Consider the following 57,671-nt stretch of genomic DNA (forward strand, 5'->3'; position numbering starts at 1 on the left):
TCTGCGTGATACCTGGGCAAAAATTTCTCAGGATTAATTAAGATAATGAACTGTACCTCACAAGTTGGACATTTAATCCAGCAATTGAGGTGCAGTTTTTTTGTGTATAAATTTGTCATTACTAGAAGAAGGTTAAGTTATGGATAAAAGAGTCATCAGAATTATAAGATAAAATCAAAAATATCAATTCATTACGTAGTTATTGTAAATATAGTTATTACGAATCTAGTTATTATGATCGTTTTCATGCATAAAAACCTATATAAATTATTGATCAATAATTTATTTCTCTTTTGGGAATAAATTATCTGCCATGAAATCGACAAAAGCTCTGACTTTAGGTAATACCCAACGGTTAGATGGCCAGAGAACACGGAAGGTGCTTGAAGTACCCGCCCATTTATCCAGGATGGTTAACAATGCACCGTTAGCCAAGGCTTGTTTAACGGTAAAATCAGGCAAACAGGCGATGCCGTGACCTTGGATCGCCATGTGTAGCAGTGTTTCGACATGATTACTGGTTATTTTTGCTTGAAGATGTATGTCTATTTCAGATTTTCCTAAGCACAGAGGCCATTTTTCTAAAAGGCCGGTAGTTGGAAAACGATGCATCAAGCAGGCGTGGTGTAATAACTCTCCGGGGTGTGATGGTTTACCGTGTTGTGCAAAGTAGCTTGGAGCGCCAACATAGACGAAACGGCTAGACCCTATACGTTTATTCATTAATCGTGAATCGTTGAGTTCTCCAGTGCGAACAACGGCGTCGAACCCTTCATCGATAACATCAACTAATCGATCGCTAAAATCCAGTTCTAGTTCTATCTGTGGGTAACAAGCGGCAAAAGCAGATAAGACGGGTAGCATCAGGTTACTGAGCGATGGCAAACTCACTCGCAGGCGGCCTTGAGGGGCAGAGATGGAACTTAATAGTTCATGTTCCGCAGTGGAAATCTCGTCCAGGATACGTTTGCAGCGCTCAAGGAATAGAGTGCCTTCCGCCGTCAGACTGACACTACGGGTGCTACGCTGGAGCAGACGGACACCTAATTTCTCTTCTAATCGGGATATGCTTTTGCTAACGGACGACGGAGAGAGTCCGAGTTGCCGGGCTGCTGTTGCGAAGCTACGAGCTTCGGCTACATGGATGAAAATTATGAATCCACTCAAATTATTCATTTGGGCCTCCTGGGATTTTTTTAGGTCACTATTGGTGACAAGAAAGTCACTTCAGAAGTGATTGTAGGTCTATTTATCCACTATTAGCGAATCTGTAGTATGAAATAAAATTCATTTTGTTTTAGCTGCTACATGGAGGAAAGCCGCACAGATTCAAGGCTGAAAATCGAAATGGTCATGAAAATCAAAATGGATACGGGAGCGAGTGTAAGTAAAATTTCACTCGTCTTGTTTTATGGCTGCGATTATCCCTTTGAATACAGTGCGTGATGGAAGCACGGTATCTATATTCTTACCTACAGCATTGCAACAATCTGTGCTAACAGATTGATAGGATTACATAAACATAGAGCGACTATTTTTGGCTTGAGAATAGCCTTATATCATCCATTTCATCGGTTGAATGTTACTAAAAGGGTTTATTATGGAACTCGCTATCAACACTCAAAACGAGCTTAAAAAAGAAACTGGTTACTTTTTATCTCCACTATGGGAAGACGTTTTCTCTAAAGAACTATTGGAGGAGCTTAACTCGAATATATTTCTGGTCGCTTGCCGCTCTGGACAGGCGGACCAGCATTTATTAAGAAAGTTTATGATCCAGCACCATTACTATTCACAATATTTCACTCGCTATCTCTGTTCATTGATGGGAGGGTTAGCAGACCAAAAAGATTTTATACTGCTTTCTCACAATCTGTTAGAAGAGCTAACAGGAACCGATGCTGCAAAGGTATCTCACGCGGAGTTATATAAAAAGGCGATGGCAGCTATTAACGCTGTTCCTAAAAGTGACCCGATGCTTAACAGCACTCAGCAACTGATTGATGCCATGTTTCGCCACTGCCGCAGCGATGATTCTCTGAGAGGGCTTGCGGCACTGTGTTTAGGTGCTGAGGCGATCGTACCTTTGGTTTATGGCCCGATTTTGGATGCCTTGCAATTCATAAAGGCGCCTGATGATGCACTGCATTTCTTTAGAATCCATGTTGAAGAGGATGAAGATCATGCCATTGCGATGAGAAAAATTATTGATCGAATGGTTGAAGAGAAACCTTACCGGAGGGTGGATGTTATCGCAGTTGGTGAAGAAATGGTGCGTTTTCGCATTGCGATGCTTAATGAGCTATATCAAAGCAATATCAGGGTAAATACAGATGTAATGACACTTTTATCCGAGTGTGATTGAGATACTTTGCGTCATAAATGACATGTACAGCAAAAGTACTTGATATGGTTTCTAGTGATGAAATATCAGCATAAGGTGTTGATGGATATATTTCTGGCGAAATAGGTGATACAAACATTCGTCATCATATATAATGTAATAATTATTGGATTGAATTCATATGATATCAAAAATAAAAAATGAAATTAATAATTATCGATTTTCTTGAATGGAGAATGAACTTTAAATGTAAATATTGTTGTACAACAAATTATACAGCTAATATTGGAAAAGGTTGAGAAGAAGTACTATATTAGAGAATATGTGATTATTGTGAATAGCTTTTAAAATTTCCATGAGGATGATAGGTAAAACTCCGAAACGTAAGTTAAGGAGTATTTTTGCTAAAAATCTTGATAGATATGAAAGAAATAAAAGAGTTTTATATGAGATATGAGATTTTAAAAATCATTAATTACATATCCAGTAATTAGAATTGATTATATACCCTATAGATTTCAAGATGCATCGCGACGGCAAGGGAGCGAATCCCCGGGAACATAGATAACTATGTTTCCGGGGTGAGTGAGCGCAGCCAACAAAGAGGCAACTTGAAAGATAACGAGTATAAACAAGGTAATATATTGTGAATGGAGTTTTTCATGATAATACTGTTATCGAAGTTGTGAAATAAAAGTTGACTCTTGTTGAATCTTCCGATGTCTCTGAGTTTGAACGCATGGAGCGGTTCTTTAACATTCGCAAAGATGTGTTCCCACCAACTCATTTTCAGTCCACCGGTATTTTTACTAAGAATTCTAGATACCTCTTTTTGGGAATTAAGCTAAGGTGTAAGAGTTATTGTTGCCGTGATAGCATTAGAGGGGTACTATCCATTTGTTGCTTCTGATATTGAGAAAGCGATGAACAATACTTTGTTTAGTATAATGCGATATAGGGTAAATAAATTCTTTTTCGTGGGAAATAGCAATATATTTAACATATTAAAAAATGGTGGAGATTTTGATGCTATTTTTTTGAATTATAATCTTCTATTTATTCTTGAAGGAGATTCTTTTCAAGAGGCAACTTGAAAGATAACGGGTATATACCTAATAGATTTCGAGTTGCAGCGCGGCGGCAAGTGAATGAATCCCCAGGAGCATAGATAACTATGTGACTGGGGTGAGTGAAAGCAGCCAACAAAGCAGCAGCTTGAAAGATGAAGGGTATATAACATAGGAATAAATGATGACGGAGATATTTGTAAGACAAAATATTTTGAGTATTATTTCAGAATGAAAATTTTACAATAAACCACGATATTGGAGGTAATTATAGTGAAAAAAACGTTTTTCTCATCTGGAGATTTTGGCGAAGTTCCCGGAAAATTAATTGAAGATAAACCTGCTAAATTGATTCATGAAGATGTATTGAATTCTGAAGTGAGTCAAGATTTAAATTTCTCAAATGAAAGACGCCATAAAGTGGCTATGGTTAATTTACCCAGTAAAGTTCTCAGTATGACTCTGGGAGGGTTACAACCTGGGCAATCAACCCGTAAACACAGACACAGTTATGAAACCATAATATATATCGTTAATGGCGAGGGGTATTCACTCATTGGTGAACAACATGTTGCGTGGAAAACCGGTGATGCGATATATGTGCCTGTGTGGGCATGGCATCAACATGTTAATAGTAGTGCTATTGATGAGGTGCTCTATGTTGCATGTGAAAATGCGCCAATGTTACAAAACTTAGGTCTTGCTGTTCGTGAAGAGTTTTGAATTTAAATCAGTGTAGGTTGTATATACCCTATGGATTTCAAGATGCATCGCGACGGCAAGGGAGCGAATCCCCGGGAGCATAGATAACGATGTGACCGGGGTGAGTGAGTGCAGCCAACAAAGAGGCAACTTGAAAGATGACGGGTATAGATTGTATTTGAAAGTAGATAATGATTTAACCGGGATAAAAGCTTATTAGTAATATCCCGGTATTTTATATATGTTAATTGCATCTCAATCACCACGTTTTTTATTCATTTAACCTCGTGTTATTAAACTGTTTTCTATAATAGAAAGAACAAATCACGATTGGTAGTTTATTTTTTTATAATATTATCATTGGTAAATAATTTTATGTCTATTTTAGTTGAAAAACATTTGTATTAATCAATCTGTTTTTTAGAGCGTTTTTTATATTGTTAATCTTTCTTTTTGTATTATTTTTTATTTTGATATCAATGGTGTATATAATTGTCGTTGAATTTATTTATAATGTGTTCTCTGTCATGTTTTACAAAAAATCCCTTTTTTACCATTGATAATTCATGACGCGAAAAATAGTCTTTATAGATGTTGATTGGATAGTTTTAATTTTCTTTCTTAATGTAATGTTTTTTATTTTATAAATAGATTTACATTCTGACCATAATTTCATGGTTATATATGGCGTAAAGATTGACATTTTTTCCAAAATAAGAAAGAGATTAAATTCAACGTCATCATGCCGTTTATTGTCTTCTCATGGCTCGTTGTTACTGCACTTAGTAACTTCTGGGCAGCGGCTTACCTTACATAACTTTTGTGTTTGAAAGAGGTAATTAATGAAGAAATTTAAATTGCATACATTAGCAGCATTGACCGTGACAATTGGGCTTATCGGTTCTGCACATGCTTCCCAAACAGCACAGCAAGTGGTGGATGCACTGAGTCAATTAAAGGTTAATTATAAAGTTGTTGATAATCAAGCTGGAGATCACGGCGTTAACTGTGCGGTATTGGAGGCCGACTGGGCTAAATGCAATCGCGTGGATATTACGTTAACCAATGGTAATCAGGCGATTGACTCTTCTGACTGGGCGATTTATTTCCACAGTATCCGACAGGTTCTGAACGTAGATAATGAACAGTTCAAAATCACGCGTATTACCGGCGATTTACATAAACTGGAACCAACCGAAAAATTCACCGGTATTAAAGCTAATGAGCAGGTAAAACTGCCGTTTATAGGAGAGTATTGGCAGATTTATAGCACTGATTTTCTACCCCGCTGGTATGCAACGTCCGGTGATGCGAAACCTAAAGTGCTTGTTAATACGGATACAGAAGATCTAAGTCAATTTTTATCTGATTTCACCGGTGATCAATGGAAACGCACACAGACAGATAACAATATTCTGATGACGCCTGAAAATCGTTATATGAAGAATTTGCAGGTTAAAAAGGTTGGATCAGAAAAATTGCGTGGGCAAATTATCCCGACACCAAAAGAGGTTCAGATTTTTACCGAGGATGTTGATTTATCTGGTGGGGTGAGACTGGAATTGGGTGGTTTAAATGACGAGGCAGTTATTCTTGTTAGAAAACGTTTTACTGATCAAGGAATTAAATTAGAAAATAGTGGTTATCCCGTTGCGACTCAAATTGTCTCTTCAGATTTTATTGGCGATTGGAAAGTTAAAGGGGCTTACCGCCTGAATATTACCCAGAATGGAGCACAAATTGTTGCTTTTGACCAATCAGGGGTGTTTTACGGTCTTCAATCTCTGTTGTCATTAATTCCTGTTGATGGCGATAGGAAGATTGCGACTTTAACGGCAAAAGATGCGCCGCGCTTTGAATATCGTGGGGTTCTCCTTGATGTAGGGCGTAATTTCCACAGTAAGCAGGCTGTCTTGCGTTTGCTTGACCAAATGGCAAGTTACAAGCTGAATAAATTTCATTTCCACCTGTCTGATGATGAAGGTTGGCGTTTGGAAATTCCTGGATTACCTGAGTTGACGGAAGTTGGCAGCCAGCGGTGTCATGATTTAAGTGAAACTCAATGTTTATTACCACAACTGGGTTCAGGCCCTGATAACAACAACATGGGTAGCGGATATTTCAGCCGTCAAGATTACATTGATATTCTGAAATATGCCAAAGCCCGTTATATCGACGTTATTCCTGAAATTGATATGCCGGCCCATGCTCGTGCCGCCGTTGTTTCTATGGAAGCCCGCTATAAGAAATTAATTGCTCAGGGGAATGTGAAAGGAGCGAATGAATATCGTTTGCTGGACCCAGCGGATACCACCAGAGCGACATCTGTTCAGCTCTATGATCGTCGCAGTTATTTGAACCCGTGTATGGATTCTTCAAAACGATTTGTTGAGAAAGTTATTGGTGAAATTGCTGCTATGCATCAAGCGGCAGGCTCACCATTGGAGACTTGGCATTTCGGCGGAGATGAAGCGAAGAATATCCGTCTGGGAAATGGATTCCAGGATAAAAATGGCCCTATCGTACCGGGTAAGGGCATTATTGATAAAAGTGTGGAGGATAAACCGTGGGCTAAATCTCCGGTTTGTCAGAAGCTGATAGAACAGGGTGTTGTGAAAGATATTGATCAATTTGCCAGCTACTTTGCAATTGAAGTGAGCAAAATTGTCAATGCTAATGGTATCGAGAGGATGCAGGCGTGGCAGGATGGTTTAAAACATGTCGACAGCGCTAAAGATTTTGCTACTAAACGCGTTGGAGTGAATTTCTGGGACACTCTCTACGATGGCGGCTTTGATTCAGTCAATGATTGGGCAAATAAGGGCTATGAAGTGGTGATATCTAGCCCGGACTATATTTATCTGGATATGCCGTATGAAGTTCATCCACAAGAACGTGGCTACTATTGGGCGGCTCGTTTTAATGATGAAGCGAAGATCTTTAGTTTTGCACCCAATAACATCCCACAAAATGCTGAAACTTCCGTTGACCGTGATGGTAATGCATTCAGTGCGAAAAGCGATAAACCGTGGTCGGGCGCTTACGGGCTTTCAGGTCAAGGATGGAACGAAACGGTTCGGACAGATGAACAGATGGAATACATGATTTATCCACGCTTGCTACCGCTGGCAGAACGGGCATGGCACCGGGCCGGTTGGGAGTTGGATTATGTTCCCGGTCAGGTATATAAGCGAGGAGAAACGTATAAAGTCGATATTGATGCGCTTAATCATGATTGGACCCGGTTCGCTAACCTGATAGGGCAACGTGAACTTAGTAAACTGGATAAAGCAGGCATTGCTTACCGTCTGCCGGTTCCGGGGGCTAAGGTAAAACGTGGTATTTTGCGGGCTAATGTTGCTTTGCCAGGGTTGGTAATCCAGTATTCGACTGATGGCGGTCGTCACTGGGAAGTTTATAACAACCATAAACGTCCAAGAGTGAAAGGTGATGTGTTGATCCGTTCTGTCAGCCCGGATGGTAAACGTTACAGTCGAGTTGATAATGTAAAGGCATGATCATGTTGTAGCAAGAGGGGAACCCTGATGGGTTCCTCAGATTATTGACGTTAGCTATGCAAAAATTTTTCAATAGATGAAACTCAATTACCTCTTCATTTATTGAATGAATGGGGGAAATTTATCGCGCGCGGCATCACTATTGAAGTTGATTATAGACATTCATTGAATTACATTTGCATTACAATGTAATTCAACAAAAGATCTCTTATATGGCTACAAACCAATTAGTGCAAACCCGTATTGATGGAGAGATTAAGGCAGAAGCGGCTGCCGTTCTAGCTGCTATGGGTCTGACTGTATCAGATGCCGTTCGCATGATGTTAACGCGGGTAGCAAGAGAAAAAGTGTTACCTTTTGAACCGTTGATACCAAATGAGACAACAATAGCTGCAATGAAAGAAGCTCGCAAAGGTCGCGGTAAATCATTCTCCACTGTAAAAGATTTAATGGCTGATCTTAATGCGGACGATTGACTACGCAAGCCAATTCAAGCGAGATTACAAGGGAGAAAAGAAAGGTCGGCATCGTGAAGTTCTTGATGACGTACTGATGCTGGTGGTTGAATTATTGGCTTCTGATAGCTTGCTAGAGCTGAAATATTGCGATCATGCTCTTTCAGGCGGGTTATATCACAGAGAAATAGATGGATGTTCAATTCCACAAGCTTGAGCGTACCTTGCCAGTGTATCAATAGAGGCTCTGGTTACATTTTTTTCCATGCGTGACACCGTTGACGGTGTTACACCCAAGATCTTTGCAAGGTCAGCGCGGGTTAATTTCGCGCTGGTTCGCCATTGCTCCAGTGTATTTTGAAGGCGTTCTTTGCGAAGCTCTGCTTCATAGGCCGCTTTAAACGCTGGATCTTCTATCATTTCGGCCATTATCTGAGTATGTGTTTTGTACTTAGCCATTTAACATTTCCTCTAACCGTTTGAATGCAAGTTCAATTTCACTGCGTGGAGTTTTTTACGTTTTTTTGATGAAAATTATTAGTATAAATATCTGTTTTTCTTTCTGATATACCCATTAGTATCTAGCTTCCTCAGTCTGGGGAACCCTTGATGGGTTCCCCTTTCTAGGTAGATAAAAAATTAGAGGTTCAGGCGTGAATTACTTCTCGTCATGTGCACTACTATCTTCGCGGCAATTACCGGCGGAGCAGTGACCATATAAATAAAGGCTGTGGTTTGAAAGTTTAATCCCATAACGCTCAGCAATGTTCTTCTGGCGTCTTTCAATATATTTGTCACTGAATTCAATGACTTTACCACAGTCCAGGCAGATTAAATGGTCGTGGTGGTGTTGTTGAGTGAGTTCAAAAACCGATTTGCCGCCCTCAAAGTTGTGACGGGTGACAATACCGGCATCATCAAACTGATTCAACACGCGGTAGACAGTAGCAAGTCCAATCTCTTCACCGTTATCAATCAGTTTCTTGTAGAGATCTTCCGCACTGACATGGTGGTATTCAGGCTCCTGTAACACTTCCAATATCTTAAGACGAGGAAGTGTAACTTTAAGTCCAGCATCTTTTAATGCTTTATTGTTGTCGGTCATGCGGATTCAGTCCTGTTACTCTGTAAAGTGAACTTAGCGATACTTCAAAAAGTACCAGTTAGTTATCAGATTATGATTATAGGCATGGCTAATGAAAATGAAAACCACGTTAACCTTAACTTTCATTACACATTTTGCCAGAATAATCATTTATAAAATGCAGGAATAACCTTACTATTTATCATGTTTAGGCTGTTTTTTGCCGTTCTTCGTAATAAAAAGCGGATTTAAGCAGTGTTCTGATAAAAGTAATAGCCTTTGAGTGCGATCCCACAGGGCAAGTGAAGCGAGTCACCTCTCACCTACCGTGGGTTCACTATTGATAAGCAATGGCCTGCATCCATTACGCTTATTGGGATAGGCCGCTATCCTGCAAGAATTTCTGACAAACTCAGCTCTTCGTAAATCTGCTTAGTCCAGGCATTAACACGCTCTTCGGTTAATTCTGGTTGGCGGTCTTCATCAATAGCAAGCCCGATAAAATGGTTATCATCAGCCAGACCTTTTGATTCTTCGAAGTGATAGCCCTCAGTTGGCCAATGACCAACGATAACGGCGCCGCGGGGTTCAATAATGTCACGGATAGTTCCCATCGCATCACAGAAATATTCCGCGTAATCTTCCTGATCGCCGCAACCAAAAAGGGCGACTAACTTCCCTTCAAAATCGATCTCTTCCAGAGTAGGGAAGAAATCATCCCAGTCGCACTGTGCTTCACCGTAGTACCAGGTAGGGATGCCGAGTAGCAGAATATCGAACTGTTCGATATCTTCTTTGCTGCTCTTGGCAATATCATGGACTTCTGCAATGTCGGAACCCAGAATCTTTTGGATCTTTTTGGCAATATTTTCTGTGTTGCCGGTATCGCTGCCGAAAAATATACCTATAATTGCCATAGGATAATATAACCTCTTGTTTTATTTGTGTATTTCTGTATGAGATATACGTATAAAATGTTAAAAATCAGTAAAAAAGGTTCTGATTGTATTAATAAAAAAACAAAATCCTATTTTGACTAAACAGTCAGGACAATTCTGTCAAGTTTGTGTGATTTCGTGCCTTCAATGCTATCAAGTCGTGATGTTGCTTTCTGCTAACTGGGCCAGCAAAATTTGCTCGATGAGTTCACTGCGGCTGATGTTGCGTTGCTGTGCAAGAAAGTTAAGCGCATCTACTGCATCAGCATTTATTTTCAGTTCCACACGACGCAGACCACGCACCTTATCACGGCGAAGTTGGTTACGCTTGTTGACTCTGAGTTGTTCATCCCTGGAAAGTGGGTTGGTTTTTGGGCGCCCCGGTCTGCGTTCATTTGCGAACAAATCCAGAGTGGTGCGATCCATTTGTTCTTTTGCCATAAATTCAATTAGTAAAGGGCGTATACCATAAAATATAGCACGCCATGATACCCCAGCTTCTAGTGTATCGCTACTGCCTGACAAAGATAAAAGCGGCGTCACTGCTTATCCGTAAAGGATTGTGATTGAATTCCCGTTTTAGCGGTGCTGGTATTTTCTACGGTATTCTATGGGGGTTAACCCATTAAGTTTCTTAAATAACTCTCTGAAATAGCGAGTATCTTCATAACCAACTTCATGGCTGATCTCTTCTATGGTCTTGTTCGATTTTTCTAACCGGCATTTCGCCAGAGATAATCGAATCTGTTGGATATATTGAATAGGTGTCTGGCCGGTGGCCGTCTTAAAGCGCCTCTTCATCTGCCTTTCACACAGATGAATTTTATCGGCCAAATTGCCGACTGATAATCTGTCTGATGGGGCAGAATGCATCCAGTCTTGTAGTTTGTGGATTAATGTATCTGAATGCTGGCGATAGGGCACAAAACTTGCCAGAGTATGCGGAGGGCGGCCTTCCATATCGCCAAAGATAAGCTGACTACAGGTTTCTCTGGTATTTTGACCATATATCTGTTCAACAATATGCATCATGACATCGTTGTATTCATAAGTGCCGGAAGTACAAAAGATATTGTTATCTCTGGTGACTTTTATTTTCGAGTGTAACTGGACTTGTGGAAACATATCCTTAAATAAGTTGGTAAACAGCCAGTGTGTGGTGGCTTTGCGGTTATTGAGCAAGTTAGCTTTAGCTAGGATAAAGGAGCCAGAGCAAATGGAGACGATAGGGATATTTTTTTGTTCCATCATTTGCAGCCAATCTAAGGTTTCCTGAGTGCAAGAATCGAGATCGTTGTAGGGGAGCCCGATTGCCCCCACCAAGACAATATCTGTTTGTTTAATTTCTCCTATGAGTTTATTGGGTTTTAACCGAACACCGCCTAGCCCAATCACATCTTGATTATCCTGTGTGACGATATTGATTTCTGGCTCTGGCGCACCGGCTAAGTGAGCAGCAATGGTTAAAATTTCTATCGGGCCGGTAATAGAAGTTAGAGATCCTCCTGAAAATGCCAAAGCGCTTAACGAAACTGGATTCCTATCCATAAGAGTTCTCCAACTTAAAAATTAAGATGCATAAAAATATTTGATTTATCTAACATATTAATAACTTGACGTTACAATTTAAATAATTTATTTACATTCGGTTAATTTGTTGAGCAAATAAATAAAAATAGACACATTTTGAGTCAAAATTTATTCTTCTCTTTTTTAAGAAATGAAACTGAATGCCAATTCAGCTTTCGCCAATTTGTTGATGCCATAAATGGGCGTATAGGCCGTCTTGTTGAAGTAGTTGATCATGTGAGTCAAATTCGACGATTTGTCCTTGATCTAACACGCAAATTTTGTCGGCATGGCGAATCGTGTTGAGCCGGTGAGCAATACTAATAACGGTTCTGTTACGGCATATTTCATCCATATTTGCCATGATTGCGGCTTCAGATTCATAATCTAATGCTGAGGTGGCTTCATCGAGGATCAGGATAGTGGGATTAACCAACAGCGCTCTTGCCAATGCGATTCGCTGTCTTTGACCACCAGAGAGATTTGCTCCTTTCTCCCCGACTGGATGAGCAAAACCGTGAGGAAACGATTGGATAAATTCAATGGCGCCGGATAACTCAGCAGCGCGATAGACTTCTGCATCAGTGGCGTTGGGTTTACATAGTCGAATGTTATCGATGATGCTGCCAGAAAATAGGATACTTTCCTGGAGCACAACACTCATATTGCGGCGTAAAGAGACGGGATCGGCAATCGCTAAATCCATACCATCAATTAGAACTTGCCCATGTTGAGGGACATATAGCCTTTGCAGTAAGCGGGTGAGAGTGCTTTTACCTGAACCTGATGGGCCGGTTATGCCAATAAATTGCCCCGATTTTATTGATAACGATAAATTTGCCAGAACCTCTGGTGTATCGTCATGATAGCGAAAGCGAATGTTTCTGAATTCAATCTGGCCTTCCAGCTCAGGTACCGAAGCTAATCCCTGTTTACTGTTCTCCATCGGTTCATCAAGAATATCCCCCACACGTTTCAGAGCGATTAACGTATGCTGAAAATCCTGCCAAACCTGCGCCAGTCGAAGAATTGGTTGGGTGACATGTCCGGCTAGCATATTAAAAGCGATAAGTTGCCCTGGAGTCAGTTCACCACGTAAAACTTCTGTCACTCCCCACCATAAAAGGATTGCGGTGGTAAATTTTTGGACAAAATCGATTCCTTGCCCGGCAATTAAACCGCTTTTTTGTGCTGCAAAGCTTTTAGTCAATTGTTGGCTGAGAATACGTTGCCACTGATGTAAAAAACGCTTTTCAGTGGCGGTGGTTTTAATGGTTTCAATACCTGTTACGGTTTCGGTCAAAAAGCTCGTTGCATTCGCATCGGTTTCATATTCTGCTTCTACTTTACGGCGAATAATTGGCCCAGCGATGATCCAGAATATGAAATAAACAGCGAGCGAGCCAATAACGATCCAGGTCAGTATTTTGGCATAGTAAAACATGACGCCAATGAACATGATGACGAAAATCAGATCTAACAGCAGCATCAGGGTAGAACCGGTCAAAAACTGGCGGATTTGAGACATTTCTCTGACTCTGGCAATAATTTGCCCGGTTTGCCGTTGCTTAAAATATTGCAGTGGCAAGCTTGTCAGATGACGATACAACCGTCCGGAAAGTTCGGAGTTTATCTGGCTTGCCATGTGTCCAAACACGGTGTTGCGCATAAAGCTATATAAAGGTTCGGCAAGGGCGATAGCGAGCATAGCCATACCTAAGACATGCAGGCTGGATAAACTTCGTCCTACCAATACTTTATCGATGATGTTTTCAAATAGGATTGGGCTGACCAGCGCAAATAGTTGCAGAACAATGGCAAATAAAAATAGATCTCTGATCTGACTTTTCTGCCGGAAAATGGAGGGATAAAACCAGCTCAGGCCGAATCTGACATGTTTTTTAGTTAACTCTTGATCGGCGATTAAAAGGATCTTATAGACATGTTCTTTATTATCAGCAAATAGAGAGAGTGACCGCATTTGTTCAGTAGCAGGATCGAGAACCGTAATATGGGTGTTACTGACTTCAATAAGTACCCACCATTGTTGTTCCAGTTCAATCAATGCTGGCAGAGGTAACGTTGGCCCGGTATTGACAGTTAATTGCTCAATTTTACTGTGTAGCCCAATGGCGTCAGCGGCTTCACGTAGTTGTAAGTCATTTAGATGTAAAGAATCAAACCCCAGTTTGTGTTGAAGTTGATCGATAGTGGCCGATTTATGAAATTGTTTTCCCACATAGACAATACAATCCAGCGCCTGATTATGGGTGCTGTTACCGGAGTCGGTAGCGGAAGAGTGTAATCCGTTCACGATTATTTCTCCCTCAATGCTTCAGATTGATACTCTCGGATAGGGCTCAGGAGATAATCGATAACGCGGCGTTGATCAGTTTTGATTTCAGCGACGATTGACATACCTGGGGTAATGTCAACACGTGTGTTGTCTATGACGATATTATTACTCTTAAGGCTTACCTGAGCCGGGAAGACCAACCCTAACCGCTCATCAGTGGTTGAGTCTCTGGATATACTTAGCAATTCGCCATCAATCGTGCCATAACGTGTATAGGGGAAAGCGTCTACCTTAACGGTGACTTGTTGCCCCGGATGAACAAATCCGGCGTCTTTATTGAGAATTTGCACTTCTGCCAATTGCACATTGTCGTCGGGGACGATCACCATTAAGTTTTGTGCGGGTTGCAGAACTGCCCCTAATGTATGCACACTGAGTTGTTGAACGGTTCCTGTAACGGGAGAGCGAATGACTTCAAGTTGTTCTCGCACTTGAGCTTTTGCTAGCTCTTGCTCTAAAACAACCAATTGAACTTCGGCCTGCTTTCTTTTATCAAACCATTCACGTTCTTTTTGCGTTTTCAGGCTGTTTAAGCGCTCTTCAAGGCTGATATATTGCGATTGCAGCACATTAAGTTCCGCGTTTTGTTGAGCAATCAGACGTTCTGTTTCCAGAAACTCTTTTTCCTGTTCAAGATATTCGACTTTACTGATCACTTGTTTTTGGCTTAAGGTCTGGCGTGCTTTTAAACGCTGGCTAATATTTTGCCGGAGCTTAGTGAGCGCATTGATATCGCTTTTCCGTGATTGTTGAGAAGAAAGATTGACGTTCATCTCGGCTTTCAGATTGGTTACGCTCGCGTCGTACTCTCTTTTTTCACGAGAATAATTTTCAATAACTTGTGTTTGTTGGGATACCGGCAAGGTTTGAAATAATGCCTGTTCTTCTGGCGCTTGTGCCTCAGTTAAAGCCTGATAACGAATCTTTTCATGGGCTTGATATTCGATCTGCTTGAATAACCGAGCAATATCTTGATTAACGCCGAGCGTGTCCAGTGTCAGCAATGGGGCGTCTTTCGTTACTCGCTGTCCGTTCTGAACGTGGATAGCTGTCACCCGGCTCTGTTCATAGGCTTGAATTATCTGAGAGCGACCTGAGACTAGTAGACGGCCGGTGGCCGTAGCCTGAACATCCAACTTACCCAGATAAGCCCAGAGTAAGGCGATGATGACGCCGACACTGAGCGTAATTGCGGTGTAGCGAGCAAATGGTGAAGGTGGGCGCTGCGATAACGCCAAATGTGTTGGTAAAAAATCGTAATGTTGCGGACAAGGACGCAATCGGGTTTTAATTTTATCCTTAAAAGCCTTAATCATGACAAGGCGTCTCCTGTTTTAATTCCTGTTGTAACTGCCAGAGCTTTCGGTATTGCTTGCCGTGGTTAAGCAACTGAGCGTGAGAGCCTTGTTCGATAATTTCTCCCTGATTAAGAACAATGATGCGATCACAATGACGTACAGTTGAAAGGCGGTGTGCGATGGTGATAACCGTTCTTCCTTGGGCGATTTCCGCCATATTGGACTGAATGAGTGATTGTGATTCATCATCAAGGGCGCTAGTTGCTTCATCAAGAATGAGAATTTTGGGATTAGCCAGAATCGTCCGGGCGATGGCGAGTCGCTGACGTTGACCGCCGGATAAAGATTGCCCGCCTTCTGCGATAATTGTGTCATAGCCCATCGGCAGCTTGAGAATAAATTCATGAGCGCCCGCCAGTTTGGCTGCTTTAATGACCGCTTCCAGGTTGACATCGGGTTTTGACTGGGCGATATTTTCATATACTGTTTTGTTAAATAAGAAATTTTCTTGCAGAACTACACCGACTTGCTGTCTGAGCGTTTCAATATTTATATTTTGTAATGGAATCCCATCTAAGGTAATTGCGCCTGTTTCTGGGGTATAAAGGCGGAGTAATAAACGAGCTAATGTACTTTTTCCGGAACCAGAAGCACCCACAATACCAATAGTTTCTCCAGCTCTGATATTGAGCGTTAATCCCTTAATCGTCGGCGGAATATCGGGTTGATAGCGAAAGATAATATGGTTAAATGAGACCGCCCCTTGCAGCGTGATTTGTTGTTGGCCGGATTGCTGTTCGGTTGGCAGGTTTAACATATCTCCTAATTTATCGACGGCTACCTGTGTTCTGATAAATTGTCCCCATAACTCCACCAGTCTGGCTAATGGTTGGGAAGTGTGATTTACCATCATATTGAAGGCGATCAACTGACCAATGGTCATTTGCAGTGATAAAACCTCTGACGCGCCTAACCAGAGAATCGCTGCATTGGTGATTTTTTGCAGGAGCATCACAATATGGTTTGAACGGTTACTCAATTGCTGTACTGCATAGCTGGTATCTATCATCTTCTCCGTCTGGCTATCCCAACGGCGGACGAATCTTGGCTCTACCGCCAAACTTTTCAGGGTTTCAGAACCGGAAACTGTTTCAGTCAGAAAAGAGGTATTTATTGCCGCATGGGTGAACTGTTGTTCAACCGCTTTTTCCATACGAGGCGTCAGCCACCATGCCAAAATGGCATAAAAAGGGAAAGTTGCGAGAAAAACCCAGGTTAGTGTGCTGGATAACAAGCTCATCACGTAGATGAAAATAAACATAAACAGGACATCGACGGATAAGGTGAACATTGAACCCGTCAGAAATTCTCTGATGGTATTCAGTTCACGCACACGTGTGACAATTGCCCCCACCTGACGGGATTTAAAAAAGAGTAAAGGCAGCCCGAGCAGATGCTGCACCAGTTTTAATCCCAGTTTGATATCAATGCGGTTTGCAGTGTGAGCATATTGGTACTCACGTAATCCGCGTAAAATCACCTCGATGATGCCGGCAATGATTAAGCCAAAAACTAATACATCAAGAGTCGATAACGCTTGATGGATTAAGACCTTATCCATAACCACCTGAATAACTAAAGGTGAAATTAACGCAAGAATCTGTAACACAAAGGAAAATAGTAATATCTCGCCCATATTTTTCTTTTGTGCTAAAAATTCTGGAATAAACCAACTGATGTTGAATCTGGCTTGTTTTTGTTTGATTTTAATCCATTTTCCATTCCATTCTTTTATTAGCCTTTCTTCGGGCCATATTTCGGGATTTTCTTTGTCAACCCTCTGTATTAATGAACTCTCTTTATTCGATTTGGCCAAAACAAAAGGTAGGCCATTATTATCAAACAAGATTGCGGGTAAAGGTATGTTATGATGCTTTTTGCTTACGGAATGTTTATTTGAAAGAGATAAGTTAAATTTTTTCTCTATATCCTTTATATAGGAGCGGTAACAGTCAGAGCTTTTTAAGTTATCAATGTCATTAATATTTTCTTTTCCATTACATATCATCAATATCAATCTTAATGATGCTATGGTTAATTTCTCAATTTTATTCATGAAAAATATCTTTAAAATTCACAAAAATACTAATTAAAACAAATTATTATATTAATTTTGCGTGGCGTTTAAGTAGCTGCTTATTATCTTATATTTATTGCGAGTAGCAGTGTGGGTAAATGGGACTATATGTGGGGGGTAAAATGACTTTTTGTGTATGAATATTGATTTTGAGTTTTTGCTCTATATTATTCTACTGATTTGCTTACTCTTAATGTATTTATAGATATACAAAGTCAGGATGCCGCTGAATTAAATGTTTTTCTTGTTGTAAATATTGTATGGCCTTATTAACAAATTGTTTATTTTTGGTGAATAAAAACATGTCTGAAAAATTCGTACAAACTATCTCTAGCGTTAATTATAACAAAGGCGTTTTTTCTCTTTATTTCGTTGGTCAAGAACCCAATCGTATGGCGAATGGGATAATGGCGGAAAATGATAATGAACTTGAATTAAAACAAGTGATCCATATGCCAGCATCGGGATTTATGTATATGGTTTCGATGGTTAAAAATATGTTGGAAGATCCACGGATGGCGGCTGAATTTGACAAATTGGTTGCCGCCGGGTTTTTACCTAATCCACAAATGGTGGAAGAGCAAACTACATCAGAATTGATAGCAGAAGAACCTGCTAATGCTAAAAAACGCCCATCTAAAAATACAAAATAAGATCTCATGGTTGATTAGCGTATGGCGATTGTACATCAACCAGTGAAACTGAATAACGCAGAAATTCAAGCGATGATTGGCGGAGTAATGCTGCTGAGCCAGCATTCTCCCTTGCATCGGAGATACCTGGTGTCCGAGTGGCAACAGCGTATCTTGCCTGCATTTGAGCTGAATCAGTTTTGCTATTATGAAGATGAACATGGGCGCCCAATCGCTTTTTGTAATTGGGCTTTTTTATCTGAGCAGAATCGAGATGAACTTCTTTCGGGAGAAAGAGAGCTTACCCACACAGACTGGCGTTCAGGTCCACATATCTTTTTTCCCGAAATGATTGCTCCTTTTGGTCACGGGCGTGAAGTTGCCAGAGATTTGCGCCGCCGTGTCTTTTTGCCGTGGAAAGGTCAGAAAGCGTGTACTGTCCGCGGGAAACTTGATGTCCAAAACAACCGCTGTATTCGTCAGGTGCAGTGGTTTTTTGTTTAATTTTTGTATGATTTAAAGGGATTTTTGATGGGGAAATCATCAAATAGAAGTACAGAGTACTTCTTTACTGGAAAATACTACGACGATAATGATGGTAATAGTATTACTGCTATTGGTGTTGGTGGTGAAGTTTATGCTTATGGCGGCAATGATGATGTTACTGTTGGTTCAGTTAAAGTCGATGTATACCATACAGATGGTGACCTTTCGGTAAAGGGAGCTTCAGGCTACGCCGGCATTAGTAAAACGGGAAATGGCAGTCTGTCATTTGCGGGCGCCGCCGGCGCCGCTATTATTAATCACACAGGTAATACGGGAAATCTAAATTATTCGGGTGCTGCCGGTTACAACAAACTGGTTCGTAAAGGTTTGTCTGGTGATACAAGTTTTAAAGGGGCCGGTGGATATAATAAGTTATGGCATGAAACCAACCGGGGAGATTTAGATTTTGCTGGCGCAGGGGCATACAATGACATTGATCGTACCTGGCTTAACCGTTATCAAGATTCTCAGGGAAATGTGACTTTTAATGGCGCAGGCGCAGCAAACAGCATCAGTTCACGCGTAGAGACCGGTAACGTTACATTCAATGGAGCAGGTGCGGATAATCACATCATACGTAAAGGTAAAGACGGTAATATTATCTTACGTGGTGCGGGGGCATCGAATCGAATTGAGCGTGTACTTCAAAATAAAGACAGCTATGAACAGACGCGTGGCGATATTACTTTTGAAGGGGTTGGGGGTTATAACAAACTCTATTCTGAAGTCGCGCATGGCAATATTAATTTCTCTGGTGCTGGGGCTTACAATGAAATCACCAGAGTAGGCGCGAATGGAGATTTCGATGGTAAGACACTGGAATTTGCTAAAGCCGAAGAGATCGTGTTGATGACGGCAACGATGGGAGGAAGTTGGATACGGGAGTCACAGCAAGTGACAGGTATTAAATCAACTGTTGAACCGGATACCTATCTTTTCGCATTTGCTGACAAAATGTACACTAAAGTCAGCAAAGTTCGGCTGCAAAATAATCCCACTACCGGTAGACTCGGTTACCATGCCACCTCTTGGTATAAAGCAGGCAATCACCTTAAAAATCTTGCTGCGAAAGACATTTCGTCAGGCAATGGATTTATCGCGGTAAACACGAATGGCGCTTACCGTCTCTCCAGTTTGCTCTTTGAGCATCAGCAACCCGTTAAGATTCATGCTATCGAGGAAACCCTGTTGATGGATCGGTGGGTAACCTATGCGGACGGCATGGTGGTTAAAGCAGAGGATATCTCGCTAGGTGATGCCAAAATGGGAGGGTATGCGATCTCCTCTGATGGCAGCAAAGTCGATGTTTCCGCAGTCAAATCGAACCGGCAGCCCAATACTTATGTGTATGCCAAGGTAATGGGGCCATATACCAAAATCGTTGAAGTTCAGTTGAAAAACGATTCTGATACAAAACAACTGAAATACAAAGCGATGGCATGGTACAAAGCAGGCGATCATACGGGTAATTTGGCTAATGAAGAGCTTTCCTATGCTAACGGATATACCTCTATCGGCCCCGGCTACACCTTAAGCCAGCTTCAGTATAGCGCCAATACAGTGCGCCGAACTTCCCATCGATTAATGCATAGCGAAGAATATAGTCAACAAGACCTTGTTGAGTCGTCCACAAGTAGTGGCTACGTTAATTTTAACGGTGCGGGTGGTGGAAATGTTATTAAATCTAATGTCACGCGGGGAAATGTTAATTTTAAAGGCGCGGGAGCGGCGAATGTCATTTTGCATGGCTCAAAATTTGGCGATACGAATTTTGATGGTGCGGGTGCAGCCAACGTCATTGTAAAAAGCGGTGAAAAGGGCGATCTGACATTTCATGGCGCAGGTTTAGCCAATGTTCTGGTTCACCAAGGCCAGAGCGGGAAGATGGATGTTTATGCTGGTGGCGCGGCAAATGTTCTTGTGCGGGTCGGGGATGGACGATATCTGGCTCATCTTCTGGCCTATGGCAATATCTCGATCCACAAAGGCAATGGTAACAGCCGGGTGCTGATGTTGGGCGGGTACAACACGCATACCCAAATAGGCGATGGTAACGCGAACTGGGTCGGCGCGGGTGGTTTTAACCTCATCACTCAGGCAGGAAAGGGGGACATCTCCTCAGTACTCTTGGGCGGTGCTAACGTGCTAACTAAACTCGGCGCGGGAGATCTGGTTTCAGGGATGTTCGGTGGCGCTAACATTATCACGCATATCAGCGATGAAACTGCCAACACCACCGCCATTGCGTTGGGTGGAGCCAATATTCTCACCAAAAAAGGGAAAGGCAATGCGCAGGCAGTAATGGGCGGCGGTGCGAACGTCCTCACGCATATAGGCGACGGCAATACCACGGGCGTTATGTTAGGTGGCGCTAATGTGTTGACCAAAGTTGGAAAGGGTGACACGACCGGCATCATGTTTGGGATGGGTAACGTGTTGACCCATGTTGGCGACGGTTTGACATTGGGCGTGATGGCTGCGGCAGGGAATATCTTCACCAAAATCGGGGATGGAACATCGATTGCGGCCATGATTGGCGCAGGCAACCTGTTTACCCATGTCGGCAAAGGGGATGCATGGGCGTTAATGGGCGGCGCAGTAAATGTCTTTACCAAAGTGGGTGACGGCAATGTACTGGCATTGATGGTAGCCGCAGGCAATGTGTTCACTCATATCGGAGATGGCGCAAGTGTTGCGCTGATGCTGGCAAAGGGCAATATCGCCACGAAAGTGGGTGATGGCATGACTCTGGCGGCGATGGTTGGCAAAGGTAATATCTTTACCCATGTGGGTAATGGAGAGACATTTGCCGCTATGATTGGCGGCGCCAATGTGTTGACCAAAGTCGGTAATGAGCTGACCGCCGCCTTAATGCTAGGGAAAGCCAATATCTATTCCCATGTGGGTAAGGGGACCAGTATTGGTTTGTTTGCCGGTGAACTAAACGTGATGACCAAAGTCGGTGAGGGGACAACGCTGGCGGCCATGTTTGGTAAAGCCAATATCATGACCCATGTGGGGGATGGCTTAACGGGTGTGTTAGCACTGGGTGAGGCCAATATCGTTACCAAAGTGGGTAATGATTTTATGGGCGTTGTTGCAGCGGCGAAAGCGAACGTTATCACCCACGTAGGCAACTCAACGACGGCGGCTGTTTTGCTTGGCAAAGGCAATATTCTGACCAAAGTGGGATACGGCACGACAGTCGGTCTGCTTATTTCCGATGTGGGTAACGTGATGACTCATGTCGGTGAGGGTACGACGGTGGGTTTTGCCAAAGGTAAAGCCAATCTGATTACCAAGATTGGAAACGGCAATGGAGTGAATGCGGCTTGGGGTGAAGCGAATATCCTGACTCAAGTGGGAAATGGCGACCGTTACAACTTCGCGAAAGGTAAAGCGAACATTGTTACCAAAGTGGGCAATGGGCAAGAAGTCACAGTGGTTCAGGGAGATGCCAACATCATCACCCATGTGGGTAACGGTGATGACTACATTGGAGCCTGGGGGCAAGCCAACGTTATCACTAAAGTCGGTGACGGGCGTAATGTGGTGCTTGCCAAAGGTAAGGCCAACATTGTCACTCAGGTGGGTAAGGGAGACAGCTTTAATGCCTTATGGAGCGAAGGCAATGTCGTCACCAAAGTGGGTGACGGTATGCAGGTTACGGCGGCAAAAGGGAAAGCTAACGTAACGACGACGGTAGGAAATGGCTTAAATATAACTGCTGCTCATGGTGACGCTAATATTAACACTCATGTGGGTGATGGTATTTCGGTTAACGTAGCGTGGGGAAAATATAACGTTAATACTAAGGTTGGCAATGGCCTCAATGTTGCGGTCATGAAAGGCCAGGGTAACGCCAATATTCAGGTTGGTCATGGCTTAGATGTTAATGCTTCTTATGCGCGCAACAACGTGGCGATTAAGATTGGCGATGGTGATTTTTACAGCCTGGCTGTGGCATCGAGTAATACAGAAAGCCACAAACTTGCCTCTTTCTTCGACAATATCAAACAAACTGTGCTCGGTGTGGGGGGCAGTCAGGCGATCAACTACTTGGTGCAGGGGGATGAAGCCAATACATCGGGTACTCATAAGGGCAGAGGTGCGATTAACTTAACTGAAGTTTCCTCCATTGATGGTTTTAAGATGGATGAAATCGATCAAGTTGGTTCGGATTTAAGCACTCGCCTAAGTGGTTCTGTGACGGCGGTAGAAGCGCCGAATATTGACTCAATAGAAAGTTCTTTAGCAGGCTCGTTGAATCGAAAAACGCGATCGGTATCGGATCGGAACGAAAATCTGATCATCAATGGCAATTTTGAACAAGGTAATCAAGGTTGGCAGTCAACTCATGGTGTTGAAGCATATAATGCGGCAAGTGCTTACGGGCTTGATAATGCTGGTCATGGAAAGCGAGTCAGTGAACTTGATGTGAATGTGAACACCACGCTTTCGCAAGAATTGCAAAATTTGTCTGAAGGTGAGGTGGTTTCACTGAGCTTTGACTTTGCAAAACGTTCAGGTCTTGCTTCCGGCGAGGGTATGGCGGTGCTATGGAATGGCGAAAGTATCTTCTCAACCTCTGATGGCGAGGCCGCATGGCAAAACAAGGCCCTGCAATTAACCGCACAAGAAGACACTAATCGAATCGAATTTAAAGGGACCGGTCGGGATGATGGGCTAGGTTATATCTTAGATAATGTCGTTGTGAAATCTGAGATGTCATTGATTTTGAATGGTGACTTTGAACGAGGTAATCAAAGCTGGCAATCGACCAATGGTGTTGAAGCATATAATGCGGCAAGAGATTATGGCCTTGATAACGCAGGTCATGGCTCACGGGTCAGTGAACTTGATGTGGATGTCAGTACCACTATTTACCAGGATCTGAAAAACCGGTTTGAAGGTGAAGTCATTTCACTGAGTTTCGATTTTGCAAAACGCGCAAATGTTGTTATGTCTAATGAAGGCATGGAAGTTATTTGGAATGGTGAAAGTAAATTTACCATTACTAATGGTGATACGGCATGGCAAAGTAAAACGCTGGAATTAATCGCTAAAGCAGGTACTAATCGCATCGAATTTAAAGGTATCGGCGATAGTAATGGTATTGGCTATATCTTGGATAACGTTGTTGCGAAATCTGTAGATACATTGCCAGCCAAGAGAGTTACTGAACATGCCAGACAAGATCAGGCGGCCAAGAATGCATTAAGTGATAAAGAAAAAGCCGAAAAAGATCGCCAATTCCTGGAACAAGAAAAAGAGAAACAACTGGCGGCGATTGAAAAATCGCAATCCCAATTGGAATCAACGGATCAGGCCGCGCTTAACCAGAGTGGGCTGGCGCAAAGTGATGCGGTAAAAGAAGAAGCTCAAGCGGTTACTGAAGAGCTGACTTCAATAGCTGACAGATTTAAAGAATTTAAAAGTAAGATTGATGATAGTCGCGAGTTAGACAGCCATTATCTCGACTATGCGAGGGGAATCTCTGAGGACGTCCAGAAACGGCTGGATGACATCAAACCAACATTAGAAAAACGGCTGGCAGAGATACATCGGGATACTATTGATACACAGCAAAAAGTAAAAGATGCCGTGGCGCTATCAGAATCAGGGGCCGAAAAGGGTAAACAAAATCGTGATAAGGCGATTCTTGATGGTGTAGATGCGCAATTCAAAGCGGATCAGAGAAAAGAAGAAGCACTTTCACAACAGCAGCAGGCAGAAAGGGCGAAGGATAACGCCGATATCGCCTGTCAGGATGCAGAAAAACGTGGTAAGCGTGATACTGCGGCGGCGGAAAGTAAAGCGGCTCAAACCCAAGCGGATGCTAAAGAGGCGAAACTGAGGGATTCCAAACCTGTTCGCATTGGCGCAAGCGGCAGCGGCTTGTTGGGGGAAAAAGCCTATGAGTCAACGGGCGCGGGAGAAACCGGCAGCCATATTGATCCTGAATCGATGTCAGAAGCGAGCAACCGATATTATCAAGGACTGACCGAAGAAGAATTGCAAGCGTTGAAGGATGCAAAACACGCTGTTAACCGGTTGCAGATTAACGCGGGAATGCGTGCAAAAAATACCGGTGTTTCGCTTACTTCTCAATCTGTTGCAACACCATCTGACAGCATTGCGTTACCTCCTTCGCATGAGACGCGTGAACTCATCAGAAAAGCGCCGATAATTTCTGGTATTAATCTGGAAGGATTGGGTAGCAGTAAAAAGAGGGCGATGGCTTCTTCCGTACTAAGTCGTGCACAAAAAATCGCCCACATCTACCGTTGGCTTGATAATGGTAACGCGGATACGTCGGATGAATATATTCCTGTTCCCGGATTTAAACGTGTTAATGCGGATATTTCCGATAAGACCAGACAACGGATGGTGACTTTTGTTGAAAGACATCTCAGAAATGCCAAAGTTAAAAACAACGTACCTGAGAATGAAGCTGCATCTTTAGCGAAACTGTTTGTTGACGCGACTCTGGATTATGACTGGGATAAACGAGTTGAGTTTATTGCCAAACTGGACCGTTATGGCTATAGCTTTGAAGCGGCCCGTGATGACAAAAGTATTGTTTCATTCTGGTCCGGGAAGAGTTTTAGAAGGCATCGAGATGTTCTTGAGGCAGCACAACCGGATGGTAAGAAAATTGTTTACGATGTCGATGTGCAAGGAAACGCTTTTGCGATTCAACTCAATCAGCAACTCATGCGCTGGGGAATTATGTACCTTTCTGATCCTGAAAATAGTGAACATAAAGCGCTAAGAGCGGCAATTGATGCTGCTACATATAGCAACACCGGTTTCTGGAGTTCCATCTATGCCGCAGGATCACGTGGTGATGTTTATTTGATCTCTGAGGGTGGCTTACGTCTTGGCAACTATTTCTGGAATGTTGAATTACCTGTATTGCGTAAACTGCAACGTGAAGGATTAGTAGGTGAAATTCTATTGCTGGATAAGCCGGCAAGTGAATATAAAGGGCTGCCTACAAAATCGATTGGCCGCAGATTAACAGAAGCGGGTATTACTGTGCGGGCGCGGTTTGATGCTTTGACGATTGAAGAGCAGAAAAAACGGCTGGCGGTTAATCCCGACGGCTATAAAGCTGATACCGTTGTTGATCTCGATATTAACCTCAGCGCTGTTGACACGATGCTGAATCAAGCATTGCCGTTTTATGGATTACGTACAGAACGTAACTTATTAGTGCAAAAGAGTAATGAAGGATTTGAGGTGCGTTCATGGCCAGGTAATGGCAATGAATTTAAGAGAATCATTGTAAAAAATACCACCAGTAATAATCTGCTTAAAGCGGTTGAACGTTTTATTCTGGCTAATTACGACAATTATGCGCAATTACCTGATGAGTTATATTTCATTGAAGATCGGATTATATCTCATCATCAAGGACATACTCGAATTCTGACCGAGAAAGTGAATGGCATCTGGAAGCCGGTGCCGAAATTGATGTCGGTGAGTGAGTTCCAGGAAGCTGCATCCGTTGCAGGTAAAATTCGTGGCGACAGTTACCAAAAAGTCATTGATGCGTTAGAGAGTTATCACCATGTCTGGCAAGGAAGAAAAGACTATGAACTGGATGTGATTGAAAAATTATCCGATTTACGCCAACAGGTTGAAGGTTATCTCTTAGGTCATCCTGACTCAAGTCGTGTACCGGCAATGAAGGCTTTGTTGTCTCAAATTGACACGCGCTTTGAAGAGTCGACGGTGCTTGCTCAATCCACTGTGAGAATCCCAGATCAAGGCGATTTCAGTAGTCTGTATGATAAGCTTGGCAGTGCCAATCTTAAGGATTCGAAACATCTTTATGTTGATGAAAATGGTGATTTTGTCACTCGGGGTAAGGCAAATATTCATATTAACCAGAAAGCGGAAAGTGCTGATAAAGCGGTTGATCAAGTCAAAGCGGCGGTTATTAAAGAATATGGTCAAGATATTTCAGCTGCCGTCTTCTCGAATCTGAAAGCCAGTGATTTATCGAATGATGGTAAAGGTATTGATATCTCTGGTTTAAGAAAGATCCATCAGGCGATTGAGAATGTGTTGATACCTTCTGGTTCTCAGAGCAAAGATCATAATGTGGAAAAGAAAAGCTTATTCCAGGAAGTGGGTTATGCCATTTTTGACATTAAAGCAGATGGAAAACAATTGGCTGATTACTCATTCCACTTTAGTCAGAATGAGGATTTATTGGGGGAGCTTAAGAAGCTTGTTCCAGAAATTGGTAATGTGCTTGTGACCAAGGGCAATGACGTTCAGTCCAAAGAGTTTCTGGAAGGAATATGCTTTGCTTTGTCTTCCCGCTATATGATGGAAGAACGGGTGAATGGCGTGGGAGGCGGAAAAGCTTATATGGAGTGGTTGAAGGATGTCGCTAAAGCCTACAACGACAACTCCGTGAATAAGAAAACCGACATCAACTCCGTTGAATCTTCTTTGCTTAACCGATATCGCCGTCAGAAACTCGGCCCGGCGATGGAAAAGTTGTTGTCAATACAACATTTTCAACATCTTGATGCAGGCAGTTTAATCGAGAAAGCGAAAGGGAATATTGATTATAGCGCAAGGCTAAAAGCAAATGGATTAACCGGGGCGAGGATCGGTGATCCGCTGAATTATGAGGTTAATGGCTATGAATCTGTGATGGAGCAACTGCGCAATGTGAAGCAATCGACTTATATGATGTTTATGTCTGAAGATCATGCGATGTCGGTTGTTGTACATAAGAACGAAGCTCAAACAATCTGGTCATTCTTTGATCCTAACTTTGGCGCTAAATCGTTTGATAACTATGATGATTTTCACCGTTTTATGGATTCTTTCCATAAGGGCATGATCACGGGTTACCGATCGCCTATAGGTTATAAATATACTTCTGCCAACCCCGAGGACAGTGCGAAATCGAGCTTCAATATTAACTATAATACATTTGAAGACAGCGCTATTACGGGTTATGACAATACGTGGAAACAGGCGCGTGAGGGTGAACAAAATCATGTATTGCACGCACTGAAAGAGCAGAAAATCGTGTTTTCGCTGGATTCAGGTGTCAAAGGGTGGATCGCGGATTACCGTGAAAATGTCGTCACTCTGGAAGTCATGGATACGAAAGGCCAAAAGGTTTTTGTGGAAGTTGAAAGTAACAACTTTAAACAAGCCGCCAGTTTAGTACAGTTGAATATTAGTAAGATATTTGCTGATCCAACCGTCAGTAAATTGACACTGAAAGACTCAGAGAATGATGCTGCTGCGGTGTCTGTGCTGGAAAAATTATCGTCGGACGCTGTTCTAAAAAACAAAGATGTCGAATCCTGGGAGCGCATTTCAGTTACACCACAAACCGATGGCCGAGAGACGCGTTTTGATGGTCAACTCATTATCCAGATGGAGGATGATCCTGTAGCTGCCAAAGCAGCGGCCAATCTGGCGGGTAAACACCCGGATTCTAGCGTAATTGTTCAGCTTGATTCTGAGGGTAAATACCGAGTTGTTTATGGTGATCCGGCTAAATTATCAGGCAAATTGCGTTGGCAGATTGTGGGGCATGGTCGTAGCGAATCAGAGCAGAATAACACGCGTCTGAGTGGTTACAGTGCCGATGAGCTGGCAATAAAACTCAAACAATTTACTCAGAGTTTTAGTCAGGTGGGTAAACCAGACCACATTAGCATCGTGGGTTGCTCGCTGATTAATGATGACAAACGAGATGGTTTTGCTCGTCATTTTATCACCGCCTTAAAGGAGCAAGATATTCACACGACTGTTTCGGCTCGTCGTAGTGAAGTTGCCGTTGATGTGACTGGTCGTAAATTTACCCGAGATGAAAATGATCAATGGATCAATAACCTGACTGATAACAAAGTCGTATTGAACTGGAATGAAAAAGGCGAACTTGAAACTCATTCAGAGCGAGTGCGTCGCAATATTGCTGAAAGCGATATCAATCTTTCTCGTATCGGTATCGCGGATGCAGATATGCCAGCCAAAGGTGCGATTGTGGATAATGCGGATATTTTCACTGCACCTGAGAAACGTAAAAATAAAATTGAAACCGATTCAAGTCATCTAGCGAATAACCAGCTAAGTTACTCGGGCAATATTCAGGTGAATGTGGGAAATGGTGAATTTACCGCGCTCAATTGGGGAACATCGAACGTTGGCATCAAAGTCGGTGTTGGCGGCTTTAAGTCATTGGCCTTCGGAGATAATAATGTGATGGCGCACATCGGCAATGGCGACAGTCAACATAGCTTCGATATTGCCGGTTATCAGGCGCTTGAAGGGGCGCAAATGTTTATTGGCAATCGTAACGTCAGTTTCAACCAAGGCCGTAGCAATGACCTGATTGTGATGATGGATAAATCCCTGCCGACGCCACCGTTGGTTAATTCATTTGATGGCGCAGCCCGTATTTCTGGAATATTGCAAAGTATTGCCCATTCTGGTGAAGAGCAGGACTGGCTAGCGGCGCAAGATCAGCAATGGACAATCGCTGGCGCGAAAAAATTTGTTCAGGATATGTCTGGTTTGGACCAAACCAGCAGTGTTGACTATAAGACGCTGGTTGATTTGGATTCTCAACATGAACGTAGCAGCCGTGGTTTGAAAAGTGATACTGAAGCAGCGCTGAATAAGAAATTCAACCAGTGGCTAGGCGGTCATGGCAACAGCGTTGATCCAGGCAAAATGAGCCGTGCAGATAAATTCCGTCAGGCTAATGAGAAACTGGCATTCAACCTTGCGGTCGGGGGACAAGGTGCGGATATTCAGGTGACTACGGGTAACTGGAACTTTATGTTCGGTGACAATATCCAGTCGATTCTCGATACTAACCTGGGTTCATTGTTTGGTTTAGCGACTCAGCAATACTCGACAACTGGTATAGCGAAAACAACGTTTACCTATAATCCGCAGGATTTGCCACGCCAGCTTAAGAACAAATTGCTTGGTCGGTTAGCCAGTGTGAATGCGGATACCACTTTAGCGGATATCTTTGATGTGGATTACACTGCCGATGGTGGTATTGTCTCCCGTGGAGGCGAGCCAGTGGATGGTGTGGCTATGCTAAAAGAGATGATTGAAGTTATTGGAGAATTCGGTGGCGAACAACTGAAAGTTTTCACTGATCCAGATAAATTGCTCGACGATCTGAAATCTCACCTCAATATGGGGACGGATGGCATTAAATCCTTTGCTGAGAGTCATGGCTTGAAACAGAAAGAGCCTGATGAAAATGAAAAAACGCAGAGCGGTATGCCAACTACTGTAGAGACGGATAACACCAAACCAGAGCGTGCATTTGGTTTTCATTCGCTGAATTTGCCTAACTTGTTTGCGACGATGTTCAGCAAAGATAAACAAGAAGAGATGAAGTCATTAGTGACCAATCTGAAAGAAAATCTAACCGCAGATCTGCTTAATATGGAGCAGAAAACCTTTGATTTCTTGCGTAACAGCGGTCATCTACAAGGGGATGGCGATATCCATGTTTCGTTGGGGAACTATAACTTCAACTGGGGCGGTGATGGTAAAGATCTTGGCGCCTATCTGGGTGATAACAACAACTTCTGGGGTGGGCGCGGTGATGATGTTTATTATTCAATCGGCACTTCCAACATCTTTACCGGCGGTGAAGGCAATGATCTGGGCGTCTTGATGGGGCGTGAGAACTGGATGTTCGGCGGTAATGGCGATGATACCGCAGTAGTAGCTGGTCGTATTAACCATGTATTTATGGGTGAAGGTAATGACCAAACGTTTGTCTTTGGCGAAGGCGGCTTAATCAATACCGATAAGGGGCAGGATTACGTCGTTGCCTCAGGCAACTACAACCGGGTGGATACCGGGGAAGATCAAGATTATGTCGTGACCATTGGTAATAATAATCGGGTTGAATTGGGTGCAGGCCATGACTTTGCCAGGGTATTTGGTAATGACAATCAGATTGACGGCGACGCCGGTAACGATGTCATTAAGCTGATGGGTTACCATGCGGTGATTAATGGTGGAGAAGGCGATGACCATCTGATAGCAGCCGCTATTTCGAAGTTCAGCCAGTTTGATGGCGGTAATGGTCAAGATCTGTTGGTGTTAGGAGGTTATCAGAACCGCTTCCAGGGTGGTGCAGGTGCAGATAGTTTTGTGGTTAGTAATAAGCTGATTGACAGTCAGGTTGATGATATCAATGTAGAAGATATCATCGTCTTTGACGGTATTAACTGGCAAGACCTATGGTTCCAACGCAGCGGATATGATTTGGTGTTATCAGTAAACCGCCATACTGAGGATAAAACCGCTCAGGGTGCATTTGAATCAATAGGTTCAGTTACCTTTAGTGATTACTTTAATGGCCATCGTGCCAAACTAGTGACTCAGATGGGGGATAAGAATTCATCGGGAGAGCGTGAGTTTACTGCTCTATCGGATAATGCAGTTGATACCTTGATCCAATCAATGAGCAGTTTTGCTTCGACAGCGGGCGATAATGGTTTTATTGAAAATCTGGACAATAGGGCGAAAATTGCCATTACAACGGCGTGGGCAGATACCACTATTGGCAAGGCGAAGTTTGCGTAATTAATTCCCTGGAATAAAAGTAAAATAATAATAAAAATGGTTCACTGAATTGGTGAGCCATTTTTTGCTATTGACTGACTAAGGGGTATTTTTATTAATGAATTTTATTTATCATTATTATTTCCTTACTGAAAAAGTAGGATATTATTATCTCATTTACTTACACAATTTAAATGGTTATAATCTGTGGGGTTATTTATGGAAATGGAACAAAGTAATTGATGAAAATTTGTATCTTAGTTTATAAGTGACTTTATTATCTTATCTGTATGTTCCATATTCTTATGGAACATATATCTGCACTAAATGTCTTTTTGGATTTTTTCTTGATTTTATTCGATGGATTTATTTGAAAGTGTTTATAGAGGCATCAGTTTGAAAATTTTCTGAACTTAGTATTTTTCTTGCTATATACAATGCATTTTATTAATAAATTACTTTTGGAAAGAAGCATGTCTGATAAGTTCGTGCAAATAATCTCTGATGTTAATTTTAATAGCGATTTTTTTCTTTATTTAATTTATTGCTATTAAAAAGTAAGAAGATTTCACTGTTTCGTGACAACTTAAATATTCAAAATAACTGCTCTATCCATTAGATGCAGTGGTTTTCTGCTTAACCTCAATGATACATTAAAGGGCTATTGATGGGTAAATCATCGAATAGAAGTACAGAGTACTTCTTTACTGGAAAATATTACGACGATAATGATGGTAATAGTATTACTGCTATTGGTATTGGTGGTGAAGTTTATGCTTATGGCGGAGATGATGATGTTACTGTTGGTTCATTAAAGGTCGATGTATACCATACAGATGGTGAACTTTCGGTAAAGGGAGCTTCAGGTTATACCGGTATTCGTAAAACGGGAAATGGCGGCTTGTCATTTACAGGCGCCTCCGGTGCGGCTTTTATTGATCACACCGGTGAAACGGGAAATTTATATTATTCGGGTGCTGCTGGTTATAATAAACTGACTCGTAAAGGTTTATCTGGTAATACCAGTTTTAAAGGGGCTGGCGGATATAACGAATTATGGCATGAAACTGATCAGGGAAATATCTATTTTGCCGGTGCAGGAGCTGCTAACGAAATTGATCGTACCTGGTTTAACGATTATCAAGGTACTCAGGGAGATGTGACATTTAATGGCGCAGGCGCTGCAAATAGTATCGATTCGCGGATAGAAAGCGGCGACATTACTTTGAATGGTATTGGCGCTGATAACCATATTGTGCGCAAAGGTAGAAAAGGCAACATTATCTTACGTGGAGCGGGGGCGGCAAATCGCATTGAACGTATACGCTATAGCGAAGATGGGTATAAACAGACTCATGGCAATATTATTCTTGAAGGTGCGGGTGGTTATAACAAACTCTATTCTGATGTTGCTCACGGTAATATTCATTTCACTGGCGCAGGGGCGTATAACGAAATTACCCGAACAGGTGCGAAAAATGAAATAGCATTTGCTCAGGCTAAAGATATTATTATGACATCAGCAATAATGGAGGGACGCTGGATTCAACAATCTCAGCAGGTTAAAGCAGTTAAATCCGTTGTAGAGCCTGATACTTATCTCTTTGCTGTTGCCAATGAGGTTAACACTAAAGTTGTTGCTGTGCGGCTGCAAAATAATCCTGATACCGGTAAGCTTCGTTATTATGCGACTTCTTGGTATAAGGAGGGGGATCATCTTAAGGATATTGCTAAGGAAAATATTAATGTAAATAATGGATTTGTCCCTGTTAAAGGAGAAGGTGCTATTACGCTTGCCGATATTAACTTTGTATATCGACAAGGAACCACGATACAGGGTGTTGAAGAGGCATTATTAACCGATAAATGGGTGAATTATGCTGATGGTAATAACATTAAAGCAGAAGATGTCACACTGGGCGGCGCAAAAATAGGAGGATATGCGATTTCTTCTGATGGACTGAAAATCGATGTCTCTCCGGTTAAATCCAATGAACAGCCGAATACTTATGTATATGCAATATTTCTGGACCCTTACACCAAAGTGGTTGAAGTTAAATTGGCGAATGATTATGAAACAGGAAAACTGAAATATATTGCAAAATCTTGGTATAAAAAAGGTGACCATACTAGCCGTATAGCGAACGAAAATTTTTCTTATCCTGGTGGTTATCGATCAATAGGGGCTGGTTATACGTTAAGTCAGCTTCATTATGATTTAAATATAGCGGATGATATTGCTGATTGTTTGACGGATCTTAAAAGTTATTCCGAGCAAGATCTTATCGAATCATCAAAGAGTGGTGGGGATAGCTCCGGTGATATTTATTTCAACGGCGCAGGTGGTGGAAACGTTATTAAATCCAATGTGACGCACGGTAATATTGATTTCACCGGAGCGGGAGCGGCTAACGTTATTCTGCACAGTTCAACATTCGGTAATACCTATTTTGACGGGGGCGGTGGGGCTAACGTCATTGTGAAAAACGGTGAAGAGGGCAATCTAACATTCCGTGGCGCGGGTTTCGCCAATGTCCTTGTTCATCAAAGCCAGCATGGAGAAATGGATATTTATGCTGGTGGCGCGGCAAATGTTCTTGTGCGGGTCGGGGATGGACGATATCTGGCTCATCTTCTGGCCTATGGCAATATCTCAATTCACAAAGGCAACGGTAACAGCCGGGTGCTGATGTTGGGCGGGTACAACACGCATACCCAAATAGGCGATGGCAACGCGAACTGGGTCGGCGCAGGCGGTTTTAATCTTATCACTCAGGCAGGAAAGGGGGACATCTCTTCAGTACTCTTGGGCGGTGCTAACGTGCTAACTAAACTTGGCGCCGGAGATCTGGTTTCAGGGATGTTCGGTGGCGCCAATATTACCAGCCATCTCAGTGATGAAACTGAAACCGCCAATACTATTGCCGTTGCGTTGGGCGGAGCCAATATTCTCACCAAAAAAGGGAAAGGCAATGCGCAGGCGGTAATGGGCGGCGGTGCAAACGTCCTCACGCATCTGGGGGACGGTAACACAATGGGCGTTATGCTGGGTGGCGCTAATGTGTTGACCAAAGTCGGAAAGGGTGACACGACCGGCATCATGTTTGGGATGGGTAACGTGTTGACCCATGTTGGCGACGGTTTGACATTGGGCGTGATGGCTGCGGTAGGGAATATCTTCACCAAAGTCGGGGATGGAACATCGATTGCGGTCATGATTGGCGCAGGCAACCTGTTTACCCATGTCGGCAAAGGAGACGCATGGGCGTTAATGGGCGGCGCAGTAAATGTCTTTACCAAAGTGGGTGACGGCAATGTACTGGCATTGATGGTAGCCGCAGGCAATGTGTTCACTCATATCGGAGATGGCGCAAGTGTTGCGCTGATGCTGGCAAAGGGCAATATCGCCACGAAAGTGGGTGATGGCATGACTCTGGCGGCGATGGTTGGCAAAGGTAATATCTTTACCCATGTGGGTAATGGAGAGACATTTGCCGCTATGATTGGCGGCGCCAATGTGTTGACCAAAGTCGGTAATGACCTGACCGCCGCCTTAATGCTAGGGAAAGCCAATATCTATTCGCATGTGGGTAAGGGGACCAGTATCGGTTTGTTTGCCGGTGAACTAAACGTGATGACCAAAGTCGGTCAGGGGACAACGCTGGCGGCCATGTTTGGTAAAGCCAATATCATGACCCATGTGGGGGATGGCTTAACGGGCGTGTTAGCACTGGGTGAGGCCAATATCGTTACCAAAGTGGGTAATGATTTTATGGGCGTTGTTGCAGCGGCGAAAGCGAACGTTATCACCCACGTAGGCAACTCAACGACGGCGGCTGTTTTGCTTGGCAAAGGCAATATTCTGACCAAAGTGGGAGAGGGGACGACAGTCGGTCTGCTGGTGTCTGATGTAGGCAACGTTATGACTCATGTCGGTGATGGTACGACGGTGGGTTTTGCCAAAGGTAAAGTCAATCTGATTACCAAGATTGGAAACGGCAATGGAGTGAATGCGGCTTGGGGGGAGGCGAATATCCTGACTCAAGTGGGAAATGGCGACCGTTACAACTTCGCGAAAGGTAAAGCGAACATTGTTACTAAAGTGGGGAATGGACAAGAAATCACGGTGGTTCAGGGAGATGCCAACATCATCACCCATGTGGGTAAGGGTGATGACTACACCGGAGTTTGGGGGCAAGCCAACGTTATCACTAAGGTAGGAGATGGACGCAATGTGGTGCTTGCCAAAGGTAAGGCTAACATTGTCACTCAGGTGGGTAAAGGAGACAGCTTTAACGCCTTATGGAGCGAAGGCAATGTTGTCACCAAAGTGGGTGACGGTATGCAGGTTACGGCGGCGAAAGGGAAAGCTAACGTAACGACGACGATAGGAAATGGTTTAAATGTAACCGCTGCGCATGGTGACGCTAATATCAACACCCATGTGGGTAATGGTGTTTCGGTTAACGTGGCGTGGGGAAAATATAACGTTAATACCAAAGTTGGCAATGGTCTCAATGTTGCGGTCATGAAAGGTCAGGGTAACGCCAATATTCAGGTTGGTGATGGTCTGGCTATCAACGCCTCTTATGCACGTAATAACGTGGTGGTTAAGATTGGTAATGGTGATTTCTACAGCTTCTCTGCGACAGAAAGCAGCAAACTTTCCTCCCTGTTTGAACAGATCAAACAGACAACATTGGGTGTGGGAGGCAGTCAGGCGATCAATTATCTGGTGCAGGGGGAGGAGGCCAACACGTCTGGCGCCCATAAAGGCCGAGGCGCGATTAATTTAGCGGAAGTTTCTGCTATTGATGGCTTTCAGATGGATGAGATTACTCCGATAGATTCAGATTTAAGTGATCATTTCAGTGGTTCTGTAACAGCCGTGGAGACGCCTGATATCAGTTCAATAGAAGGTGCTTTGAGTCGAAAAACGCGATCGATATCAGAGTCAGCTCAGAATGAAAATCTGATCGTCAATGGCGATTTTGAACAAGGTGAGTTGGGTTGGCAGTCAACCAATGATATAGAGGCATATAATTCGGCGAGTGATTATGGTCTTGATAATACCGGTTATGGTGAACGAGTCAGTGAATTTAATGTTGATAAAAACACCGTAATTTGGCAGGAATTACAAAATTTGTCTGAAGGAGAAGTGGTTTCACTGACTTTTGATTTTATGAGTCATTTAGAGATGGTGGGGAGTGAGTTGAATGACAATGGAATAGTCGTGTTATGGAATGGTAAGTCTGTATTCTCAGCTTCTGGGGAGCGAACGATGTGGCGCACCCAGAAACTCGATTTAATGGCGGAAGCGGGTACTAACCGGATTGAATTTAAAGGTACAGGCCAGAATGATGGATTAGTCTATATCTTAGACAAGATCGTTGTGAAATCTGAGACGTCACTGATTGTGAATAGTGACGAACAAGGTAAATTAGGTTGGCAGTTAACCAATAATATTGCGGTACATAGCCCAGTGAGTGCTGATGGGCCTGATCATCCGGGTTATGGCGAACGAGTCAGTGAACTTGATGTTGATAAAAACACCACCATTTACCAGGATTTGCAAAATCGTTCTGAGGGAGAGGTGATTTCTCTGAGTTTTGATTTTGCTAATCGTCCCGATGCTTATTCTGCCGACAATGGTATGGATGTTTTCTGGAACGGCAAACTTGTATTCTCGACTTTTGGCGACGCAGCGAAATGGCAAAATAAAACACTAGAACTGATAGCAAAAGCAGGTAGTAACCGAATTGAGTTTAAAGGAACCGGTTTGGATGATGGCGTAGGCTATATTCTGGATAACGTTATTGCAAAATCTGAGAACTCACGACAAGCCAATATTATTACCGAACATGTGAAACAGGGTAAAGCGGCGCAAAATGCATTAAGCGATAAAGAAAAAGCAGAAAAAGATCGCCAACTGTTGGAACAGGAAAAAGAGAAACAACTGGCAGAAATTGCGAAATCGCAATCCCAATTGGAATTAACGGATCAGGAAGCAGTTAGCCGAAATGGGCTGACACAGCGTAATACGATAGCAGAGGAAGCGCAGGCAGAAACTGACAAACTGGTTTCTATGACGCAAGGCTTGGATCTGCTTGATGACTATGCTAATTACAGCGGCAAATCAGGTGACCAGTGGCGCGATCAATTTGCGGGTAAATTCTTGGACCGTATTCAGGATGAGTTGAATTACACCAAATTTATTACTCAGAAAAGATTAGCTAATGCTCAACATACTATTACGGATAACCAACAACGAGTAAAAGAAGCGGTTGCGAAATCCGAGGCTGGCGTAGCACAAAGCGAGCAGCATCATGCCAGTGTAAAACAAGATATTGCAGAGGCTCAGGAAAAAGCGGCGTTAAGAAAAGAAGAGGCATTATTGCAGCAACAGCGGGCCGAAAAAGCGGGAAATGACGCGAATATCGCCTGTCAGGAGGCGGAAAATCGGGGTAAACGTGATACTGCGATGGCTGAAAGTAAAATTGCCCAAGTACAAACAGATGCCAAAAGAGCAAAACAGAGTGATGCCAGACCTGATCGTATCGGCGCCAGTGGTAGCGGTTTATCTGGCGAAGCCTACGAATCGATAGATGCAGGGGAAACTGGTAGCCATATTGATCCCGAATTCATGCTGGAAGTTGAAAACAGATTCTACAAAGGGTTAACCGAAGAAGAGCTACAGGGATTGTTTAGTGCTAAACAAGTAGTTGATCGTCTACAGATAAATACGAGTATTCGTGCAGAAAATACTGGTGTCTTAACGACCCCCAAATTTACCCAAGTACCGCCTGACGACCTGCTCATTCCCACGTCGAACAGTTCGGGGGAGCTTAGCAGAAAAGTGCCGCGGATTTCAGGCATTAATCTGGAATCGTTGGGAAATGATGTCAAGGTGGAGCAGAAAAATTCCGCTATATTTGAAAATGTAAAATTTAATTTATTGAAAGAGGGAAATAAGCTATTTATCAATCCCAATGTAAGAACATTGGGGCGGAAAAGGCAGCTTAGTAAAGCGCTGGTTGTTGTGCGTGATACTTTCTATAAAACGATGAGTCATTTCGATGAAGAGCATGTATTGCTGTTTGAACAGGCGATAACTGATTGGCAACAGCGTAGCCCAAAGGAATTTGCGCTACGCGCCAGTCAGGTGAACTTAGTACGTTTTAAAATAGGCCGCATGATTGAACACTTGCAAGCCCAGAGAGCCGAATCCGCAGGCGTGCTTGGAATTGCCGTGCCGCCTCAACGCGCTGAACAACTGAATCAATGGGTAATATTTGATGGAACCGGACGTGTTGTCGGTTTAAAAGGCGGTATAACACAAAACGAAATTAATCATCTTATTGAGTGGCAGATGACCCCGTTGACCCGCACGAATTCAACCGCTGAACGGGAAGCGCCGAAAACCGAAAACGAAAGTCTGATTGCTTTTATGAGTCGATTGGAGACTGCTAATATCCCGGAAGCGCTGCCTTTGATTGGACGGGCGAGAAAACTCTGGCTCACTGGACAAGTCACATCGCAGGAAACTATCAAATTATTTGATGATGCTGCCGGCCAGTTACAGGCATACCCTGAGTTACATGCTTTGGTATTGTCATTACAGACTGATGCTCACAGAAAAAAGTCAACTACCCAATATATTGACAACTTATTTGGTCGTCGTTTTGATTCCGAATTGGCCCATACTCTGGTGAAAACGGCATCACCGGATGCGATAGCGGCCTCCAGACAGATAGGACAATTCCTGGTGCAGGAGTTTGAGTCGTATATGCAAAGTACTACTGGCTCCACTGTACGTGACGGGCAGATTGCTATCAGGATGCAAGCTTTTGCCGAAAGAATTAAAAAGGATATTCGCCCTTGGTTCAGTCGGGTGCCAGAACTGACTACATTCCTGCAAAAACCGACCTTTGATAACTTTAAGATCATGATGACTAAGGTGGATAACGGTTTTGAAATGATCAAAATTCCGTTTCTGGCAGTAAAAATGTCGAACATTGATGGAATGGGATTACATTCATCTCAATGGAAGGCGGAAGCGGACATGTTCTATCGGGAGGAGATCTATAAGGCGCGTTCCACCAGTAGTAAGTTAACTAATATGGCGGATGTTACCTATAAAGTGAAGTTAACTGAACAGCAAACCAATGATTATGGCATTGCACTGCCTTACCAGCCATCCGGTGATCAATATGAGGATTTCCTGTATGGCAGAAAGGTGGCGGCGGGCAGAGTGCTGACGCCTGGGCAGGAAACAACACTTGAGCGTAACGCCTTGGCGCAAGGGCATTCCGTGGTGACGGGGGCATCTGGATCGACCAATATCATGGTTCATCTCAATGACTATATTGCTAGTCAAGATCCCTCTTTCTCGCAGGAGCAGGCATATCTTAATACTTTGGTGTTCCTGGTCTTTGATGGCGGTCATTCGGTTAATGAAAGTTTGGTGGTTTACAAAGCGTTGCAGGAGACCGGTGATGAGCGCAGGCAGGTACTGCAAAACTACACCGCCAGTTATACGGATCTGATGGATATTGCCGGAGATAAAGGAGAACGATGGATAAATCAGGCATTAAATAGTGCATTTGAGAAAACTCAACACCTTTATCGAGAAAATACCCCTGAGAGAGAACAGAATGACTCTCCGGTGGAAGCATTGCAGGCGTTATCGGGCAAGCATGGAGCGTCAGAGTCGGTATTAATTGAGGATGATGGCGCTTCGCCACAGGATAAAGCCTCTTTAAACCCATTGACCCGATTCTTTAACAACGAACTGTATGGTTTTAAAGAAGAGCGTCGCTATATCAGTGATGAGACGCAAACCATTCTTGATGATGCTGTTGCTAATGGCACATCAAGCAAAATCACCCTAAAAGGCGAAGGGGGACGTTTAACCGGATATTATCATCAGGGTGACATAAAACCAGATGAGATCTCGACGGCAGCAGAGAAAAAAGTTGTGCTTTTCCTTCATGGCTCGGGTTTATCTGCGGAAGAGCAAGCTCATGATATCCAAAGCCACTATCAAAATCAGGGCATTGATATACTTGCTGTCAACATGCGGGGCTATGGTGGTAGTGATGGTAACCCCGGTGAACAAGGGTTTTATCAGGATGCCCGGACGATGTTTCGCTATTTGGCGCAAGATCGCGGTATTAAGCCGGGTAATATTATCATTCATGGTTATTCCGTCGGTGGACCGGTGGCGGCTGATCTTGCCCGATATGCGGCGCAAAATAATCAAGCGGTGTCAGGTTTGTTACTCGACAGGCCAATATCGAGTATGACCAAAACCATCACTGCGCATGACGTACCAAACCCTGGCGGCGTGATTGGGGCATTGGCAAAAGCGATGAATGGACAATTTTCAGTAGAAAAAAACCTCAAAGGCTTGCCGGTCAATACGCCGATCATGTTGTTAACTGACAATCAAGGTCTAGGGCATGAGGGGGAAAAGCTGCGAGCAAGATTGACCGCTGCGGGTTATCGCGTATCGGGTGAACAAACCTTTTATGGTCATGTCGAGAGTGGTGCTTTAATGAGCCAATATGCTGATAGGATTGTCTCGACGCTGTCCGGTTCTCAGAGTAAAAATCGGGATATGGTGAAGAACTCGCTGCAAAAGAGTGACAATCGAGGGACACGCTTTGGCAGTCAGATCATTATTCAGATGGAGAATGACCCGATTGTAGCGAAAGCGGCGATCAATCTGGCGAGTAAACACCCGGATTCCAGTGTGGTGGTTAAACTTGATGCCGATGGCAAATATCATGTTATTTATGGTGATCCGACCAGATTATCAGGCAAATTACGTTGGCAGGTTGTTGGTCATGGACGTGAAGAATCGGCACAAAATAACACTCGCTTGAGTGGCTACAGTGCCGATGAGTTGGCAATAAAACTGAAACAGTTCAGCCGGAACTTTAACCAAGCGGGTAAACCTGATCGCATCAGCATCGTGGGTTGTTCGCTGATTAGTGATGATAAGCGGAATGGTTTTGCCTATCGCTTTATTACCGCCTTAGATAAACAAGGCATCCGTAGTGATGTTTCAGCGCGTCGTAGTGAAGTGGCTGTTGATGCGACAGGTCGTAAATTTACCCGCGATAAAAATAACCAGTGGGTTAACAAATTGAACGATAACAAACTGGTGTTGCGCTGGAATGAACAGGGTGAACTAACGACCACGACAGAAAGGTTGCGACGTGGTGTGGCTGAGAGTGATATAAACCTTGCTAAGGTGGGGTACACAGAAGCTGATTCAATAACCAAAGGGGCAATTGCGAATAACCATGATGTTTTCACTGCGCCAGGGAAGCGCAAAAACAGGATAGAGCTTGGTTCAAATCCTCAATTGGATAAGTCGCTGAGTTATACCGGCAATATACAGGTGAATGTAGGCGACGGTGAATTTACCGCGATCAACTGGGGAACATCGAACGTAGGCGTCAAAGTGGGTACGGGTGGTTTTAAGTCACTGGCCTTTGGCGACAACAATGTGATGGTTCACATCGGGGATGGCGACAGTAAGCACAGCGTTAATCTGGGGGGGTATCAAGCACTTGAAGGGGCGCAGATGTTTATTGGCAACCGTAACGTCAGCTTCAACCACGGTCGCAGTAATGACCTGATTGTCATGATGGATAAATCCATCCCTACGCCACCGTTGGTTAATCCATTTGATGGTGCTGCCCGTATTACCGGCGTACTGAAATCTATTGCTCATTCCGGCGAAGAGTGGAACTGGTTGGCGGCGCAAAATCGGCAGTGGACGTTATCTGGAGCGAAAAAATTTGTGCGGGACATGTCTGGTTTAGACCAAACCAGCAGCGTTGACTATAAGACGCTAGCTGATTTGGATTCTCAACATGAGCGTAGTAGTCGCGGTTTGAAAAGTGATGCAGAATCAGCATTGAACAAAAAATACCACCAATGGTTAAGTGGACACGGCAACAATATTGATACCGGCAAAATGAGCCGTGCGGATAAATTCCGTCAAGCTAATGAGGAACTGGCTTTCAATTTTGCGGTAGGTGGTCAAGGGGCGGATATTCAGGTCACAACCGGTAGCTGGAACTTTATGTTCGGTGACCATATTCAATCGATTCTGGATACCAACCTGGGTTCTCTATTTGGTTTGATGACGCAGCAATATTCAACGACAGGCATAGCGAAGACAACATTTACTTACAATCTACAAGACTTACCGCGTCAACTTAAAAACAAACTGCTTGGTCGGTTAGCCAGTGTAAATGCAGATACCACTTTAGCGGATATTTTTGGTGTGGATTACACCCAGGAGGGACAGATTGTTGCCCGTACCGGAGAACCTGTTGATGGTAAAGCTATTTTGCAAGAGATGCTGGAAGTGATTAAGCAGTTTGGTGGTGATCAACTACGTGCCTTCACTGATCCGGATAAATTGATTGATGGTTTGAAACAGAACGCCAATATGAATGCAGAGAGTATTGACTCATTTTTTGTCAGTCATGGGCTGAAAGAGAAAGCGCCTGACGACAAGCGGGAAAAAAGTGTGCCGGGCGCCGCCAACAGTGGGAATATTCAGACTAATAACAAACCAGAGCGTGCATTGGGCTTTAATTCGCTGAATTTGCCTAACCTATTTGCGACGATATTCAGCAAAGATAAACAAGAAGAGATGAAATCGTTAGTGAGCAATCTGAAAGAGAATCTAACCGCAGATTTGCTCAATATGGAGCAGAAAACCTTTGATTTCTTGCGTAATAGCGGTCATTTGCAAGGGGATAGCGATATCCATGTCTCGTTGGGGAACTACAACTTCAACTGGGGCGGCGACGGTAAAGATCTCGGTGCTTATCTGGGCGATAACAACAACTTCTGGGGTGGACGTGGTGATGATGTTTATTACTCAATCGGCACCTCCAACATCTTTACCGGTGGTGAAGGTGATGACCTCGGCGTTCTGATGGGACGTGAAAACTGGATGTTTGGCGGTAGCGGCGATGATACCGCAGTGGTAGCTGGACGCATTAACCAAGTCTTTATGGGAGAAGGTAATGATCAATCCTTTGTTTTTGGCGAAGGTGGCTTTATTGATGCCGGTAACGGGCAGGACTACGTTGTCACCTCTGGCAACTACAACCGGGTAGATACTGGGGAAGGCCAGGATTATGCTGTGACTATCGGTAATAACAACCGGGTTGAGCTAGGTGAAGGCAATGATTTTGGCCGGGTGTTTGGTAATGACAACCGAATTGATGGCAACGCGGGTGACGATGTCATTAAGCTGATGGGCTATCATGCGGTGATTAACGGTGGAGAAGGTGATGACCACCTGATAGCGGCCACTATTTCGAAGTTCAGCCAGTTTGACGGCGGTGATGGTCAAGATCTACTGGTTTTGGGGGGATATCAAAACCACTTCCAGGGTGGCGCAGGGGTAGACAGTTTTGTGGTCAGTAATAAGGTGATTGACTGTCAGGTTAATGATATCAATGCGGAAGATATGATTGCCTTTAATGGTATTGACTGGCAAGACTTGTGGTTCCAGCGCAGTGGATACGATTTAGTGCTATCAGTGAACCGCCGTACTCAGGATAAAACCGCTCAGGGTGTATTTGAATCGGTGGGGTCAGTCACCTTTGATAATTACTTTAATGGTAACCGTGCCAAATTAGTGACTCAAATGGAACGCAAGGATGCATCAGGAGAGCGTGGATTTACGGCGCTTTCTGACAATGCAGTTGACACCTTGATTCAGGCAATGAGCAACTTTGCCCCAACAGCCGGTGATAACGGTTTTATCGAAGGGCTGGATAGCAAGGAGAAAATGGCTATTACGACAGCTTGGGCAGATACCACAATTGGCAAGGGTAAATTTGCCTGATTAATTTTCTACAACACTAAGTAATAACAGTAAAAATGGCTCACTGGATAAGTGGGCCATCTTAATCTCGCCAGGGTATTATCGTTCTTGGGTAAATTGTTTAATGATTAATAAGAATGGATCATGAATAATAACTTATTATCAATTGAATTGAGCGCGGCCAAACTCTTATTTGATGATGAGAATAGATTTACCTTTATTCATAACATTGACAGCTTACAATATTTCTTAATTTATATGGTGGACATTTCCAATTGTACAAGCATTGGAGCAACCTCTTATCTTTTTCTCACAAACGTTTAAACGGGCGAAAGTTTATATTTGTATTTATGTGGCTGAAAGCCGCATAAACTCTGAGTTTGTAGCGATGTAGATCGCCGCCGGATTAATATTATCTGAACCCCTGTTTTGTTTTGTGATGATTATCACGGATAAATCGTCTTTATATGTTAATTTATGATTAACTAAAAATTGGTATTTTGCATAAGTTTAACTGTTATTTTTTCATTTACTGCATAAGCCTTCAGGACGGGAACATGGGCACCTAAATTTCATTTAGATAGAGCTATAGTCAAGCAGTGTTGGCAATAATACTCGTTGAACTATTTGAAATAGCGTCTTGATCTGATTGGTTTTTAAACTGGGGTTGTTTTATGTTGAAGAAATTACTCAAAGAGAAGAAATCGCTTACTTTTATTGAAGCACATAATCCGCTTTCAGCACTCATTATCAAAAATACAAATTATACAGATGATAATGGCTGTACCCATAAATTTGATGGTATCTGGTCAAGTTCTTTAACTGACTCAGCTGTTAAAGGTATTCCTGATAATGAAACATTGGATATTAATAGTCGTTTACAAAATATTCATGAAATAAAATTACTCACTAAAATGCCGGTTATTATGGATGCCGACACAGGCGGACGGGTTGAGCATTTTGTCCATTATGTCAGAAAAATGGAGCAGGTAGGTATTGATGCAGTCATTATTGAAGATAAAACGGGCAATAAAAGAAATTCTTTGTTTGGCGCCAGCGTTAAACAGGAATTGGCTGATATTAAAGAATTCAGTAACAAAATAGCCAAAGGTAAAGCTGCACAACAAAAGAGCCGATTAATGATTTTTGCACGACTGGAAAGTTTAATTGCTGGTTACGGAATGGAAGATGCATTGGAGAGAGCCAATGCCTATGTTAAAGCAGGTGCTAATGGCATTATGATCCATAGTTGCCAGAATACGTCTGATGAAGTTATTGGTTTTAGCCAGTCATTCAGGAGGAAATATCCAAGATTACCACTGATATGTGTACCAACGACTTATTCAGCAACTTATCATAATGATCTGAGCGAAGCAGGTTTTAATATTATTATTTATGCCAACCATATGCTCAGAGCGGCTTATAAAGCAATGGAGCATGTATCTCACGAAATATTAAAGTATGGGCGTTCCGCAGAAGTAGAGAAAGATTGCATAAGTATAAAAGAAGTCATCAATCTTATTCCTTATGCTTCTTGATGCCTGAGTTTTAATATTTTTCTATCAAAAAATATATTCTCACATATATAACTTCTGGATTTCGAGTTGCATCGTGGTGGCAAAAGAGCGAATTCCCGAGAGCATAGATGACCGTATGTTTATAAAAACGGTGATTGCTGCAAGAAAAGAGGAAATTTGAAAGACGATAGGTATTATAAAAGGAAAATATGATGGAAAGTAACCAGAAACAACTCGTGCTTGGTGCTTATCTTACTTATGGCACTGGGCATCACCCGGCTGCATGGCGTCACCCTGATGTTAATCCACAAGCTGCACAAGATATCGGGCATTATCTGAATATGGCTCGTATAGCGGAAAAAGGTTTACTCGATTTAATTTTTCTTTCTGATACACCTTCGGTTTTTCAGGATGATCAGCGGGGTTATGGCAGCCGGGTAGTTGTATTCGAACCCATGACTCTCTTATCAGCATTGGCAATAGTGACTGAACATATCGGTTTGGTTGCTACCGCATCCACCACCTATAAACATCCATTTAATATTGCTCGTGAATTTGCTTCGTTGGATCATATTAGCCGTGGGCGCGCTGGCTGGAATCTGGTGACCTCGTCTAAATCTCATGCAGCGAAAAACTTCGGTTTTGCTCAACATCCTGAGCATGATGAACGATACCATCAGGCGGCTGAATCTTGGGACATTGTGACTGGATTGTGGGATAGCTGGGATGATGATGCTCTGCCACGTGATAAGCAGAGTGGTATTTTTTATGATCCATCAAAATGTCATGAATTAAATTTTCAGGGGCAATATTTCTCCGTAAAAGGGCCATTGAATATTTCTCATCCCCCTCAGGGGCACCCCATTATTGTACAGGCTGGTTCTTCAGAACCGGGAAAAGAACTGGCAGCCAGAACGGCTGAATTAGTTTTCACTGCACAGCCTGATATGAATTTAGCAAAAGCATTTTATAGCGATTTAAAATCCCGGCTCAGTCAATATGAAAGGCACTATAACAATATTTTAATTATGCCGGGGCTATGTTTTTTTATTGGCGCTGATGAAGAGAGCGCCAAAAAGAAATTTAACGATTTGCAGGCACTTATTCACCCAGAATTTGGTCTCAGCATGTTATCTGATTTGCTCGGTGATATTGATTTATCAGGCTACGATATTAATCAAGCTCTACCAGATCTTCCTGTTTCTAATGGAAATCAAAGTCGTCGGGCGATTATTGAAAAGATGGCTAGATCAGAGTCTTTAACGATTAAACAGTTATACGAAAAAATCATTATTGCCAGAGGCCATTTAATTTTTATTGGTTCTTACCAACAAGTTGCTGCGCAAATGGTGCAGTGGCTACAGGAAAAAGCTTGTGACGGATTTAATCTTATGCCTCCTTATATGCCCGGATGTCTGGAGGAATTTGTGACTCATGTTGTACCTGAATTACAAAAACTGGGCGTGTTCAAAACGGATTATAAATCAGGGACATTAAGGGAAAAGCTGAATATTCCCAAACCACCCAGCAAATTTCACGTTTAAATAATACTCATTAATAAAAAATAAGGTTATGACGCTATGACTATTCAACAGAATATTATTCTGGAAGACACAACGCTACGCGATGGTGAGCAGGCTCCTGGTGTTGCATTTTCAAAAGAAACAAAAGTGAGTATTTTTAATTTGTTGGTAGACTCCGGTGTTAAGTGGATAGAAGCTGGGATCCCAGCCATGAAAGGGGATGAAGTTCTGGCATTAGAAGAGATGCTGGAACGCAAGGATGAAGTGAATATTATCGGCTGGAATCGGGGGGTACTGGAGGATATTAAATATACTTTCTCTCTGGGATTTAAGGCGATACATATTGGCCTTCCGACTTCCAATATTCATCTTAAACACAGTGTGAGCAAAGACAGATATTGGTTGTTAACGACTGCTAGCGATATGATCAAATTCGCTAAAGATAAAGATGCTTTTGTCTCAATCAGTGCCGAAGATGTCGGCCGGACAGAAATCAGTTTTTTGCAAGAATATGCGGCTACCGTCGAGCGGGCTGGTGCCGATCGTTTACGTCTTTCAGACACTATAGGCATTCTGAATAGCCAGCAATATGCACAGCGGGTTTCTGCTGTTCGTCAGGCATCTGCCATTGATTTGCAGTGTCACTGCCATAATGACTTCGGGCTGGCTGTAGCCAATACGCTGGCGGGTCTTGAAGCGGGGGCTCGTTATTTCCATGTCTGTGTTAATGCGATGGGGGAACGAGCCGGAATGCCGGATTTAGCCCAGATGGTAATGGCTCTGCAACATTTCTATCAGATAGATACCGGTGTTGATACCCGACAACTTACCCGCCTCTCTCAGAAAGTCGCTCAGGCCAGTAAACATACAATTTCTCCCTGGCAACCTATTGTTGGTGATAATGTTTTCGCCCATGAGTCCGGTATTCATGTCAATGGGATGCTGAAAGATAGCAAAACATTTGAACCTTTTGAGCCTGAGCAGGTTGGCGGTCAGCGTCGTCTGGTTGTCGGCAAGCATTCCGGTCGGGCTATCCTACAAAATATGTTAGAAGAAGATAGCATAAAGACAGATCCACAGGCGCTGGAATATTGCCTGGCGCTGGTACGAAAGGTTGCCGGAGAATATCCCGGCGGGATCCCAATACATGTATTGCATGAACTCTATCAGCAGGCAGAAGGAACATCAGCATGATGATTCATGAACAACCTATCGTTAATCAGATTATTGCTGAACACAGCCGGAAACCTAGGGTTGTGGCTAAGGAGCTGATCACTGTTGATGTCGATAGAATTTATGTTCAGGATGGGAATTCACCGACTATCGCTAAACTCTTTCGCCAGCATAATTTGAAACGGGTTCTGCACCCGGAAAAAATTGGGTTTTTCTTCGACCATTCAGTGATTGTGCCCGATAAGTTAATGGCTGAACGTGTTAATGAAGCAATGGAATTTGCCAAATCGATTGGTGTCAATATTTTCACCAGAGGTGAAGGTATCAGCCATTTAATTGCCTTGGAAGAGCAGTGGTTTCAACCCGGCAACATTGTGATTGGAGCTGATTCTCATACTTGTACAGGGGGGGCCGTACAGTCACTGGCCTTAGGCATGGGAGCTTCAGATGTATTGGCAGCAATGCTGACTGGGCAGACTTGGCTGAAAGTGCCGGAAACAGTCAGTTTGAGTATTTCCGGTCAACCCCATCCGGCTACGCGGACTAAAGATGTGATGCTCGCTTTACTGCGACATTTCGGGCAATCCCCCTTTTTATACCGTTCAGTAGAGCTATGTGGGGAATGGAGCCAGACACTTTCCTTAGATTCTGCTGCCAGTTTCGCCAGTATGGGTGTTGAACTTGGCGCCAAATGTGTTTTTATGCCGGATGGGCCAGGCAGGCCAGCCAATATGCGGCCTATCAATCCAGAGGTTGTTGATCATCATCTGACATTTTCGCTGTCAGAACTGACGCCGCATATCTCTCTGCCACATTCCCCTGCTCAGGCGGTACCGCTGGAAACGCTGTCAGGGCAGAAGATAGATTATGTCTTTATCGGTAGTTGTACCAACAGCCGATTAGAAGATATTGCGGAAGTAGCGGCAATCCTTGATAAGCACTGCGTACATCAGGATGTTCATTGTATTGTTACGCTTGGTTCAAAACGTGTATATCTGGAAGCTATGCGACGTGGCTATATTGAAAAAATTGTTTCTGCGGGTGCTCTGGTGACTCCTCCCGGGTGTGGGGCTTGTGTTGGCACACAAGGTACCATTCCCGCCAAAGGGGAAAGGGTTCTTTCAACGATGAACCGGAATTTTCAAGGGCGTATGGGCAATTCTGAAGCGGAAATTTATCTTTCATCGCCTTTGGTTGCAGCAAATGTGGCATTACATGGCAGAGTGCCGCTGATTACGGAGCTTGAATGGCATGATTGATCAAAAAAACGATTTTGCAAAAAGGGATCTTAGCAAAAATCAACGTGTCAGGATGATTACGGGAGATATTTCTACCGACGATATTATTCCTGCGCGTTATAAACATATGTACACCGAGCCAGCTCAACTGGCTCCTCATCTATTTGAAAACCGGTTTCCTGAGTTTGTCTCTACACTTCAACCCGGAGATATCATTGTCTGTAATGGTATTTTTGGTATTGGCAGTTCAAGGGAACAGGCGGTGAGCACTTTATTAGCAGTAGGTATACCTATGGTTGTTGCTCCCGCTTTCGGGAGGATTTTTTTCCGCAACGCATGGAATCTTGGCTTGTTAGCGATTGAAGCCGACATTGAAGGTTTTCGTGAAGGATTAGTTGTTGAATGCTTAATTAACGAAGGCCGTTTTATCGCTGAAACGTCATTAGCGGATTTTTATCCACCATCTGAACAAATGTTGGCTGTTGTCCGCTCAGGTGGACGACTCAATTACATTTTTAGTCAATTACCTGAAGACCCATCACCCAAAGAGAAGTAGCAGAGGATAATATGACACAGCATAAAGAAAAATTTGATGGTTTGGCTAAAAGTTATGATCGCTATCGCCCTCGTTACCCGCAGGCATTTTTCCGTGAAATTTGCCACTGGCTGCCTAAAGATAGGACACTGTCTGTTGTCGATATTGGTGCTGGAACCGGCATTGCTCTCGAAGGGCTGGCAAATCTGCTTGGTCAGCAACACCACTACACTGCCATTGATATTTCGCAGGATATGATCGACACCGGTAAACAGAAACTGCCGTGGGTCAGTTGGTTACATAGCAGTGCTGAACAGCATTTAGCCAATGTGGGTAATCCTGACCTGATCATGGCAGCCCAATCTTTTCAATGGATGGATCGGGCAACGGTATTAAATCTGGTTAGAAACAGTCTGGCAGATAACGGAATCATAGCGATTCTGCAAAATAACCGAGATTACCGGCATAGTGAATTTCTGAATGAGTATGAAAATCTGCTGGAAGAATTAAGCCCTAACTATAGCCGTCACTATCGGGATTTTGATTATGCGCAGGAATTGAATTCTGCATTCCTGCATGAAAATGCCCTCCATATTACACTCAATACCCGCTGGAGTATGCCTATTCTCGGAGAAGCATTTATCGGGATGAGTCGTTCATCGACTCAAGTGCAACGTGCTTTAGCTGCCCACGGTGAATTATTTATCGGAAGATTAAAAATGCTGGTGGATAAATATCAATTTGAGGGGAAATTGGCAATTTTATATGAAAGCCAACTGTTTATGGTTGTTAAGCAGGTTAATTATGGAAATGAATAATGTCAGAAATAGCGATCAGTTTCTCTATACCAACTGAGAAAGATATCAAGGGAATATTAGCACTCTTGCAAGACGTTTATCTGCCGTTTGTAGCTGATTTTATGCCGACAGCACTGAATGAAACGCCCGTCAGTATTATGGAGAAGTTAATTTATTGGAGAGTTGCTAAATATGATAATCAGGTTGTTGCGGCTGTATTAATTGAGCAAGAAGACGATAATTTAACGTTCAGTTATTTATCTGTATTACCGGCATTCAGGTGCCGAGGTATTGCCAGCAAATTACTCAATATCATTTGCCAAGAGGCAGTCCAGCAGGCGCAATTACCTATTATTATTGCATTACGTCGTTCACTGGAGATGAATATTCATTTCTTTACTCGACGAGGATTTGAATATTTAGGCCATTTTAATACCAACGAACACGATCTCTATATCTGGCGATCAGGAGAAAATAAATGAATAATACGGTTATTGTATTAGGATATCGTGAAGGTATTGCGACAGCTTTAACCCGTCAGGGATATCAGATTATTCATATAGTGGAAAGAGTTAAACCTGCCCTTAATGACACGAAATACTATATGGTTAAAAATCTGGAGGATGCACAAGAAGTTCTGCGGTGTGTATTAAACTTTTCCTTACATACAGTTATAGGTATTGTTACAGGCAACGAAGACGGTGTATTCACGGCGGCAATATTACGAGATATGTTGCAATTACCTGGCCCTAAAGATTATCGTAATACTTTATATTTTCGGGATAAATATTTACAGAAACAGAAGCTGGCATACCTTGTCCCTCATGCTTATTGCCGGTATGTAACCCGTGATGACGATTATTCACAATTGGTTGTTGAGTTGGGTACCCCTTTCATTATAAAACCAGCTAATGGCATGGGTTCTTTTGCTACTATTGCTATTAATTCAAGATCAGAGTATGAAACTTATTTCCAACAGTATGAGAAAAATCTAAGTAATGTGGCCTACGTTGCGGAAAATAAGATCACTGCTGCTGAATTTTGTGTTGATGGGATTTGGTCTGAAGGTAAATTACATTGGTTTTCTATTAGTCAATATGCTACCCCTGTGATGCAATGTAATGAAGGAAAAACACTGGCTTTACAAATACTGTCACGTCAAGATTTTCCAGATATTTACCAACAAATTGATCAGTTTTGTCCACGTATTTTGGAACATTTAAATGCCGCTAACGGGGTATTCCATCTTGAATTTTTTAAAAATGAGGAAGGGGTATTTTTTAGTGAATGTGCTTTAAGACCTGCTGGTGCCCGGCTACCTGAAATAATAAAACTGAGCTACAGTGTCGATCTATATAGTGCTCATGCCACACTTTCTTTGGGGCTACCTTATGAACACCACCTGCCTGAATATCCTTCTCAGCTTTTTGCTGTTGTGCTATTACGTGCTTTTGACGGTGTTTCACTGACAAAACAGGACTTTTACCAGAATTTTGATTTGGTTGAACTGGATTGGACAGAAGATACACAGATGCAATCTCAAGGCATTTATGGTCGTGCTGGCTACGCGATTATCACGCATAAGGATCACCACATACTAGTAGAAAATGTCAACAAACTTATTGCATTTACGGGAGCACGATAATGTTTGAACGAGCCCTTATTCTGGATACTCACAAAACAATGTTAGAACAATCGATTAATCAACATCAGGATATTGATTATATTCGTGTTTCTGAACCGCAGGTGTACTTTGCTCCACAGGAGGAAACGCTGGCAAAAATAGATAACATAATGAATCAGACACCTTTTCATTATGTGGTTGCAAGTTCAGAAAGTAACATGGCATTTGCCGGATTTCTCCGTAGTCGCTATGGATTGCCAGGCTTAAATTATGAACAGGCGTTATGTGTAACCAATAAATGGCGTATGCGTAAATGTCTTGAAGATGAATTACCTGCCCCAAGGTGTTGGCTTTCAGGTCATTTCTACAACAATTTTGCACAATGCACTCAAGGAGCAGCCACCCATTTTATTATTAAGCCGCTGTCTAGTTCTTCATGCCAGAATGTTGAACGTCTAACCGTCGATCAGCTGTATCAAAAACTTACTTATCTAGATACATTAATGTTGATTGAGGAAGAGATAGATATAGAAGAAGAATTCCATCTTGACGGTATCGTCAATTTGTCTGAGATCTCTGTAGCCTGCCTTTCTTGTTACAGCCTTCCTATCCTCAGTGCCAGAGGTCAAACAAGGGCAAGTATTCACTTACCTTCATCCCACTCAATGTTTTCAATAGCCTATTCTATGGCTCAACGAGCCATTGCCAAGTTAGCGCTAAAACAAGGCGTTTTTCATATGGAAGTTTACAGACGGGGTGAACGATTAATTTTTGGTGAAATTGGCCTACGGCCACCGGGAGTTGGCGTTGCTGAATCACTATTGCGTTTTACTGGAGTAGATTTATGGCAGGCTTTTGTTAACAGCCAGTTACTGCGTCCAATTAATAATATACCATCACAGGATTATCATGGTTATTCTGGGGTTATTGGTGTTTATCCAGAGGGACACAGCGCATCAGATTTATTATGTTTACCAAATGTTGTTGCTGTATCGGAATTAGAAAAAACACGCCATAAAATGACACGTACTGGTGCTCATGATTTTCACTATTTGGCATTCGCCTCATGTCAAAGTCTGGCTGAATTTCATAATTTGATTAATCAATTGTCAGAATCTTCCCCATCAACGCATGTTAAGAGAGAAGTACAATGAAGAATCAACAGTTATTGCGGAAAAAATTTATAGGGTTTCAAACCTATACGGCTTTTTCTGCCTTAGCTGAGGGGATGCAAAGTGTGATTATTCTCTGGTTGGTTTTCCAAATCACACACAGTCCGTTAGCTGTCAGTCTCACGATAATAGCAGGGTATCTTCCGTCCGCAATTATGGGTTTTTTTCTTCTTTCATTTGCTGATACTAAAAACCCTACCCGGCAACTCACTGTCAGTAATGGCATCCTCACTCTGTCAGCACTCTGCCTGCCGCTGTTTTTTTTATTTTCAGCAACACAATCTACACTACTTATGCTGGCAGTTGTAACTGTACAAAGTATTTTATCTCTAGTGAAGATGTTCAATAAAACGTCGGTTAACCGTATTGTCCGGGATAATTTTACGCCGGAGGATGGCAGTAAAATGTTGCAAATTTCGGCATCAAATATTCAGATTTCACAAACATTGGGTGCTGCATTGGGAGGGGTATTTCTCACATTGGATGCTGGTAATACAGGCTTATTTATTGCTGGTTTTTTTTATGCCGCCAGTACAATAGCGACCGGCTTTTTTACTTCTTTTACTTTATCAGTGATACCAACAACAGTTCATGCCGATAAAAAACAGAAAAAACTACTGGATAAAGCGTATCTCGTTCATGTATTTAGCCGACAGGAATTAAGAAAAATATTATTATTTTCCATTCCTTCCAGTGGTACATTTCAATTTATTAATACCTCTTTACCACCACTAGCTGATACTCTTACTGAATCGGGAGCGAATTTTTATGCGTCACTCAATATTAGCTGTATGATAGCGGGGTTTATCTCTGGGTTACTTCTGTCGCGAAAAATAGTCGGAGAAAAATTTATTCTTAATCATGCGCTGTTAATCAGTGCAATCATAATTGTATTAATGGCTGGAACAGAGAATAAATATCTTGTAGCGGCTTTGTTATTTTGTACAACACTGTTTATCACCTGTCATATTATATGTATTCAAGTGAAATGTAATCAGGTACCTGAAAAACAGGATGTCGGCAAATTTATTATGCTAAGAACATCCATTGCATCATTGTCTAAGATAACGTTTTCATTAAGTGCTGGGGCATTATTATCACTCTTTTCTCTGAGAACCACTTATTACCTGATGGTTGGTATCTTATTATTATTTTCTTTGCAATGGTATTTATCTCAGAGAGATTTACTTGATAAAGGAATAAAAAAACATGAATAATATAACTTATCGTCGGTTAGTTATTTCACAAATAAATAATAAAAAGTCTCTGCTTTTTCCAACCCTTCCGGATACATTATCACATAAAATATGGTCTTTATTAGGTTGGAATGAGATAACATTGAAACGTTTTCTCCGTGCGGAAAAAATATTTGTCACTTTACCTCATGCCAGTCCTAATATCTTTTTTCCACGCGCTGGTGTCAGCAAATTCGTTACCGACAAACAAAAGGAAGATCATGAAGTTTTTCATCTCCGGGTTGTGTTGACTCACACAAATTTTAGTGATCTTGGCTGGCGCCCTTATTCTTGGTGGTATCTCAATGAGGAAGGAGTATTAATAAAACAATCTATATTCAGTCGTAATAAAAAGAAAAAGCATTATATTATTGCCAGCCAACCTCCTTTATTGTCAGATAAACAGTATTATCCCCCTGTTTTTTGGCAGGGAATACAATTAGCGCAATATGCCGATAATCTGGCTCTCTCATATATTATTTTGCAGGCTTTTCAGGAACAGTTATCGGGATTTTCTCTTGCCGGCAGAACCCTTTATCTCCCATTGGATATATTGATCTTATTGATGCAGACACTTGCCAGACAGCAACCTAGTATACACCCTTGGTTATTGAATTTATTAACTCATGCACAAAGCCGAAAACTTAATGAATATCAGCTTGAAGATACACATCAGTGGGAAAATGCATATGTTTATGATAATTATACAAATATATCACTATTATTTCCGTTAGCTCCGACTGCAATCGTCGGGGGAATAAAGATGCAGAGGTATTGGCCGGATATTATTGATAGTGTCATCATAATTAATGAAAAAACCACAATGCCTTGCCCGATACCACAATATCTTACTTTTCCACAGTGTCAGGAATATCTGTTACCTTATCGGCCTAAACAGAAAACATTACGCCAAATTCAGATGGCAGATATTGAATACAGTCTTGCAATGGCAATAACCGAACATCAGCTTTATGTAACTTCATAGATCTGTTACTACATACTTAGGCGGGTAGTAAGAACGGGAAATATCTCTCCACGCTGATTGTGGGACTGGATGCCGGTGTGGAGAAGCTCGCCATACTGTCTGATGGTATAGTTTTCGAGCCGATAAACAGTTTTAAATCTTGTCAGAAGAAACTGACGACACTTTAGCGCCGGTTAAGCCTAAAGTAAAATTTAGCCGCAACTGGCAAAAGCAGAAACGTAAAGTCCAGAGCATACACGCCTGTATCGCCAATATCCGCAAAGACTACTTTCATAAAGTCACCACGAATATTAACAAAAACTATGCCGTAATCGTCATTGAGGGCTTAAAGGTCAAAAATTTGTTAAAGTCAGCGGCGGGGATGGTTGAACAACTCGGGAGCCACGTCAGGGCAAAATCTGAATTAAATCGCGCGATATTGGATCAGGGTTGGTATGAAATGCGCCGTCAGCTTGAATACAAACAACGCTGGCGGAGTGGTCAGGTCCTTACCGTCCCTCCGCCTGAGTTACGAAATGCGAGGATGGGAGAGGATGTCAATGGAGGGATTAATTTTGCTGCTAAATTTATATAGTCGAATATAGAGAATGCTTAATATTTACTGTGTTAATTTATTGAGTTAAATTTATTTACAAGGTAGGGATAAATGTTTATATAAATTATTTTAAAATATATTAATTCTATTTTTACATAAAAATAATATATTTTTGTTATCGTATTAATAAAGGTGTTAATAATGGTTGGATATAAATAGGTAGGTTATGTTTATAACGATATATGATGTTTCTATAATTATTGATTATTCTATTTAAATATTTTTTATGTAATGTGAAGTCAAATTATATCTGATAAATATATTATATTTTTATCTTATGATATAGATAAAATGAGAGTGGTCATGTAAGTCAATTACTGGCTTGATAGTGATATTTTAAATTAAGCATTGTCAACTGAATTAGGTATTAGTATAGTAAATCTAATTAAATTGTCTGAATAACCTATCGTTGAATTTTATTTTTTAATAATATATTTTTCTTGGCTTTAAAAATATGTTGTACAGTAAGGGATAATATTTTCATGTTAATATTGCAAGACAATAAATATGATAGAGAGATAATCATTTTATGTTGAAAAATTAACGGTTATCAGAGGGGCGGTAATTTGTGATCTACTTATAAAAATGTGACGATATAATGGCTTTTCATTATTTTATTGATGTATGTCAATGCTATTGTTACCCGTATCGTTTAATAGAAGTATTACGTCAACAAAACTAATGGATATGCCATGTCATTAAAAATAACTGTACTCCTGGAAAATAAAACATCTGATTCATATTTGATAGCCAAGCCTGGTTTGAGTCTTTTACTTGAGGATGGTGAAGAGAAGATAATTTTTGATACCGGTCCAGATGGTAGCTATATCGAGAATGCGAATAGGATGGGAATATCGATTGATGATATATCCAAAATTGTTATCTCTCATGGGCATTCTGACCATATAGGCGGTGTTAACTATTTTCCGCATAATGCTAAATTAATATGTCATCCTGATGCATTAAGTGAGAAATATTATGGTGTTATGTTCAATAAAAAGAGTGTGTTAAAGTTCAAGAAAATATCGGGTAAAATTAATAAAAGAGTTAAGAAGCGAGTTTTTTTTCGCTTAACGAAATCGCATATGAAAATAAGCGATCGATTTATTTTCTCAGGCGAAATAGCAAACAATCATCGAAAGTCCTATGGGTTAATTAGAAAAAGCTCTTGGGCTAAT

General features: G+C 42.4%; 31 protein-coding genes and 1 pseudogene (2 of these 32 cut by a window edge). 23 read left to right on the forward strand and 9 right to left on the reverse strand.

Translation table 11 applies throughout. The annotated features are described in order from the left end of the window. Positions 1 to 37, forward strand: partial view of a glutamine--tRNA ligase gene (glnS, locus tag V2H77_RS23150; protein WP_341500644.1) — the 3' end only. The gene continues 1,631 nt to the left of window position 1, outside the view; only the last 37 of its 1,668 coding nucleotides appear in the window; its start codon lies beyond the left edge, outside the window; it ends in the stop codon at positions 35 to 37. 245 nt (positions 38 to 282) lie between these two features. Here the strand turns inward: glnS and V2H77_RS23155 are convergent, their stop codons facing one another. Next, a complete protein-coding gene (locus V2H77_RS23155) occupies positions 283 to 1,176 on the reverse strand; it encodes a LysR family transcriptional regulator (protein ID WP_139656191.1) in 894 nt (297 codons plus the stop codon). 424 nt (positions 1,177 to 1,600) lie between these two features. On the opposite strand from V2H77_RS23155, the gene V2H77_RS23160 reads away from it, so the two are divergent. The 5 genes from V2H77_RS23160 (at position 1,601) to V2H77_RS23180 (ending at position 8,303) form a co-directional block, all read left to right on the forward strand. Next, positions 1,601 to 2,365 (forward strand): TenA family transcriptional regulator, encoded by a 765-nt coding sequence (locus V2H77_RS23160; RefSeq protein ID WP_341500645.1) that lies wholly within the window; start codon positions 1,601 to 1,603, stop codon positions 2,363 to 2,365. Positions 2,366 to 3,684: 1,319 nt separating this feature from the next. Further along, entirely contained in the window at positions 3,685 to 4,134 is a 450-nt protein-coding gene (locus tag V2H77_RS23165) for a cupin domain-containing protein (RefSeq protein WP_341500646.1), read from the forward strand. 821 nt (positions 4,135 to 4,955) lie between these two features. Beyond that, entirely contained in the window at positions 4,956 to 7,631 is a 2,676-nt protein-coding gene (locus V2H77_RS23170; protein ID WP_341500647.1) for a beta-N-acetylhexosaminidase, read from the forward strand. A gap of 212 nt (positions 7,632 to 7,843) precedes the next feature. Then, positions 7,844 to 8,107, forward strand: a complete 264-nt coding sequence (locus tag V2H77_RS23175) for a type II toxin-antitoxin system RelB/DinJ family antitoxin (protein WP_341500648.1) — start codon at positions 7,844 to 7,846, stop codon at positions 8,105 to 8,107. Next, a complete protein-coding gene (locus V2H77_RS23180) occupies positions 8,094 to 8,303 on the forward strand; it encodes a type II toxin-antitoxin system mRNA interferase toxin, RelE/StbE family (protein ID WP_341500649.1) in 210 nt (69 codons plus the stop codon). Before V2H77_RS23175 ends, V2H77_RS23180 begins: the two co-directional genes overlap by 14 nt. Here V2H77_RS23180 and V2H77_RS23185 read toward each other — a convergent pair. The 8 genes from V2H77_RS23185 to V2H77_RS23220 form a co-directional block, all read right to left on the reverse strand. After that, positions 8,264 to 8,545 (reverse strand): helix-turn-helix transcriptional regulator, encoded by a 282-nt coding sequence (locus V2H77_RS23185; protein WP_341500650.1) that lies wholly within the window; start codon positions 8,543 to 8,545, stop codon positions 8,264 to 8,266. The two genes, V2H77_RS23180 and V2H77_RS23185, sit on opposite strands and share 40 nt — an antisense overlap. Before the next feature lie 199 nt (positions 8,546 to 8,744). Then, positions 8,745 to 9,191 carry a ferric iron uptake transcriptional regulator gene (gene fur, locus V2H77_RS23190; RefSeq protein WP_036776678.1) on the reverse strand — a complete coding sequence of 149 codons (447 nt, stop codon included), beginning with the start codon at positions 9,189 to 9,191 and terminating at the stop codon, positions 8,745 to 8,747. A gap of 365 nt (positions 9,192 to 9,556) precedes the next feature. Further along, a complete protein-coding gene (gene fldA, locus V2H77_RS23195) occupies positions 9,557 to 10,087 on the reverse strand; it encodes a flavodoxin FldA (RefSeq protein ID WP_049583609.1) in 531 nt (176 codons plus the stop codon). A 174-nt stretch (positions 10,088 to 10,261) separates the two neighbouring features. Continuing rightward, entirely contained in the window at positions 10,262 to 10,549 is a 288-nt protein-coding gene (gene ybfE / locus V2H77_RS23200; RefSeq protein ID WP_049583800.1) for a LexA regulated protein, read from the reverse strand. A 138-nt stretch (positions 10,550 to 10,687) separates the two neighbouring features. After that, positions 10,688 to 11,656, reverse strand: coding sequence for a GlxA family transcriptional regulator (locus tag V2H77_RS23205; protein WP_265378394.1), 969 nt, complete (start codon positions 11,654 to 11,656; stop codon positions 10,688 to 10,690). A gap of 190 nt (positions 11,657 to 11,846) precedes the next feature. Then, a complete protein-coding gene (locus V2H77_RS23210; RefSeq protein ID WP_341500651.1) occupies positions 11,847 to 13,991 on the reverse strand; it encodes a type I secretion system permease/ATPase in 2,145 nt (714 codons plus the stop codon). A gap of 2 nt (positions 13,992 to 13,993) precedes the next feature. Next, positions 13,994 to 15,349: an HlyD family type I secretion periplasmic adaptor subunit gene (locus V2H77_RS23215; RefSeq protein ID WP_341500652.1), complete on the reverse strand. Its 1,356-nt coding sequence runs from the start codon at positions 15,347 to 15,349 to the stop codon at positions 13,994 to 13,996. Next, the gene (locus tag V2H77_RS23220) at positions 15,342 to 17,447 is read right to left on the reverse strand and encodes a peptidase domain-containing ABC transporter (RefSeq protein ID WP_341500653.1); all 2,106 of its coding nucleotides are present in this window, start codon (positions 17,445 to 17,447) and stop codon (positions 15,342 to 15,344) included. Before V2H77_RS23220 ends, V2H77_RS23215 begins: the two co-directional genes overlap by 8 nt. 323 nt (positions 17,448 to 17,770) lie before the next feature. On the opposite strand from V2H77_RS23220, the gene rtxH reads away from it, so the two are divergent. The 17 genes and pseudogenes from rtxH to V2H77_RS23305 form a co-directional block, all read left to right on the forward strand. After that, entirely contained in the window at positions 17,771 to 18,121 is a 351-nt protein-coding gene (gene rtxH / locus V2H77_RS23225) for a protein RtxH (RefSeq protein ID WP_341500654.1), read from the forward strand. 21 nt (positions 18,122 to 18,142) lie between these two features. Next, the gene (gene rtxC / locus V2H77_RS23230) at positions 18,143 to 18,604 is read left to right on the forward strand and encodes an RTX toxin-activating lysine-acyltransferase RtxC (RefSeq protein ID WP_341500655.1); all 462 of its coding nucleotides are present in this window, start codon (positions 18,143 to 18,145) and stop codon (positions 18,602 to 18,604) included. Positions 18,605 to 18,631: 27 nt separating this feature from the next. Continuing rightward, positions 18,632 to 31,255: an MARTX multifunctional-autoprocessing repeats-in-toxin holotoxin RtxA gene (gene rtxA / locus V2H77_RS23235; protein ID WP_341500656.1), complete on the forward strand. Its 12,624-nt coding sequence runs from the start codon at positions 18,632 to 18,634 to the stop codon at positions 31,253 to 31,255. 646 nt (positions 31,256 to 31,901) lie between these two features. After that, positions 31,902 to 44,120, forward strand: a complete 12,219-nt coding sequence (gene rtxA / locus V2H77_RS23240) for an MARTX multifunctional-autoprocessing repeats-in-toxin holotoxin RtxA (RefSeq protein WP_341500657.1) — start codon at positions 31,902 to 31,904, stop codon at positions 44,118 to 44,120. A gap of 653 nt (positions 44,121 to 44,773) precedes the next feature. Beyond that, a complete protein-coding gene (gene aepX, locus V2H77_RS23245) occupies positions 44,774 to 45,637 on the forward strand; it encodes a phosphoenolpyruvate mutase (protein ID WP_265378386.1) in 864 nt (287 codons plus the stop codon). 188 nt (positions 45,638 to 45,825) lie between these two features. Then, positions 45,826 to 47,160, forward strand: a complete 1,335-nt coding sequence (locus V2H77_RS23250; protein WP_265378385.1) for an LLM class flavin-dependent oxidoreductase — start codon at positions 45,826 to 45,828, stop codon at positions 47,158 to 47,160. Positions 47,161 to 47,196: 36 nt separating this feature from the next. Further along, a complete protein-coding gene (locus V2H77_RS23255) occupies positions 47,197 to 48,333 on the forward strand; it encodes a homocitrate synthase/isopropylmalate synthase family protein (RefSeq protein WP_265378384.1) in 1,137 nt (378 codons plus the stop codon). Beyond that, positions 48,330 to 49,571 (forward strand): 3-isopropylmalate dehydratase large subunit, encoded by a 1,242-nt coding sequence (locus tag V2H77_RS23260; protein ID WP_341500658.1) that lies wholly within the window; start codon positions 48,330 to 48,332, stop codon positions 49,569 to 49,571. The genes V2H77_RS23255 and V2H77_RS23260 overlap by 4 nt, the downstream gene beginning before the upstream one ends. Next, positions 49,564 to 50,106 (forward strand): LeuD/DmdB family oxidoreductase small subunit, encoded by a 543-nt coding sequence (locus V2H77_RS23265; RefSeq protein WP_341500659.1) that lies wholly within the window; start codon positions 49,564 to 49,566, stop codon positions 50,104 to 50,106. The genes V2H77_RS23260 and V2H77_RS23265 overlap by 8 nt, the downstream gene beginning before the upstream one ends. 11 nt (positions 50,107 to 50,117) lie before the next feature. After that, entirely contained in the window at positions 50,118 to 50,903 is a 786-nt protein-coding gene (locus tag V2H77_RS23270; protein ID WP_265378381.1) for a class I SAM-dependent methyltransferase, read from the forward strand. Continuing rightward, on the forward strand, positions 50,903 to 51,364 hold the full coding sequence (locus tag V2H77_RS23275; RefSeq protein ID WP_265378380.1) for a GNAT family N-acetyltransferase: 462 nt from the start codon (positions 50,903 to 50,905) through the stop codon (positions 51,362 to 51,364). The genes V2H77_RS23270 and V2H77_RS23275 overlap by 1 nt, the downstream gene beginning before the upstream one ends. Continuing rightward, positions 51,361 to 52,527 carry an ATP-grasp domain-containing protein gene (locus tag V2H77_RS23280; protein ID WP_265378379.1) on the forward strand — a complete coding sequence of 389 codons (1,167 nt, stop codon included), beginning with the start codon at positions 51,361 to 51,363 and terminating at the stop codon, positions 52,525 to 52,527. Before V2H77_RS23275 ends, V2H77_RS23280 begins: the two co-directional genes overlap by 4 nt. After that, complete coding sequence (locus V2H77_RS23285) at positions 52,527 to 53,660, forward strand: hypothetical protein (RefSeq protein ID WP_341500660.1); 1,134 nt, start codon at positions 52,527 to 52,529, stop codon at positions 53,658 to 53,660. Before V2H77_RS23280 ends, V2H77_RS23285 begins: the two co-directional genes overlap by 1 nt. After that, complete coding sequence (locus tag V2H77_RS23290; RefSeq protein WP_341500661.1) at positions 53,657 to 54,895, forward strand: MFS transporter; 1,239 nt, start codon at positions 53,657 to 53,659, stop codon at positions 54,893 to 54,895. Before V2H77_RS23285 ends, V2H77_RS23290 begins: the two co-directional genes overlap by 4 nt. Beyond that, a complete protein-coding gene (locus V2H77_RS23295; protein WP_265378376.1) occupies positions 54,888 to 55,898 on the forward strand; it encodes a hypothetical protein in 1,011 nt (336 codons plus the stop codon). Before V2H77_RS23290 ends, V2H77_RS23295 begins: the two co-directional genes overlap by 8 nt. A gap of 47 nt (positions 55,899 to 55,945) precedes the next feature. Further along, positions 55,946 to 56,400 (forward strand): annotated as a pseudogene (locus V2H77_RS23300) (RNA-guided endonuclease InsQ/TnpB family protein); the annotation flags it as partial. A gap of 785 nt (positions 56,401 to 57,185) precedes the next feature. Then, on the forward strand, positions 57,186 to 57,671 hold the 5' portion of the coding sequence (locus V2H77_RS23305; RefSeq protein WP_341500662.1) for an MBL fold metallo-hydrolase. The gene runs 318 nt beyond the window's last position; the window shows 486 of its 804 coding nt (coding positions 1-486); its start codon is at positions 57,186 to 57,188; the stop codon falls past the right edge of the window.

The sequence above is a fragment of the Photorhabdus sp. P32 genome, from assembly GCF_038085095.1.
GTDB lineage: Bacteria > Pseudomonadota > Gammaproteobacteria > Enterobacterales > Enterobacteriaceae > Photorhabdus > Photorhabdus luminescens.

Excerpts from the sequence above, each read along its gene's own strand:
- V2H77_RS23155 (WP_139656191.1), bottom strand. The coding sequence starts at position 1,176 with ATGAATAATTTGAGTGGATTCATAATTTTCATCCATGTAGCCGAAGCT.
- V2H77_RS23160 (WP_341500645.1), top strand. The coding sequence starts at position 1,601 with ATGGAACTCGCTATCAACACTCAAAACGAGCTTAAAAAAGAAACTGGT.
- V2H77_RS23170 (WP_341500647.1), top strand. The coding sequence starts at position 4,956 with ATGAAGAAATTTAAATTGCATACATTAGCAGCATTGACCGTGACAATT.
- V2H77_RS23175 (WP_341500648.1), top strand. The coding sequence starts at position 7,844 with ATGGCTACAAACCAATTAGTGCAAACCCGTATTGATGGAGAGATTAAG.
- V2H77_RS23180 (WP_341500649.1), top strand. The coding sequence starts at position 8,094 with ATGCGGACGATTGACTACGCAAGCCAATTCAAGCGAGATTACAAGGGA.
- V2H77_RS23185 (WP_341500650.1), bottom strand. The coding sequence starts at position 8,545 with ATGGCTAAGTACAAAACACATACTCAGATAATGGCCGAAATGATAGAA.
- fur (WP_036776678.1), bottom strand. The coding sequence starts at position 9,191 with ATGACCGACAACAATAAAGCATTAAAAGATGCTGGACTTAAAGTTACA.
- fldA (WP_049583609.1), bottom strand. The coding sequence starts at position 10,087 with ATGGCAATTATAGGTATATTTTTCGGCAGCGATACCGGCAACACAGAA.
- ybfE (WP_049583800.1), bottom strand. The coding sequence starts at position 10,549 with ATGGCAAAAGAACAAATGGATCGCACCACTCTGGATTTGTTCGCAAAT.
- V2H77_RS23205 (WP_265378394.1), bottom strand. The coding sequence starts at position 11,656 with ATGGATAGGAATCCAGTTTCGTTAAGCGCTTTGGCATTTTCAGGAGGA.
- V2H77_RS23215 (WP_341500652.1), bottom strand. The coding sequence starts at position 15,349 with ATGATTAAGGCTTTTAAGGATAAAATTAAAACCCGATTGCGTCCTTGT.
- V2H77_RS23220 (WP_341500653.1), bottom strand. The coding sequence starts at position 17,447 with ATGAATAAAATTGAGAAATTAACCATAGCATCATTAAGATTGATATTG.
- rtxH (WP_341500654.1), top strand. The coding sequence starts at position 17,771 with ATGTCTGAAAAATTCGTACAAACTATCTCTAGCGTTAATTATAACAAA.
- rtxC (WP_341500655.1), top strand. The coding sequence starts at position 18,143 with ATGGCGATTGTACATCAACCAGTGAAACTGAATAACGCAGAAATTCAA.
- rtxA (WP_341500656.1), top strand. The coding sequence starts at position 18,632 with ATGGGGAAATCATCAAATAGAAGTACAGAGTACTTCTTTACTGGAAAA.
- rtxA (WP_341500657.1), top strand. The coding sequence starts at position 31,902 with ATGGGTAAATCATCGAATAGAAGTACAGAGTACTTCTTTACTGGAAAA.
- aepX (WP_265378386.1), top strand. The coding sequence starts at position 44,774 with ATGTTGAAGAAATTACTCAAAGAGAAGAAATCGCTTACTTTTATTGAA.
- V2H77_RS23250 (WP_265378385.1), top strand. The coding sequence starts at position 45,826 with ATGATGGAAAGTAACCAGAAACAACTCGTGCTTGGTGCTTATCTTACT.
- V2H77_RS23255 (WP_265378384.1), top strand. The coding sequence starts at position 47,197 with ATGACTATTCAACAGAATATTATTCTGGAAGACACAACGCTACGCGAT.
- V2H77_RS23260 (WP_341500658.1), top strand. The coding sequence starts at position 48,330 with ATGATGATTCATGAACAACCTATCGTTAATCAGATTATTGCTGAACAC.
- V2H77_RS23265 (WP_341500659.1), top strand. The coding sequence starts at position 49,564 with ATGATTGATCAAAAAAACGATTTTGCAAAAAGGGATCTTAGCAAAAAT.
- V2H77_RS23270 (WP_265378381.1), top strand. The coding sequence starts at position 50,118 with ATGACACAGCATAAAGAAAAATTTGATGGTTTGGCTAAAAGTTATGAT.
- V2H77_RS23275 (WP_265378380.1), top strand. The coding sequence starts at position 50,903 with ATGTCAGAAATAGCGATCAGTTTCTCTATACCAACTGAGAAAGATATC.
- V2H77_RS23280 (WP_265378379.1), top strand. The coding sequence starts at position 51,361 with ATGAATAATACGGTTATTGTATTAGGATATCGTGAAGGTATTGCGACA.
- V2H77_RS23285 (WP_341500660.1), top strand. The coding sequence starts at position 52,527 with ATGTTTGAACGAGCCCTTATTCTGGATACTCACAAAACAATGTTAGAA.
- V2H77_RS23290 (WP_341500661.1), top strand. The coding sequence starts at position 53,657 with ATGAAGAATCAACAGTTATTGCGGAAAAAATTTATAGGGTTTCAAACC.
- V2H77_RS23295 (WP_265378376.1), top strand. The coding sequence starts at position 54,888 with ATGAATAATATAACTTATCGTCGGTTAGTTATTTCACAAATAAATAAT.